Genomic DNA, 57671 nt, shown 5'->3' on the forward strand with positions numbered 1-57671 from the left:
GTCTCCCCAATATCCGGCGGCCTTCATCATTTCGGTATAGGATACGCTAAGCGCATCCGCTATTTTGCGGAGAGTGGAAGGTTTGGGGATTCCGCGCAGTCCATTTTCAATGCGGGAAATTTGTGAATTGCTAATACCTGCGGCGTCTGCCAATTGGTTGATGCTCAAGTGTTTGTGCTCGCGCTGCTGTTTTAAGTAAGTTCCGAATGCTGGCTGTTCCACAATGGGGGCTCCTTTCTGCAAGAGAATCATAGATATTGCTTTTATTATACCATTAGGTAAATAGTAAAAGCACGTAATATGCCAAAAGGCATAGGAAAATAAAGCGAATATCCTGTTTTTGGAGCTATACTGCTTTTTTTGAGGATGGATACCTATCCTAAATAATGTTATGTTATACTCAAGATACGAACAAAAGGGGAACACAATGTAAACATGAGCGTTTTCTATTTGAGGATTTTGCAAAATCTTCATTTAAAAATACATCATTGTCAAAAGGCATATAAGGAGTGTTGCTTTACATGAGAAATAACTTACCCGAATTGGACCGTCGCAAAACGCAGAATGCATTGGAGGGTGTGTTTGAGAAATACCGAATTTATAAAACGATTACCTTTATGGATCGGGAGAGCTTTATTACGGCTGGCTATACGGATCGCCCGAGCGGCCCAACAAATGTGACAAGCGATCCAACGGCCCGGACAGCCGTATATAATGTAGATGCTCCTGCCGCCCGCTTGGCCTACTGCGAAATGGTGGATGCCGTAGTGAGCCGCTTGAATGAACGCGAACAGCTGCTTATCCGTGAACGTTATTTAAAGGATGACGATGTGTTCGATTACAAGGTTTACAATTATGTGTTAGACCCGCCAGTCAGCAAGGATACGTATACGAAGCTTCGCACGCGTGCTTTTTACAAAATGGCGCTTGCACTGGCGGACCAAGGCGTTTTAAATTTGGCAGGCTTGCAGAAGGGCGCGGATCGAAAATTGGGTTGATGTAATAATTATCCACTTGTTCTCATTTCTATTTTAAAATGGTTTCCTAAAAGGCTTTGATTTCCTGTAATAACAGGGTCAAGGTCTTTTTTTGCGATACGAACATGTGTTCTCAAAAAACCTCCCAACATCATCCCTATCCTCTGCTTTTATCGTCCATTTCCCCGGCAACGCATTCGTTATTAGGGTGTAAGATTATATCATCGGGAATCAAGACAAGAGGACATACCGAAGACACACACAGTCAAACGTTAGCCGGCCATTAGGGCCGGTTTTTTCATGCGGTGATCGTCTCTGTCGGTTCCCGGGAATTCGTTGAATAGAAAGGAGGAGTCGTGTTGCCTAAGCAAGGGATGCTGCAATGCATGAGTATGGGGCTGCGCCGGATGAGAACACGGAAGTGGAAAAAAGCCTGGCTGAATAGCCACAACATGCGAACGCAGGGTACGCAAAGGTGGCATGCCGCAGAATGAGACAAGCCTTTAAGCAAAAGCTCATTGAAATTATTCCAGCTCTGCAAGGGCGTGTATACGATGTTCAGCCACCGTCGCAGACGGCAGAGGAGCCGTATGCTGTTATGGCGCTGGGTGAGGAAATCTGGAAGTCTTCCTGGGCCGGCTATCGGCAGGTTGTCCGCATCATGCTGTACGCAGGACAAGCCGGGCTGGCGCAGGCTGACGTATGGGCGAATGCCCTGATTGCCGGGCTGCACCGGGAACCCGTGACAGGTGCAGGTGAGGATACATCGACTTTTACCGCGCACTATTTGGGCGTGCGGGATGCAGAAAAGCTGGACACCGTTACGGGCAAGGCCTATAGAACGCTTCGTTTTGGCGTGTATGTGCCTGAGACGGAAGGTGGTTTGGCTGTTCCAGCAAGCGGTGCTACACAGCCGGAAGAGTGGCTGGCCGCGCTGGTCCGCTGGACGCAGAAGCAACTGGGCGAAACGTGGTCGGTATACGCCGACGCATGGCCCGCACAGCCGGGGCGGCAAGCGGTACTATGGCGGATGAGCGGCTGCGAAACTAGGATGGCGGGAGCCTCCATGTATGAGCTGCGCAAACGGTTCATCGGGCATATTACCGCCCCGGACACCACCGAGGAAAACCGCGCAGCTTCCGCACTGATCGAGGGCTTTGCCGCTCAAATCCAGCTTCCTCTGGATCAGGACAAGGGCCGTTATATGTCTACAGCTGAAGCCTCAGCCGATTTGCAGGCAGATGCCATTTTAGATGGTCAGCTTCGGCTGATGTTAGTACAGCGGCGTATGCGTCCGGCTGAGGAAGCGGCGTTGATTCGCAGAGTGGAAATTCATCCTATTTTGAAATGAGGTGGTCCGAGTGACCTTGGAAAACCATGAGAAGACCCTGGTATATGCCGAGCAGAAAGCAAGTGGCCCCCGCTATACGCTGGAGGAGCTAAAGGAGCACGCAGAACCATTGTTTTCCGTGAAAGAAGAAGTGCTGGCAGGCGCCTTTTTTGGCACACAGGACAAGCTGTTTACGGTAGCAGAAGCACACACTAAAATCGAACAATTTATGAAAGCGAAGGTGGACTAATTATGGCAGGCGGAACATGGGAAAACACGAATAAACCGGTATTGCCGGGTTTGTATATGAATTTTCAGGCAGCAGCAGCTTCAGCGATTCAAGGTGGGTCGCGTGGTACGGTCGTTGTGCCCGTTAAGGCGAATTGGGGCCCTGTATGTGAGTTTGTAGAGATCGGCAGTGAAACGGCAATCAGCCAAATCTTTTCGGGTGACAGTCTGGACGGTGCGACCGCGTATTCGACGCTGTATCTGGCTTTGCTGGGCGGTCCGAAAAAGCTCTTAGCCTACCGTTTGGCAGATGATACAGCTGCTGAAGCATCTGTGACGCTGAAAAGCGGCGGTGCGACCCCGGCGGATGTGCTGCGTCTGAAGGCTTTGTACACAGGTAGCCGCGGTAATGGTTTTGCTGTAACTGTACAGCCAACTTTGGGTGATGAGCAAGCTCGTGAGGTGCGCCTCTATGAAGGAACCAAGCTGCTCGGCACGTACAAAGGCAGTGACGGTACGGCTGCCTCTATCGCCAAGGCGATGAACGAGAACAGCGAAAACGTATGGGTGAAGGCCGAAGTTGTCGGCGACGGCGGCATTCCGGTGGATGTCAGCGGCGTACACCTCACTGGCGGCAACAGCGGCAATAGCAAGCTGGTTAATGCCGATTACATCGCGATGCAGGAGGCACTTGAAGGGCAGGAATTTAATGTCTTGGCTCTGGATTATGCAGCTGATCTGGCATTGCTGCAAAGCTTCGCTGCCTGGATCAAGCGTGTCCGGGGCGAAGGTAAAGGCGTAATCGCTGTATTCGGCGGTTCTGCGGCAGATGATGTGTCCAAAACGGCTGTTAGCTTGGCCTCTGCACGTTCCCTGGCGCTGAACCATGAAGGCATCGTGAACGTCGGTACAGGCGTACGTCTGGCAGGTACGGACTACAGTTCTGCCCAAACGGCTGCTTATGTAGCCGGACTGATTGCAGGCCAACGTTTGAATCAATCGGCGACTTATGCGGTTACGCCTTTTGAGGATGTAACCCGCCGCTGGACACGCTCTGAGCAGGAGCAGGCTGTTCGTAATGGTGTCTTCCTGCTGTTCTTCGACGGCCGTCAGGTCAAAGCGCTGCGCGGGATCAACAGCTTGGTGAATCCATCTGCCGGGCAAAACAACGCATGGAAGAAAATTCGTTCCATCCGTGTCATGGACGCTATTAACGCTGACTTGCAGCGTGCAGCTGAAGAGACTTACATTGGCAAAATCAACAATACGGTGGAAGGCCGTCTGGCACTTATCGGTGCAATCAAAGAATACCTGGCACAGCTGTCGCTGAGCAATGTCATCGAAGCAGATGGCTACGATGTCATTCTCGACCCGGCTTACTACGGCGATGCGCCAGTCATCAAACCGGAGCCGGATCAAGTGTTCCTGCAATGGAACGTGAAGCTCACCGACGTGATGGAGCAGTTGTTCGGCACATTTTACGTGCAATAAATAAGCATTTTACGTGTATAAGCATTTCGCAGGCAATCGGCTGAAATGAAGTAGCTTGTTAACAACGAGGATTTTGTGAAATCCCGAACTATATTAAGGATTATTTTGAGGAGGAAAAAGAAATGTTGGATGCTTCAAGAGTTATTTTAGGTACGTTTGGTCAGGCGCATGTGGACGGGGTGTGGCAGACGAATATCAATAAGCTGGAAGCCAGCGTGGAGATGGAAAAACGCGAGCTGAATCTCGTGGGCAACGAATGGAAGGTGCACAAGCGCGGTATCAAAAAAGGAACGGGAACGATGAGTGGCTACAAGGTCACATCCGATATGATTCGTCGCGGTTTTAACCGTTTTGAGATTATTACTAAATTGGATGATCCAGAAGCCTTCGGACATGAAAGTATTCGTCTTATTCGTTGCACTCCTGACAAAATCCAACTGGCCAACTGGACAGCAGGTGAAGAGGTACAGGAAGAAACGACCTTTACCTTTGAAGGCTATGAGCTGCTGGACCCGATTGTAGCGAACTAAATTGAAAAACGGGGGATGGAATGCTGTCAGGCGTTCCGTTCCCTAAATACAAATAAACAATAAGGGAGAATGACTTATGAGCTTGAATGAGAATATGACAGAAGAACAAATTTTGGACAGCCTGTTTGAAGCCGCTGAAAAACTACCGGAAGAAACGGTTCGTATCAAGCGCCTCGATATGAAAATTGTGCTGCATGGCCTGACCTCCAGTAAAGTGGACAGCATTCGTGAACGTTGCACGATTCGCCGAACCGTGAAGGGGGCTGTAGATGAAAAAGTAGATACTGAAACGTTCAACGCCTTGTTGATCTCAGAAGCTACCGGAAAGCTGGAAGTGAAGGGCTTGTCCCTTAACGGTTGGGGCGATCCTCGGATTACAAGCCGCTTGAAGCTGTCCGGTGGCGAACAGTCCGTCCGCCGTATGCTGCTGGCGGGTGAATTGGATGCAGTAGGAGATAAGGTGCTGGAGCTGTCCGGTTTTGGCGTTGAGATTGCCGACTTAAAAAACTAATCGGCTCCGGGGGAATGACGACGATGCTGTACCACTTGTGGGTCCGGCACCACCTCCGCCCCGGAGACTTTTGGCGGCTTCCCCGCGGTGAGCGTATGCTGCTGCTGGCGTTTGCCGAACAGGAAATGGATAGCATAGCAGCTTCAAAAGCATAAACAAGGAGGTGAACATGATAGATGGCAGAAGCATTAAATTACCGCATGAACCTTGTGATTGATCCTAAAAACGTCATTAAGGCGAACAGAGAATTGCGCGCAATGGAACGTTATTTTGAGCGGATTCAAGGACGTGTGTTGAAAATCGGCCGCACTCGCATGGCCCCGGAAATTGTGCTGAACGATATGGCTTCCAAAGGCTTGGATAATCTGTTAAACAAGATTAACCGGGTTAAATCCCAGATTATTAATGCCTCGGGCAGTGTGAATTTGAAGGTAAGCAGTAGCAGTAGTGTGTCCATCGACGGCATTAGTGGTCTTATAACAGCGTTGGAGACCAACACGAAGGCAGTTAGAGGCAACACTGGTTCAAACATACTAAATAGTACAAAACCTAAAGCAGAAGAGGAAAGTAAACTTCCTGCTTGGGCTGAGGCACTGCAAAAGTATAATGAACCTGCTAAGGTTGTCCAGGAAGTGTACAAAGGGGTTACAGGTGAAGATTTAAGTCTTCAAACGTTTAAAAAGATGCCCGCCGCTTTTATGGAAACCAGACAAACGTGGAAGGAAGGCGGAGCAAAAGGAGTACTTAAAAAATTCTTTTTTCCAGATAAGAAAGAAGATGCTGCAGAAGGAAATGCTGAAGGCGCTTCAGGCAATAAAGACCTTTCGGAGATTAAAGAATTAATTCAGAAATTAATTCAAGTTACCTCAGATAAATCTACTGGCGGGTTTGGCGGTGGCGGCGCAAGTAGCCCGGGAAGAAGGAACAAACGTTCAGGGGGTAGAAGATCTGGTAATAGAGGCGGTAGTCGTCGGTCTTCGAGTAGTCAAAGAGATTTTAATTCAAGAGCCGGAGAGATAGCAAGAATTAATATTAGAGATCGGAACTCGATACAAGGAAACAGAAGCGGACGACAAAACGCTGGAGGTTCAGCAGAATCCAATCCTCGGATTAACCCTGCCCGAAGGGTTCCAAGCCCAAGAAATCATCCGAGAAATCCTGGTAATCGCCGCTCTTCCAAGTCGGGTGGTATTCTTAGCTTTGCAGGCGACTTGCTAACGGGTGGAACAGATATAGATGCTTCTTCTGTCCTAGATATGGTGAGCGATAGCGGATTAGTTGAAAAAGTGAGTAAGGGCCTGGGCGTAAGCAAAAAGTTCATTAGTGGGCCTTTGGGGGTTCTGGCAGATGCAGCAAGCATAGCTACAGCAGCTCCGGGCAAGGAACGCGCACAAGCGATTGGTTCCACCGTAGGTGGGGCGGTTGGGAGTACGGTAGGCGGAGCAATTGGAACATTTTTGCTTCCAGGTGTCGGCACTGCTGTTGGCTCATATGTGGGCGGTTTAGCAGGTGACTTTTTAGGGGGCAAAGTGGGCGGTTGGATTTCAGACCATGGCTCTGAAATAAAGGAAAAGGCATCCAAAGTAACCGGATGGCTTTCTGAGAAGAGCGAAGCCTTTGGTGATAGCATCTCTAACTTCTTCTCTTTTGGTAAAAAAGATGAACCTAAGAAAGCCCCAGCGAAGCCGCCTGAAGTACCTAAACCTGCTATACCACCTCAACCTGCTGTAGCTGTGGCTACCAAACCGTTAACACCTATGCCACCATTTCCGGGGTTACCACCCGGCTCTCAAGTGATGTATGGACCTCAGCAACCAGGTGCAAAAGGTGTCCCTAATCCTTATGGACCGATGGCTATAGCTAACCAGGGAGTCAATCCCAACCCACTACTGAATACTGCGGCTCATGCGAATAATGGAGCCAAAGCTAAAGGCAAAGGTAATGGTAATGGTAATCCGACACCTCAAGTAGTACAGATCAGTCCTGAACAAATGGGAACACTGTCTGGCTTTTTGAAGGATTTTAAAACGGAAACCACCAACCAATTCAATCTTCCTGCGGGGGCTGTACAGGTCACTGTACATGAGAACAAGCTGGATGTGGATGGGCTTATTATGCAAATTGGCTACCGTCTCAAAGCTGAAATTCTGCGTGCAACGCAGAACACCAAGCCTGTAGGCGCTGTAGCTAAGTAATACGGTAGATGGGAGTAATGGGGAGGGAGGAAAGAGATGGAATTTAGTTTGACGGATGGTAAAGGAAAAAAGTTTCAGTTTCCGGTAAATCCTGAGGAAGTGACGATCTCACGGCAAAAAGGGTTTGATACAACGACGATTTTATCCTATGGGGAGTTTGACTTCCCGCAAGGGGAGAAGGTGAAGGAAATTTCCTTCTCTTCTTTTTTTCCGAAAGAATACAATCCAGCGTATTGCACATACAAAGATATTCCTGATCCGCAGGAGGCCATGAACACGTTGAATGGCTTTTTGTTATCTAAGAACCCGCTACGTTTTATTATTACGGAGACAGCCGTGAATGTGCCAGTAATTGTGGCATCTCATAATTCGATCTTTCGCGGCGGCGAGTATGGAGATGTGAATTTTGATCTGTCACTGCGGACCTGGAGTGATATGAAAGTTGCCAAAAAAGCTGGTGGCACAGGAAGTAAGGCGGCTACGGTTAACAAAAAGCCCCGCACAGATATGAAAGAAAAGAAAAAAATATATACGGTTAAGTCCGGGGATTCCTTGTCCAAAATTGCCAAGCTCGAATTGGGGGATAGCTCGCAATGGAGTCGTATTTATCAGCTTAACAAAAAGGTTATTGGGCAAAATCCGAATGCAATTAAACCGGGGCAAAAGCTGGTGTTGTCATGAGCTATAAAGTCATTTTACAGGATAAATATGATTTGTCGCCGCTTGTGGAGAACATTAATTTGAGGGACTCGCTGGAACAAATCGCCTATCAGGGAACCGTCAATCTAGTCGTTACGTCGGATATGCCCGCTATTTCCCCTGGGATGTCCATTCGGGTTAGCGGGATTCCTTATGGTAAAAAAGATTATGTTCCCTTGTTGTCCCCTGCCGTGATTTGGGAAGTGGAAACCTCTAACAACGGGCTCAAACGTATGACGCTGACGTTGTATGACCGTACAGTGTATTTGGACAAGTCAGAGGATGAATATTTACTCCCTGCCAAGCAGACGGCTACTCAGCGTTTTCAGAAGTATGCTAGGGACTGGAAGTTGAAAATCGCTTCATTGCCAGATACGAAAAAAACGCTGGGACGCGCCGTATACCGCACACAGTCCATCTATTCTATGATGCTGGGAGATCTGCGCGAAACGGCAAAGGCGGGGGGAAAGCTGTATCATCCGCGGATGATTTCTTCCGGGTTGGAGCTGTACGAGCTAGGAACGAACAAAGACGTGTATGTTTTGGAGAGAGTGACTGATACGACACAGTCCCGCACGCTGGAAGGTGCAGCTACGAGGGTGAAAGTGCTGGCTACGGCGGCTAGTGAAACAGGTAATGAGGTTCCTTCCAAGGTGATGGCGCTTGAGGAAAAGGACATTGCCAAATATGGGACACTTCAGGTGATCGTGCAGGATGACGAGGTCAAGTCCGGTGCAGCAGCCCGTGAGCTGGCTAAAAGTAAGCTGAGAGGCATACAGCAAACGATATCGGTAAATGCACCAGATATGAACACGATTCGAGCAGGAGACGCAGTGATGCTAGGTTCCATAAAGCTACTGGTCATTTCAGTGAGCAGGGAATTGGGCAACCCCGGCAGTATGTCGCTGGAGCTCGGAACGTATGACGATGTAAAAAGGAGGTTTTACCTTGAATAAGGACCCCTACGGGCATTTGGCTACTGCGCTGCAATCTTCATTTCATAAGCACACCAAGCAAGCGCTGAGTGGAGTGGGCGCGGTACTAGGCACGATCACCTCCACGGGACTCAAGCTGGACGATTTTAAACATGAGCTTCAGGATTATCTGGTCGCCGAGCTACCGGGGCAGCTATCTATACCACGTCATATGTATAAAGGCACCTCAACCGCAGTGGAACCGGAAAATTGGGAAGGCAAAGAGCTGAAAACTTCCTTTTATATCGGGGAAGACGAGCTGGAGGATGTGAATCTCAGTTTGAACGAAGGACTCAAGCCCGGAGATCGTGTACTTGCGGTTCGGGTGAATAGCGGCAATGATGTGGTGGTCGTGTGCAAGGTGGTGAGTGGACGTGGCTAATTTATTTCCTGAAACAGATGATGTGATCTGGACAGACACGGATATGACCGACCCGGATGTACTGGAGGATAACCGCGCAGTATTTGGGCGAAGCTGGCGGTTTGATTTTGAAGCCGGTGAGTTTGTTATGAGCCCTAGTCGTAAAATCGTGACTACAGGGGAGAAGGAAGCGTGGGTACAGTGGTGTGAAAAAGCGATTCGCACTCCTCGCTACCGGCATGTGATCTATTCACCTGACTATGGGAGTGAGCTGGAGGAGCTCATTGGCAGCAGCTATGGGCACGGTGTGCAGGAAAGTGAAATTAAACGCATGGTCACAGAGGTGCTACTAGCAGATGCACGTACGGCTAGTGTGGATCAGTTCACGTTTCGCTGGGAAGGCGAGGCGTGCCATTTTAGCTGCCAGATTACGAACGTGCGGGATGAAACGGAAATTGTGGAAAGTGTGGTGATCTAATGGCAGACTTGCCGGAATATTTGGTAGACCAGACGGAAGAGGAAATTTTAAATCGAATGCTGGAAAAAGTGCCTTCGGATATTGATAAGTCCGAGGGCTCTTTTATTTGGGATGCGCAGGCGCCGGTGGCATTCATGCTCTCGGAAGCGGCGATCTGGGCGCAGGAGCTGCTGCGTCGGGGCTTTGCCAGCACAGCAGCCAGCGACAACCCGGATTTTCGTTCGCCGGAGCTGGATTTGCGGACAGCAGAGCATGGGGTGACACGGCGAGAAGCGGTTGCGGCCTCAGGTATGGTTACGTTCACGGGCACAGCGGGAACGACTGTCCCGGCGGGGACCTTGGTGGCGACCCCGGCAGATGATGTATCCGGGGAAGCTTCTATTGAGTATGCGACCACGGCTTCGGTCACGCTGGATGAACAAGGTGCCGGGGAAGCGGCTATTCGGGCGGTCAACCCCGGGCGCAGCGGTAATGTACCTGCGGGCGTCATCCAGGTGATGGCCACTCCGATTAGCGGGGTTGCCTCTGTGATCAATACGGAGCAAACCAAAAGCGGTACAGACGTTGAGAGCGACCAGCTGTTGCTGGAGCGTTTTTATGCCAAGGTGCGGAACCAGGGCACAAGCGGCAACAAGGCGCAGTATACTCAGTGGGCGAATGAGATTGCTGGAGTGGGTGGCGTGGAAGTAGTTCCGCTCTGGAAAGGACCGGGAACAGTAGGGTTATATGTGCTGGATACGGATAAACGCGCAGCCAGCCCAGATATCGTCGCTGCGGTGCAGAAGTACATCGATCCGACGCAGGATGGACAAGGAGAAGGACTGGCGCCAGCGGGCCCTGTGGTGACGATCATGCCAGCAGCAGAAGTGGAGATTAACATCTCAGTCAAGGTACAGCGTACCAAAGAGAAGCCGTCCACACTGGATGAAATCAAAAAGCTCATCGAGAGCGGTGTGCGGACGTATTTGAAGCAGCTTGCCTTTTACAAGGAAGACCCGTTGGTACGGTATACCCGGATTTCTGCTGTTTTGCTCGATATTCCGATTATTATTGATTTCTCTGAACTGAAAATCAATGGACAGAGCAATCAGAATATTGAGATTGGCTCAGGCCAGGTAGCCGTGCTGGGGACGGTGAGCGTCAGTGAGTAACAATGGAACGAACAGTTTTGGCGATTTATTGAATAACCCAGACCAGGGAAAACATGCAAACCGTAGTGGCACTTTGGTTAATCGAGTAACGATAGCGGAAGATACAGTGGGCCAAATGAGCAGCGAGCGAGGACGTGAGCTGCTTTCCTATTTGCCTTCCTATTACGAAACCTCACGCGTGATGCGTTCCGATATGGATGCTAAAGGAAGCGAATTGGACGCCTTGTATCTTGCAATGGATGCAACGGTGGGACAGTTTTTTGTACGTACCGCCACATGGGGGTTGGAACGCTGGGAAATGGAGTTGGGGATTGAAACCGATCTGGCGAAGCCATTGGACCAACGGCGTGCGGTGGTGGAGTCGAAGCTGCGAGGGGCAGGAACTTTTTCCGGTCGGCTTGTCAAAAATGTAGCAGAGGCGTATGACGGAGGTACGGTAGATGTTATTTTTCACCCTGCCGAATGGGGATTTACGGTCAAATTTATAGATACCATCGGGATTCCGCCCAACGTGGAGGACCTGAAAGCAACCATTGAGGAGATCAAGCCCGCCCACATGGCAGTGGAGTATAAATTACGCTACCTGACCATTGCCGAAGTGGAGTCTATGACCCTCTATGAAAATGAACATACAACACAGGATAGATATTTAGGAGGTGGCGCATAACATGGCAAGTGAAAAAACACCGAATCTTGGTTTAAATCAAATTGACCGCACATCGCCCAAAACAACGTATTTTGATCTGGAGAAGTATTTGGATGAAAACTGGCGCTCTGTAGATGAATTTGCGGGTGACGTGAATGACGGTGTAAATGAGATCAAGAAGCGTTTGGATACGACAGAGCGTAAGACGGTAACTCTCGAACCCGGGGTGCAGATGGTTCATGCGGAAAAGGCTGCGCCATTTTCGCTGACGGGGCTGAGCGGGCGTACGTTGGTGAATTTGTTGGGACGGATGGGTAGCTGCGAGACAGTGAGCGAATGGTCCTCAAACGTAGCTATTGCAATAGACTCTAACAGCAAAACCAACGGCAGCAGTTCATTTAAAATTACGCTGGGTAGTGCGTCTGCAACTGCGTCTGCAAGTTTTTTGACCACACCTGGACGAAAATATATCGCAATAGCGGACGTGAAAAGTGGTAATACCAGCAAGGTGGCTATATCTATAAATGGTATTGCTGGTGCTGTGGGTAACGAGGTAACTTCTGGCTCTGTTTTTGCGCCGTCTGTTGTACGGTTCACGGCGAAGGACTATTTTCACGTTGTTACCATCACAGGCACAGGCGCGGTTGGTAATATATTCAATATGGATAGTGTGCGTGTGTACGAGATCAGCGATGCAGATTATACAGCAGCCGCAAGCCTTACGCCAGTACAGGCCACAGCTAAATATCCGTATGTCGATAGTGTAATGCCTGTACGTAATCCATATGCGATACGGTACGGAGAGAACTTGATTCCACCGTTTTACGAGTGGACGCTAGGCGAAAGAGCTAAAGTGATGAACCCGTATAAGTTGGAAACGGCGGCTACCGTGTCTGTTGATCAATCAAATACGTACGTGGCTGTTAGTCCAGGAGTGACCTACACCTTTAGTGTTAAAGTTAACGGGCGCGTAACTGTGGTTGAGGTAGATGATTTGGGTACTGAATCTAATGTGTACAGCACGACAAACAATGAAAATAGGGATGTCACAGTTACGTTTACGACCAAGACGACGACTAAGAGGGTGCGTATTTACGCCACGAACACAGGGGCTGGTACGTACACGCTCGAAAACCCTATGCTCAACATCGGCAGCACAGCCAAACCATTCAAACCGCGCGAAGACTCAATGTTAGCGTTGCAAACAGACCTATACGCCGATCCGGTTACAGGGGCTAATGCTGATACAGTCTATGAACGTGATGGGCAATACTTCAAGTCCAAAAAGTGGCAAGGGCTTACGCTAGACGGTAGTTTAGCATGGACGTACTTTGATAAGGGCACAGATTATAAGGTTGTGAGGCTACCTGTCGCAAATGGATTAACTGATACAGAACGAATCACCAAGTTTGATGGGAAACTGGTACAGCATGTTTTTCCTACTTCTGCCGCGGATCAATCTCATTTAAGTGCGTCCGCTGGTGTTGTGGGTCTGTCTATATCGGTTGCGGACAGCGGATGGGGAGATGGGTACCAGCCAGACCAAAATGACATCAAAGCCTACTTTTTCGGATACAAGGTGTATGATGCTGGCACGTTCACGCCAACACAAGCCCAAGCCGCTACAACGGCGACATGGAACGGAACTGGTGCTAAGTATTACGTTCCGCGTGTTGGGCCTGCAAACCCTGTAGCGTCGGCACCACAACAGTCATATGCAGGGTACACACCGTACCAACTCGTATACCAACTTGCAACGCCTACCGTGGAGCCTATCGTTTCAGAGGGGAAACTTTCCTTTACCGAGGGTGATAATCAGGTTGAAGTAGGCACGGGGATCGTGTTACGCGAAGCAACTAAGCCCACAAGTTCTCTGGTTGGGGATGCATACTTACAAATTAACCGTATCGACTACGGTACCGCCGTTAAATATCGGGTGAGCAAATTCTTAGCGGTGTATGTGGGAAATCGCAAGGATAGCGGATGGGAAGCTTTAAATCCGCCAGATAATCAAAGCTATGGGCTTGAGAGACTGCGTAAGTCAAGTAGCCAGATAACAACAGAGCCGTACAGTGTTACGTACCTTATGCTTGATCCTTCGCCAGTCGTACCATTCACAGGTAGCTACGCAGCCAACGAAAAAACGCTACTTGCGGACTTGGTGGATAGTGTACAACAGAATACGGCGCGTGTGTCGGTGCTGGAGAACAAGAAGGCTGACAAAGACAATCCCGCAGTTCTTACGCCTACTCTGCTTAATGGTGTAACTTTGGAGTACCCAACTTCACCTGTAGAGTATCGTAAATCATCGGATGGTCTTGTAACAATTCAAGGTTCAGTTAAGCCATCTTCCACTGGGGATATTGTAGCTTTTATGCTACCTGCTGGATATAGACCTAAACAAACTGTAGCCGTTGCACTCGCAGGGAATACAGGGACATCCGACATTATGGTAAGGGGAGTAGTGTTGTCTGGCGGACAGGTGCAAATAGGAAATTCAGTGCCTCTCATATGGGTGAGATTAGATGGCATTCAGTTCATAGCAGAAAGGTAGGAGTTGACACATGAAAGTAGTACCTAAAGTAAATACAAAGGGCCTCTATCTGGAGGACGAGTTGGTGGACGATGCCTTTTCGGGTGTCGTCCCTTTTTATACAGCATCTTCACTCACGCTATCTGATACAAGCCAGCACCTAGACACCCATCGGCTTGCTGACAGTAGCTCTAATACCACAGATGCAACCAATTCAGAAAGAATCCTTACTGGTTATACAGTAGGGATTCCAGTACCAGCTGGTCTATACCATCCTCGTTTTGATATCAAAGGCTGGCTGGCCTACGAAGCGGAATATAATCAAAAGCTGATAGAAGCGCAAAAAGCCTACGAGGAGTTGAACAACGAATCCCAAGCTTTATTTCAGAAGCTGCATGATGAATGGCAAAACAAACCTGAAAACGAACGTGGAGACGAATCTGTATATTCTGCTCAGACATTCACGGCTCCAGAACGAAGAGACCCAATGACGTTCTGGAGTGAAGGATTGAGTGAGGAAGCAATTAAGGAACTGACACAAAAAGCAGAGCAACAGCCGAGTGAGACAGATCAATTGAAGCAGCGTATTGCAGATCTCGAAGAGACGTTGACCCAGCTCATGCTTGGTAACACAGGAAAATAACGTGTACTGAGGATTATATGTAACAGCATCTTTATAAAAAGAGGTGAAGTCATAACTATGACCGCTTTAACAGAGGCTCAAATGCGTATTTGTGCTCATGCTTGCATCACTCGCTATGAGCGGGGTGAGGGCGATATAGCAACGATCATGGGAAGCTACGCTTTAAATGAAGAACAGCGTGAACAAGTAATGAAGATTATTTTATCCAAGAGTTCTGATCTGGTAACGGGCAACGTAGATAATTCATCATTAACCGCTGCTCTGAATGGACAGGAAGAAACGGTTAAATGGTATAACTCTATTTTCCGTAAGAAAACAGTATAGAGAACAAAACAAAAAAATTGTTTAAATGCCCTTGGATCAGTCCAAGGGCATTCACTTTACACCTTGGTTCAAAAGGGGGAACAAATATGCATGAAAAGATCGATCAGATTTGGCTGGGGCTTTCCACGGGGACCTTGATCGGTTATTTTTTCGGGGGGTGGACCACTATGTTGACGTTGCTGTGGTGGATGGTCGTGATCGACTTTTTCACCGGATGGGCAGCGGCCTGGATTAATGGGGAGCTAAAAAGCCGCCAGGGGTATTACGGTATTTTTCGCAAGGTTACCGTGTTTTTGCTCATTACGGTAGCTCACCTAATCGACGGTATTCTCGGGGATGCACATTACTTCCGGGATGCCGTCGTTTTCTTTTATTTAGCGAACGAGCTGTTGTCCATTATTGAAAATGTGGGCAGAATGGGAGTGCCGATGCCGGATATTTTACGGAATGCGGTAGCTATTTTTGAGTCCAAGTCAAGTGGAGAAAAAATAAAGTCAACCGACCCTTCCGACAAAGAGAATAAAGTTTCATAAAGTGCCACCAGTGACCACCACCCAAATAGGCTGACTACCTTTTTGCCCTTTTTTCGGTGTAAAAGTGGAAAAGCCCAGACCGTATGGATGGTCCAAGCATATATAACAGAGACAGAGTGCTACAACATTATAATGACAGGGAGGGAGCGCCTTATGCAAAGTCGTAGCCCTAATGCTACCGAAGGCATTGACGTGTCCCGATATCAGGGAACGATTGATTGGAAGCGTGTACGAGCCGATGGTAAATCGTTTGCCTTTATTAAAGCGAGTCAAGGACAGCGTTACGTCGATCCGACATTTATCACGAATGCAAAAGGGATCAAGGCAGCCGGGCTCTTACTGGGAGCGTACCATTTTGTAGATGCGACCGATGTAAATGCAGCAAAAGCAGAAGCCAGGCATTTCGCCGAGGTGTTGGAGCAGGTGGGTGGGGCGAAAGCGCTGGACTTGCCAGCGGTGATGGATTACGAAAATAATCCGGGAGGGCTTAGCTCGGCCACGATTCATGAGGTTGCGTTGGCATTTGTAACGGAATTTGAACGGGTAAGCGGCTGTAAGCCGATGGTATACACAGGGAATGCTTTTGCTGCCCATTTCAAAGCGCCATTGGGCAGTTATAAGCTGTGGATTGCACGTTATAGTACACGGGTGCCCGGCGACACCACAGCATGGAAGAACTGGGACTTTTGGCAATACAGCGATAGTGGACGGGTTGATGGAATTCAAGGGCCGGTTGACCTGAATGTATACGCCGGAACAGAGGCCGAGCTACGCCAAGCATTTGCAGGAGAAGAGGGGGATGAGTCAATGACAGCAGAGGAAAAAGCGGCATTTAAGGCCCTGCAGCAGCAGGTCGCCGCTCTTGAAAACAGCAAAGATGTGCTCAAGCAGACGTTGAATGAACAAAGCGCTTATATTAAAAAAGTGGATCAGCGGGTAGCTGAGCTGGAGGCGCGTCAGACTATGCCTGTACCGACCTGGGCGAAGGAAGCAATGGCTGCCGCTGTTGCATTTCATCCAGCAAGCCCGATTGTGGATGCGAAACTGCCAAGCAGTTACGATTTTTATCGCTTACTGGTCGTACTGAACCGTCTGGGTGTGTTTAAAACGACCAAATGATCTTTTATGAATTTTATGCGAAAAAGGGATTATTTTCATGCGAACTAAGCCATACGCCTGAAACGTAAATAGACAGGCGGTTCAAAGGCAACCGCCTGCACTTATTGTAAAGTGATGTTCTTCATGATTTCTACATAAGCTGAACTAGAACGTCTTAAAAGTGTGAATCATTGGGTGAAAATGCAGCATGTCTACCAGCCAAATCAAGCGGTAAAAGCTCTTGTACGTTTGTTTATTTCAGAACATACCTGGGAATTAGGATATAAAGGATGTAGGTTTGGTGCTGAATACATTTTTGAGGTAAGATCATGCTCCTGCTTGGAGGTTGAAGACCCCAAGCAGGAGTATTTATTTGATATGATTGTGTTAATTGGTTTGTAATATTAATTGACATGATGTATAAAAGCATATCGTAATGTATGAAAAACCCCCTTGTCGGCTTCCAGATTTTATAGTAAAGTATCCAATAATCAACTTTGTTTGAGCATAATATTCACTGTTTGTGAGTATATGTCACACTTTCACCACGACCTTACATACTCCTCTTTCTCTTTATCACATCACATTTATTCATTACCCTACAGCATCTCTTACACCACTAGATTATGAACACTTCTGTCCTACTACACCTATTTGATGAACTCGGAACCTAGGATTACAGCTTGAGGACAAGCTTGTCATGTCAATTCAAGAATTGGCATTCATCTGGTATCAACGAATTAACAATATATAAGGTGTGAAAGGGGTTTGCTGCATGAGCAAAAAGTATGCAAAACACAAAATCTGGACCGTTCTGCTGGTGCTTGCGCTAGGAGCTGTTTTGGCGCTTTCCGGTTGTGGGGGATCAGGTGAAGGAGCAAAGCCAGAGGCAGGGAAAACACCAAGCGGAGCAGGAGAGGGCGTGCAGGACACGCTTATTTATGGACGCGGCGGAGATTCCGTGGCGCTAGATCCTGCCATTGTGACTGAAAGCGAGTCGCTAAAAATCGGAATGCAAGTGTTCGACACACTGCTGGAATATAAGGAAAACACAACGGAGATCCAACCGGGGCTTGCAGAGAGCTGGGAAGTATCACCGGATGGACTGGTCTATACGTTCAAGCTGCGCCAGGGTGTAAAATTCCATGATGGAAGTGACTTTAACGCTGAAGCGGTTGTGTTTAACTTTGACCGCTGGGCTGATCCAAAAAGTCCATACAAATTTGAAGGTGACTCGTTTGACTATTATGATTCTATGTTCGGTCCTGAAGGAAGTAGGGTGATTAAGGAGGTTAAAGCGGTAGATGCGAACAGTGTCCAGTTTACACTAAACAAGCCGCAGGCGCCGTTTTTACAAAATATCGCTATGCCATCCTTTAGTATTGCAAGTCCCAAGGCAATTCAGGAGAAAAAGGCTGATTTCAAGAGTAATCCGGTCGGCACGGGGCCTTTTGTATTTAAGGAATGGAAACGGAACGATACCATCACGCTGGAGAAGAATCCAAACTATTGGAAAGAGGGCCAGCCGAAGTTGGCAAAGATCATTGTTCGTTCCATACCCGACAATACCGCGCGATTTAATGCTCTGCAAAATGGAGAAATTGACCTGATGGAGGATTTGAATCCGGATGATGCAAAGCAGCTAGACGGTAATAGCGAATTGGTGAAAATTGAACGTCCCTCCTTTAATGTGGCGTACATTGGATTTAATTTAAAGAAAAAAACATTCAATAATCCCAAGGTGCGCCAGGCGCTGAATCACGCAGTGAACAAACAGGCCATTATTGATGCATTGTTTGCAGGGCAGGCTAAGCCTGCGGTCAATCCGATGCCACCTACGTTATGGGGGTACAACGATAGTATTCAGGACTACGCCTATGATCTGGATAAGGCTAAATCTTTACTGGCGGAAGCAGGCTTTCCTAACGGGCTTCCCGAGCCGTTAACCTTCTATGCAATGCCCGTATCTCGTCCTTACATGCCTGACGGCAAAAAGGTGGCCGAGGCCATTCAAGCCGATTTTGAAAAAATAGGCGTCAAAGTCAACATCCAATCTCCAGAATGGGCTACGTATCTGGATGATCTTAAAGCAGGAGAGAAGGATGATCTGTACATGCTGGGATGGAATGGGGACAATGGTGACCCGGATAATTTCCTTTATACATTGCTGGACAAGGATACGATTCCAGGCAATAACCGTAGTTTTTATGTGAATGAGGAACTCCATAAAGTATTGGTGAAGGCGCAGGTTGAGGTCGATCAGGACAAGCGTGGGGAACTGTATAAACAAGCACAAGTGATTATTAAACAGGATGCACCGTGGATTCCCTTGGTTCACAGCACACCGTTGATGGCAGGTAAAGCGAACCTCAAGGGTTTTGTACCTTCTCCGGCAGGTATGGAAGCGTACGGAAATATTTATTTTGAATAGCCCAAACGCAAGCAGGCGGTGAATAGGATATGAACTCATATATTGTAAAAAGACTGGCCATATTGATTCCTGTATTACTAGGCATGACGCTTATCGTATTTTCGATTATTCATGCTATTCCGGGTGATCCGGCGGAAACCATACTAGGAGATAAAGCTACGGAACAGTCCAAGCAGGCGCTACGTGAGCAATTGGGACTGGATAAGCCGTGGTTTCAGCAATATGGAACCTATTTGAGTGAACTGGCACATGGAGACTTGGGTGATTCCATTCGCACCAGACAGCCGATTGCCCGGGAAATGCTTCCTTATCTGGCGGCTACGCTGGAGTTGACAGTAGCGAGCATGTTTTTTGCCATAGTAGTTGGAATGAACGCTGGCATCGTGAGTGCCTGGAAGCGAAATTCCTGGTTTGACTATGTCAGCATGGTCATTGCCCTGGTCGGAGTATCGATGCCCATTTTTTGGCTGGGCTTGATGGAGCAGTGGATTTTTGCAAATAAGCTGCATTGGCTCCCTTCCATCGGACGCATGAATTCCCGTGATCCTGTGGAAGCTGTGACACATTTAGCTGTTATTGATGCGCTCATAGGTGGACGTATGGATCAGGTGTGGACCGTTATCAAGCATTTGATCCTACCCAGTATCGCACTGGGAACGATTCCAATGGCGGTCATTGCGCGCATTACCCGTTCCAGTATGCTGGAGGTTATGGATGCGGACTATATCCGTACGGCTCGGGCGAAGGGGCTGGCATCTTTTCAAGTCGTGTACAAACATGCGCTTAAAAATGCTGCGATCCCTGTGCTTACTGTCATCGGTCTTCAGACGGGATCACTACTGGGAGGCGCGGTACTGACAGAAACCATTTTTGCCTGGCCCGGCATCGGGCGGTACATTTTTGAAGCGATCAGTTCGCGTGACTATCCGGTTATTCAAAGCGGAATTCTGATCATAGCGTTTCTGTTCGTCATCATTAATCTGATTGTCGATTTGTTGTACGCGGTTCTCGACCGGCGTATCCGTTATCAGTAATCAAGTCGTCAATTGTTCAAGGGGGAGCTTGTCCGATGTCACAATTTTCAATGGAACCCAACAACATACCGACGACACGCAGTACATTGGCGCATTTGCCTGTTGTGACTGGCCCTTGGAGGGACGCGTGGAGGGCATTCCGTCACAATAAAATGGCGTTCGTCGGCCTGAGCATTATTATCTTCTTTGTCATCATTGCTTTGATCGCGCCGTGGATTGCTCCTTTTGACTATAAAGAGCAAAATTTGGTGAGCCGTTTGCAGCCTCCTTCTGCGGAGCATTGGTTCGGTACGGATGATCTCGGTCGAGATTTACTGACTCGCACGCTGTATGGAGCCAGAATCTCGTTGTGGGTCGGTTTCTTGTCTGTTATTGGTTCAATGATTGTAGGAACCGCCTTAGGTTTAATCGCAGGATTTTACGGAAAATGGGCAGATATGGCCATCTCGCGGCTATTCGACATTTTACTGGCATTTCCGGGGATTTTGCTGGCCATTGCTATTGTGGCCATTCTAGGGCCTTCATTGGAAAATGCGTTGTACGCCATTGCCATTGTCAATGTGCCAACGTATGGAAGGTTAGTTCGCTCTAAGGTGCTGAGTGTCAAAACAGAGGAGTATATCACTTCTGCTAGAGCGCTTGGAGCCAATAATACACGAATCATCCTCCGTTATATTTTGCCTAACAGCCTGACACCAATCATCGTACAGGGAACGTTGGGGATCGGAACGGCTATCATTGAAGCGGCAGCGCTTGGATTTCTAGGCTTGGGTGCACAACCTCCTGAGCCAGAGTGGGGTAAAATGTTGTCCGATTCGCGGCAATATATCCAGAACGCGCCGTGGACAGTTATTTTTCCGGGGATATCTATCATGCTGACCGTATTAGGCTTTAATCTGATGGGTGATGGGCTGCGGGATGTATTGGACCCGAGGGCAAAGCGTTAGAGCAAAAGTGGTGAGGGATATAAAGTTGAGTAAAAGGTGTTCTCTGGCCTGTAGCAAATGGCTGGGGGACACCTTTTTACATGAGCATTTTGCATAATTTCGTTTTTGAAAATTAGGCATCAGTATCTTAAGCCTGAGCGAACAGCATGGGAAAACCGTTCAGTCTACGCTATTGCCACGGGCAAGGACTTACCTAAAAGCCCACCATCGCTTACTCAATCCGCCTGCAGAATCGCTGGTAGAGGAGAGCCGTACCCGACTGGAGACGCTACTAACCTTCTCCCCGCTGCTTCGCAGCGTATGTGAATGGAAGGAAGCAATGACTGCTCGCCTAACTTTAGTGCTGCCAAACTGGGATTGAGCGTTGGTGTGAGCAAGGCGAAAAGATGGACCACCCTGCTGTTGGTAGCACCTTAAAAACGATGCGCAATTGGAACATAGAAATCGTAAACTACCATCAATGTCGGTGGACAAACGCAACGGTAGAAGGTCGTCACAATCGCATTAAGGACTTTCAGCGTCGCCATGTTGTCATTTAGAGGCTGATTGAATATGTAAAATTGTTAATATTTAGGAAGTGGAATTTTGTTCTGTCCCACTTCCATTTCATTAGTTATTTTAGTGTCTTTACTTTCAAAGAGAACACGAAAGTAACTTACTAGAAACCTTTTTGCATCCTATAGTCTAATCTTCAGTCAAACGACCATTATGCCAAAGTTGTTGATAATACGGATGTGTTTTTTGTAATGCTTCATGTGTGCCTTGACCTGACAGGCGTCCTTCTTCAAAGACAAGGATTTGGTCTGCACTTGTAATCGTGGATAATCGATGGGCGATGATGATCGTCATCCGGTTTTTCGTTAACGCTTGAAGGGCAAGCTGCACTTCACGCTTTGATTCGTTATCTAAGTTCGATGTCGCCTCATCAAGTAATAAGATTCTCGGACTTCGTAAAATCGCACGAGCAATCGCAATACGCTGTTTTTGACCACCTGAAAGCTTAATACCTCCTTCACCAACCTCTGTATCGAGGCGTTTGTCCAGCTGCATGACAAAATCATAGGCATAGGCTGCTTTTAATGCGGCAAGTACCTCTTGTTCGCTTGCTCCATTCGTCCCGTACATGACGTTGTCACGAATCGTTCCATTTAATAACGGTGCATTTTGACTTACATAGCCAAACAGCCCACGCCACTCTGTTAAGTTAAATTGCTCAATGTTTTCGTTACCATACAGTATCGCACCTGATGTCACGTCATAAAATCGTTCAATAAGGGAGAACATCGTCGTTTTCCCACCACCACTTCGGCTGACAAAGGCGGTCGTTTCATTCGGTTCTAACGTAAATGTCATGTCATTTAATACATACTTTTCATTATATTTAAACGATACGTTTTGGAAGTGGATAGGTAGTGGTGTAGCAGATACTGGTTTCCCGTCTTGTACTTCACGCTTCACATTGAGTGCTTCAACAATACGCTCTGTCGCACCAAGTGTTTTTTGTAAATTGGTAAAGAACGTCGCCATTTGTGTAAATGGCATAATAATTTGCACTAAATAAATCATAATGGCAACAAGCTCGCCTGAAGTGATTGCTCCTGTTGCTACCTGTGAGCCGCCATAGCCGAAAATCGCAATCAATACGACCATCATGAGTAGCGTCATCAGTGGTGAAAGAATCGCAACAATCTTCGCTTCCTTTAAACCGTACTTGTACAGCTGCTGAATTTGCTTTTTACCGCCTGCTAGCTCCTGCTGCTCCGTTTGCGACGCTTTCACAAGACGAATATTCGATAAAATACGTCCTAATCGTCCGCCAAAGCCTGCTAGCTCATCCTGATTTTCTACTGAGATGGCATACATTTTTTCGCCTAATGGATACGTCACAAAAATTGTCAGTGGCACAGCAATCAGGAGTAGCAATGTCATTTTCCAGTCAATCCATAGTAAAACAACAACGGCACCGAGGATCGCAAATAGTCCTGACACAAAGGACACGAGCTGCTCGGTCACAAACTCCTTCACGACATTTGTATCCTGCGTAATGCGGCTCATCGTTTCGCCTGATTCATGCGCATCATAATACGATAAACGTAAATGTAGCATATGTTCCCATACTTCTGTCCTTAAATTCGCGACAACCTTTTCACCTAAACGGCGCATCAGATAAAACGCAATGGCACTTAACATCGCTTGCACAATTAAAATCGCAATGACTGGCAAGAGTGATGTTACGGCAAAACCCGCATCTGAAATTTGATTAATGAGCTTCATCGTTAACAGGGGGACAGCAAGCCCAGCTGCAACCTCCACTAAACTAATGAAAAATAAAAAGACTAATTGCCCCTTCGCCATTTGACTGCGATTCATCAATGCCCAAAGCTGTGAGACCTTTCCTTGCATTACGCTTCACTGCTTTCTTTTGTCATGACCTTTTCAAAACGGAAAAACTCATAATCTGCATCAGATTCAGGCTCTTCTCCTTCAATACTCGGTCCTGGATTGCCTCGGTGATAAAACTCCACAATTTTAAAGCCACATTTATTCACATAAAAATGGATGTTCCGCTTTTCAAAATACGGTGTATGTAGCTCCCAAACCTTCGTCTTTGGGAAAGCTGCTTCTATCGCTTCCCATGCCTTTGTACCAAGACCTTTGCCGTGTGCATTAGCCTTTGTATACAAGAAGTCCACTTCGTTTCGCTGTGTGTCGGGATTAATTTTTAATACGATGCCACCGATTCTTTCGCCATTTAGTACAATTTGACGCACAACCGAATCTTTTGCAGTAAGTGAATGCTCGAAATCCTCATCGGATGGGATTGGTCCCATTTCTGTTGGATCCTCTGCTTCTTGAAAACTATCTTGTAACCCTTTCATAAATGCCTCTTGTAATTCTTCCTTAAATATTGCTAGCTCTTCCTGCGGTACAGGGGCTATCGTAATTTGTTCATTTTGTTTTGTCATCTCTAAAACACCTTTCTCTTAAACTGAGTAAAATATTCGTCCGATTGTTAAAAATAGTAGACTCCAAAGTAAAGCACTCACCCCAGCATATAGCATGTACGATTTTAGAGGCATATGTAAAATGCCACAAAAGTACCCCGTAACATGGTGCATGCCAGGAACAAAATAGCTGACGATAATGGCCGGGGATCCGTATTTTTGAATCCAGCGTTCTGCCTTATTACGCCATTTCAGTGAGAAACCAAACCATTACCAGGCCAAATTAGTAGTGGACTACCGATTCTTTTGCCTATTTCATAACTAACAAGCATGCCTATCAGTGACCCACTAAAAACAGCTAAGAAAGAAAAACTATAATGTAACAGCCCGATTTTCGTGAAATAGCCAACAAATAGTACCATCACTTCATCGGGAATCGGAAGGCTAAATAACCCGAGGGCAAGCACAATAAAAACCGCTGCGTACCCGTAGTTTTCAATTAATTGATCAATATACCCCATGGCACTCTTCCTCATCAACCTAAGTACGTTCAACACCTTAGTAATTGCTTGTCTCATTTATGTTTTCGTGTTATGTTCGCAAGGAATAGTGTAAGGTATGGAGTAACTCCAGAGTAAAGAAAGAAGTGAAAAGAGATGAAAAATACATTCGAAAAAACATATTTGACAGGCGAATTTGCCAAGTTACTTGAAATCAATAAAGATACATTGCTTTATTATGATAAAATCGATTTATTTAAGCCTGCAGGCACCTTTGATAATGGCTATCGCTACTACACATTTGAGCAGTTCGATCAATTTGTAGCGATTCAATCGCTTCGTGCAGTTGAGGTACCGATTAAAGAACTCAAAACGTATTTTGACGCGCCTAACGTACAAGCGTTACAACAATTAGCAATGGAACAGCAAGAAAAAGCGGCAATGGAAATTCAAAAGTTACAAGATATTCAGTTTTTCCTAGAACGAACGGTTGCCCTGACAAAAGAGATGGAAGAAGTATCATTTGGAGAAGTATTGATGAAGCAATTACCAGCCGAACCTGTTGTGTATAGCGACGAGAAAATAGATTGGTCGTCGTTATCAATGGGGGAACTTTACGAGCAAACTACGCCATTTTTAAAAAAGCTTGGGATTAAAAGTACAGCCGCATACGGTACTGTGTATACAAAAGAAGATTTTTTAAATAAGAAGTTTGAAGGCGTAAGCTACCTATTTTGTCGCCTAGATGACCCGTCAGCAAGAATGAAACCAGCTGGACACTACGCGGTCATTTATCATCAAGGACCTTATGATGAAATCTCACAGACTGAGACTTATAATACGCTACTCGCTTATTTAGAACAGGAGCAGTTAGCGTTAGATGGTGATATTTATGAGGAATATTTACTGCACTCGATTGCAGCAAAAGAGGAAAAAGATTATATTACAAAAATTAGTGTGAAAGTAAAAACGCGTGAGGCGAGTTATCAGCCTCTTTAAAGCTTGTTATACTTTACGTCTATCTTGCTAGATAGGCGTTTTTAATTTTTCAAAATCTCTCTCAACAACAAGCCTGATAATTAGGTGCATAATTAAAATGATAGCATTAGGGGACAATTCAACAGGTCTTAGTTAATAAATAATCTTCAACAATCGGGCGCGTTTATGAAGTAACGCTGTAGAAAATAATCAAACTCAAAACCATTAAATATAAAGTCTAGTTTTATTTTATTATACTATTTACCCTATATTAAGTTTTTTTGGACTTGTTTTTTTTATTACTCATCGTCTGACCACTGGCTTGGCTTGATAGGCGATAATGCGCTAGGTGAGATAGTTTGATGCTTACATATATAACTGAAAGTCATGTGAGCTTTCATGAAGCGCGAAAAAAATGTATAATCACTCCAATTGAGTACGTAGGGAGTGGGATTTATGACATGGCAGGACAAGAGAGAGCATCGGCAATTTGCGGAACAGACACGAAGCGACGCTTCACGGGCCGCATATGAACGGGATTACTCCCGTTTGATTCATTCACCGACTTTCCGTCGGTTGCAGGGTAAATCACAGGTATTTGGTGCAGGCACGGGCGATTATTATCGCACACGACTGACGCATTCTTTGGAGGTAGCGCAAATTGCGCGTGAAGCATCCCGAAGCTTGCTGCGCCGCCATCCTGAAGTAGAGCTGGAACAGGCAGATAACGCAGGACTGATCATTGACCCTGAGGTGGTAGAATGTGCTTCCATCGCACATGACTTTGGGCATCCCCCGTTCGGGCACAAGGGAGAAGAAGTACTGGACGGGATTTTGGATCAACTGATTGAAACAAAGGTAGAAAAGATATCCTCTGCCGGAGGCTTCACACTGGAGTCCAAGCGTGGACAGGAGGCCTATGCGCGTGAGCGACGAATTTATGAGCATTTTGAAGGGAATGCGCACAATTTCCGGCTGATTATGTTTTTGGAGAAGCGTGAGAACGTGGATGGTTTGAATTTGTCGGACGCTGTGTTACTGGGGATCAACAAATACCCGTACCCAGGGATTCTGAACAAAAAAGGGTTGTATCTGCATGAGTGGGAATATATACGTTCCATCCGCGAGGATTGGGGTATCCCTGATGGTAAAAAAACGCTGGAAGCCCAGCTTATGGACCTGTGCGACGATATCGCTTATTCTGCGCATGATTTGGAGGATGGGATTAAGGCTGGAAAAATCGAGGTACACGAGCACTTCTTGTATGATCCGTATTTAATTCGTCTGATTACGGAGAAAATCACCACGTTGGAGGATAGCTTCTGGCAAGGCTGGCAACTGGCTCAGATTGAGCAGAAGGTAGCGGCTGTACTGAGTGAATTTTTGAAGGTGTGGAATGGCAAGATGCCGATGTGTGAACACGATTATTCCCGGACCCGCCGTGAAGTGAAGGCATACTGGGTCAGTCTGTTTGTCAGCAGCTTGGGTGTCATTGATGATGGAAATTGGAAAAAAGTGACCTTTGTACGGGATGGAAACGAAGATTTGGATATGCTGCGCACGGTGAGTGTATTGAAAAGCTTTGCTTGGGTTACGATGATCCGCGATCTGCGCGTACAGCGACTGCAAAAACGGAGTGAGTGGATGCTCAAACGACTTTGGTTGGCTTTTCTGGACCCGGAAACATCCAAATCTATTATTCCAAGCGACTGGCTCCAGCGCTATGAGCGCGACCAAGCCAAGACGAAGCCGATCTGGACATGGGAGCATATGGTTATAGACTATATTGCAGGCATGACCGATGCTTTTGCTGAAAAAATATATAATGAGTTATACGGCCTGAAGGTGGGTTCCATTTATGATCTGGATTAACCTTTAAATTCCCCCTATATAGTAGAAGAAACTGGTTTGTAGCTGATAGTAGGAGGGAGGATTGTGTCTATGCCATCTCGGTCTTTATCTATAAAAAGGTTGAATCTCGGTGTGCTCGATATGGTGCCGTTGCTGCCCGGTAACCGTCCGGAGCAGGCGGTTCAACGAGCTGGCGAACTAGCGAGACAGGCAGAAGCGTGGGGATATACACGCTACTGGACCTCGGAGCACCATGATATGGAGGGGCTGGCTTCCTCCAGCCCGGAAGTGCTGCTATCTCATATCGGGGCGGTGACGAAGACAATCAAATTGGGTGCAGGTGCTATTTTGCTCCCGCATTATAGTCCAGTCAAGGTCGCGGAATGGTTTCATCTGCTGGCCGTTCTATATCCTGGCAGAGTTGAATTGGGTCTAGGGAGAGCACCTGGTGGGGGACCTCATGCTTCGATGGCACTGAGCGGCAATTTTCTTCAACATGTGACGGAGCTGCCACAGACGATGGAAGCTCTATTGGCTTTGCTGGAAGGTACTTACGAATATGAGCAGGTGCCTGTGTTTGCTCGGCCGATGCCTGAACAGCCGCCAGCAGTGTGGATGCTGGGCACAAACCGAAAAAGTGCCGAATATGCCGCCCAGTATTCAACAGGCTATGTATTCGGTCAGTTTATGAGTGAACAGCAAACGGAAGAAATGCTCAGCATTTACCGCTCCAGCTTTCAGCCATCCAACCGGATAGACAAGCCACGTACCATGGTTGCTGTAGGCGCAGTATGTGCCTTGACGGATGAGCTGGCGCAGCAATGGACTGCTCAGATTTCATTGGGCGACCCGGCAATGCGAGCCAGTTGGCTGGTGGGAACGCCGTCGGTTATTGCCGAACGGTTACGTGGCTTGCAGATTAAATATGATAACGATGAGTTTCTGTTGGTCACACCGATTCCCGATTATGAGCAGCGGCTTCACTCCTACCGTCTAATAGCGGAGGCCGTAAATTCTAGCCTTGATTCCTAATGAAAAGATGAAAAGAGATCTGACATGAATAAACAGAAAACGAATATCGATGAAATGAAACCAAGCTACGTGTATACCTATGCGTGTCATGAAACAGAGCGTGAGTTATGTCTTTTGGAATTAAAATGTTTGTTCGGTCAGCCGCCCGTGCAGGATTCCATCCTGTTGTCCCATCGACGGCTGGAACCGGGGACCAGCCCGTTTATTCATCTTCGGCTGGATGTAGTGACAGATGCGGGAACACTGGAAGAGCTATGCGAAGCAGCCTCTATGTTACAGCTTGAGGAAGGAAAGACTTTCAAGGTGTTGTGCCTTAAAGAAGGTGACCATGAGGCCGACTATGACGAGCGGCGCGGGATCGAACGCCGGATTGGCGCGCGTATTCATGGGCAGGCGCAAATGAAGACACCGGATATCACCCTTGGTGTTATTCGGATAGGACAACGGTGGCTACTGGGCAGGTGTCAGTATAGCGACAGATCGTGGCAGGAGCGTCGTCAGAAGCCGCAAAATTATTCTACTGGACTACCCGTTCTGGTAGCTAGGGCACTTGTGAATTTGGCAGCAACTGATCTAATAGCAACAAAGGGAGAACCAGGCTCATTGAAACTGCTAGACCCGTGTTGTGGTATGGGCAATGTAATGATTGAGGCATTGAGTATGGGAAAGGATATTCGCGGTTGTGATATCAATCCGTTGGCGGTGCGTGGGGCACGAGTGAATTTGCGTCATTTTGGATATGAAGAAGATCTAGTGAAACTCGGGGATATGAATAAGCTCGAAGGCACATACGATGCGGCCATATTGGATATGCCCTATAACCTGTGCTCCGTGCTCCCGGCTGATGAACAAAAGAAGATGCTGCGCAGTCTGAGACGCTTGGCCGCGCGGGCGGTGGTCGTGAGCACGGAGCCGATGGAAACATTGTTATCCGAGTCAGGTTGGACCCTTACGGAGCAATGTCGCATACATAAGACAGGTATGAGTCGGGAAATCTGGATCTGTAAGTAGTGTGTTAATACTGAGTTTTATAGTTAACCAAATTCAACGGCAGTTCCTGATCAGCGGCATAGGCATTCAAATTAGTAAGAAAAATATCTACCGCTCGTTCGGCGTATCGGTCCGTATCGCCTGCAATATGCGGTGTGATCAAAACATGGTCCAGACTCCATAGTGGATGTGACGCAGGTAGTGGTTCTTCCTCGAATACATCCAGTCCGGCAAAGGCAATATGCTTTTGCTCCAAAGAGCGTACAAGCGCATCCGTATGAACGGTTCCACCGCGACCTACATTAATGAAGAAGGCTCCCTTACGCATAGCTGCAAATGCTTTTTCGTCAAAGAAGTGGTGGGTCTCCTTGGTGAATGGCAATATATTTACCACGATATCCGCTGCTCCCAATGCATCGTGTAGTCGTTCGTTAGTATACATATGCTCTACATGCGGAGCTTCCTTACCAGAACGCCGGACTCCGATTACCCGCATGCCAAAGGATTCTGCAATCCGCGCTGTTTCACGGCCAATTTCGCCAACGCCTGTAATCAACAGCGTTTTGCCACGTAATTCCGTCAGTTGGCCTTTCGGTGGTTGCCATGTTTTCTGACGCTGCAAGAGAGCTGCTTGCTGTAAATAACGTGTATGCGATAGCAGCATTCCAAAGATCTGCTCTGTAATTGGAATGGCATGCACACCACTCGTATTCGTGAGTAAAATGTTACGCTTCTCCAATTCGGTAAGCGGTAGCTTATCAATCCCAGCCGACCAGGTTTGTATCCACTTCAGCTTGCTGTCTGGATGTAATGCATCTTCGGCAATATGCTTGGACCAGCCCAGAATAATCTCGGCTTCCCGGATTTGTTTAGATTCTAATTCCTGAGCTTTGCCAATAATCAACTCGTAGCCCGAAGCCGCTGCACGAACTTGTTTTTTTTTGCTCTTCCGTCAGTTGATGTAAGCTTAAAATGTTTCCCATAGTTCATAGCCTCCTCGATTTTTAATTCCTTGGAGTTTCCAATATATTCTGGCGAACCATCTTTTCAAGAATAACAGATTGCTGAAAAAATTGCATAAGAAGGATAAAAACGAGCTCGCGGTGTCACTATATATAACAACAAATGGCTTTACCCTGATTAGGGACAATCCAAACAGCTGCTTTTGAGATATCCACAAATATCTATAGCAAAGGAGGTAAAGGTTGATGAAAGATGAATCGCAAAGACTTTTTACAGCTATTGCTCTCCCAAATGAGCACAAGAAGAACTTACATCATTGGGTGGAGCAGGATTTGAATGATCTTTCTTTTCGCAAATGGGTTGATTTCAGAGATTACCACGTGACACTTCAGTTTTTGGGTGATGTGGAGACCTCGGTTATCCCGAAACTTGAGCAGGTTTTAGTTCAAGCGGCAGCTGAGCATCACCCGTTCACACTTGGCATTGGAGAAGCAGGTTTTTTTGGCCGTGAAGAATTTCCACGTGTACTCTGGAAAGGAGTGACTGGACAGCGAGAGTCGCTAGAGCAGCTATATCAGTCTATACTTCGTGCTACCAAACCCCTTGGTTTTAAACCTGAGGACAGACCTTATCGGCCTCATATCACCGTAGCACGTTCGTACACAGGGGGACAGCCCGTTCCAGCTTCTGTGTGGCAGCCAAATGACCGAAGCGGCGGGCCTTGGGAAGTGGGAGAATTTGTTTTATATGCAACACGATTGGGTCAAAAACCAATGTACCAAATAATTCAAACATTCCCATTAATGAGGCGAAACCCTTGATCTATCAGCGAATTTAGTGATATAGTGTTTCAGCGTTATTCAAAAAGCGCATTTTGGGTTACATATCTGAGGAATGTGCTTAAGTTAACGGGAGGAACATTATGGAAATTATTAAAGAACATCGTTGGTTTGCACCTCTTTTGAGTGTGCTGCTTGTTTGTATATTGGGGATAGGCCTCTACGCTGAGGTTCAGCAAACACAGAATAATCATAAAAATGCATCCATGCATTCTCTGAGCTGGTCAGGGAACTCTGCAGCTCCTACATATGGCGACAGGATGGGGACCCATAAAGGGTCTAACAGGACAAGCCCCATCTTTGTTGCTGCTCATGGGCAGCCAAGCTGGAAAGAAATCATGCCGACTCCGTTACCCGCTTCCCAGATGAAGCAGGCGGAACAAGCTCGGAATAACGTTGCTACAGGCAAGAAAAAGCCTGAGGTCCAGCATAGCAAGTCCGCAATCCTAACCCCTCCTACAACCATCTACTTTACGAAGACAAAAATGCTCACGCAGGATGACAAGGCGTTGTCTACCTGGAGCTATACTGTCTCCGCTAAAGAACTGCTCCTGCTGCAAAAAATAGTGATGGCAGAAGCAGAAGGCGAACCGTACGAAGGCAAAGTGGCAGTTGCCAACGTTGTCTTAAACCGGCTGCGGTCAGCCCCATTTCCCGATACGATTCAGGCAGTGATTTATCAAAAAGCGCAATTTAGTCCGGTCGCGAACGGGCGTCTTCGTCGTGTTCAGCCCAACCAGGACAGCATTCGTGCGGTTACTGCTGCTTTGAACGGCCATAAAGCCGTGCCTGATAACACCTGTTTTTTCCTGTCGCTTACGTTGGCCCAGGACCTTACGGTTCATCATTCCCGTACCAAGGTGAAAACGATCGGTCATCATACCTTTTATAAATAAAGGCACCCTTCTACAAATAACAGCCCTTTCTAAACAATAGGGTTCAGCTTTGTGAACGGATTTTGTGGTACAGGTGAAGCCAGAATGCAAAAGAGGTATAATAGGTAAAGGAAAGTAACCCAAATAATGAAAGTGACAAAGGAGGCGTAGATGAAATGAAAATCACATATTATGGACATTCAGTTGTACTGGTAGAGGCAGAGGGGAAACGGATTATTATTGATCCTTTTTTGACGGGAAATCCTAAAGCAACCGTACAGGCCGAGGATATTCAGGTGGATGCCGTGTTGTTGACACACGGTCATGCCGATCATTTTGGTGATGCTGTTGAAATTGCCAAGCGCAATGATTGTCCAGTAATCGCGGTCGCGGAACTGGCCGAATATTGTTCATCCTTGGGGGCCAAAGCTCACGGTATGAATCTGGGTGGGGGTCACCACTTTGACGGTTTCCATGTGAAATTCACACTTGCGTTTCACAGCTCATCTTTGACGGTGGACGGACAAACCATTTACATGGGAGAGCCTGCGGGGATTTTATTGACCATGGGAGGCCAAACCTTTTTCCATGCAGGGGATACTGGTCTGTTTGGCGACATGCGTCTCATTGGGGAGACTAACTCCATCGATGCTGCGGTATTGCCGATCGGAGATGGTTATACGATGGGACCGGAGGATGCACTGCTGGCAGCAAAATGGCTGCGTGCAAGTCGCGTAATACCAGTGCATTACAATACGTTCCCGGGTATTGAGCAGGACGGAGATGGCTTCTGTGATCGTTTGCACAAAGAAGGCATTGAAGGGAAAGCGTTGAAGCCCGGCGAAAGTCTCGAATTTTAATACGGATATCTGATTTGCGTGAATACACTAGATGGTCTATTAACTTATCGTATCTCCTTTGTCAGCCTTTTCTGTTCCTTAGAGGAATAGGAAAGGTTGTTTTTTAAAAGTGAATATTTATACATAAAAATGAGATAAATTTGCATTGATACGTTGAAGCTGTAATGTAAAAGATTTATTATCACAATCATAAAAACTTTGAATTGCTAACATGATAGGTCAATGATAAAATGATAGAACTAATTAGATTCATCAGTGGAATCGACGTATTTTTCAAGTCAAGCCATTGCATAATTATTGAAAAACATACGCATTCGGTGGACCGTACCGCCTTGAATACGTCACATGTTTTGTCCCCCATTCCTCGTAGTTGTTCTTTGAGTTACCTCTTGTTGCCACTGTCTTCTATTCGGCCGCCTGTATTTCAGGCCAGCATGACTTTATAACAGAAAGGTTGCGTTCCATGAGACAGACAGGTTTACCACCCAAACAGGGACTATATGATCCCCAATTCGAAAAAGACGCCTGCGGCATGGGCTTTGTTGCCCACATCAAGGGAAAACCATCGCACGATATTGTAAGTCAGGCTTTGACCATGCTCGTGAATATGGAGCATCGGGGCGGTCAGGGAAGTGAACCTAACTCCGGTGACGGAGCAGGGATTATGATTCAGGTCCCTCATCTGTTTTTTCAAGAGGAAGCGGAGCGATTGGGCTTCAAATTGCCAAAGGCCGGACATTATGGCGTGGGTATGCTTTTTGTATCCAATGATCCAAAAGTTCGTGAGGTGCATGAGCAGAAGCTAAGAGATATCATCGTGGACGAAGGTCAAAATTGTTTGGGTTTTCGCGATGTTCCAACTTATGACGAAATGCTGGGTAAATCGGCAAAAGCAGCTAAACCGGGTGTGCGTCAGGTATTCATCGGTCGCAGTAGCGATTTGAAGGAAGAGTTGGACTTCGAACGGAAACTGTATGTCATTCGCAAACGTGCAGAGCTTGCTATTCGCTATAACCAAGAGGATGAGAACGGTGAGTCGTTCTATATTCCAAGTTTGTCCTGTCGCAAGGTTGTATACAAAGGAATGCTGACAACCGAGCAGGTAGGTAAATTTTATCTGGATTTGCAGGATGAGCGGGTGACATCAGCGATCGCGCTGGTCCATTCCCGTTTTAGTACGAATACGTTCCCGAGCTGGGATCGTGCGCATCCTTATCGTTTTATGATTCACAACGGTGAAATTAATACGATGCGCGGCAATGTGAACTGGATGCATGCGCGTCAGGCGCAGTTTGAAAGCGAAGCGTTTGGCGGAGACATTAAGAAGGTAAAACCCGTCATTAACCCAGATGGCTCGGATACAGCCATGTTTGATAATACGCTGGAGTTTCTGTATCTGAGCGGACGATCCCTTCCTCATGTAGCCATGATGATGGTGCCGGAGCCTTGGAACAAGCATGAAACCATGGACCCGAAGAAGCGGGCATTTTATGAATATCACAGCACTATGATGGAGCCGTGGGACGGACCTGCTGCAATGGCGTTTACAGACGGTATCCAAATCGGGGCGATTCTCGACCGCAACGGTCTGCGTCCTGCACGTTACTATGTGACCAAGGACGATCTGATCGCACTGTCTTCAGAGGCGGGTGTATTGGATATTGATCCTGAAAATGTGCTCTATAAGGATCGTCTCCGTCCGGGTCGTATGCTGTTGGTTGATACCCAAGAAGGCCGTATCGTTTCTGACGAAGAGTTAAAGGAACGTATTGCTTCCGAGGAACCTTATCAGCAATGGCTGGATGAGCACTTGGTTGATTTGGATGAGCTGCCGGAAGCACTAGAACAGCCGGAGCCTAAACATGAAAATGTAAATCAGCTTCAGCTCGCTTTTGGATATACGTTTGAAGAACTGCGCAAAATTCTGGAGCCGATGGCACTTACAGGTGCAGAACCGATTGGCTCAATGGGATACGACGCACCATTGGCGGTGCTGTCTGATCGTCCGCAACGTTTGTACAATTACTTTAAACAAATGTTCGCCCAAGTCACAAACCCGCCGATTGACGCCATTCGTGAAGAGATTGTAACGTCAACCGCAACTACGATTGGACCAGAGCGCAATTTACTGCATCCAGAACCGGAAAGCTGTCGCCAGATTCGTTTGGATTCGCCGGTGCTATCGAATGAGGAGTTTGCCAAAATTCGCCACGTGCACCGTCCAGGCTTCAAATCGATGACGATCCCGATCTTCTTTGAAGCGAAGGAAGGTGCTGAGGGCTTACGCAAGGCGCTGGAAGGATTGTTTGAGGCGGCTGACCGTGTCATTGACAAAGGTCATAACATCCTGATTTTGTCCGACCGTGGAGTGGATGCGGAGAATGCAGCCATTCCGGCGTTGCTAGCTGTTTCCAGCCTGCATCACCATTTGATTAAACAGGGTACCCGCACACGTGTAAGTATTTTGCTGGAGTCCGGCGAGCCAAGGGATGTTCACCATTATGCGGTGCTGCTTGGCTACGGTGTGAGTGCGGTTAATCCGTATCTGGCTTTTGAAACGCTGGATGTCATGATTCAGCAGGGTTTGCTGCGCGGCATCTCGCACGAAAAGGCAGTTAAAAATTATATTAAAGCGGCAACGAAGGGTGTCGTTAAAATATTGTCCAAAATGGGTATTTCCACGATTCAGTCGTACCGTGGGGCGCAAATTTTTGAGGCCGTAGGTTTAAAACAGGATTTTGTTGACCGTTATTTCACCTGGACACCTTCCCGCATTGGCGGTATTGGTCTGGAGGAAGTGACTATCGAAGCGCTGGTTCATCATAATCGTGCTTTCACCGACAAGGACGGCAACGACAAAGTGCTGGATTCGGGCGGCGAATATCAATGGCGTAACGATGGGGAAGAGCATTTGTTTAACCCGCAAACGGTGCATTTGCTCCAGCAGTCGGTTCGCTCGGGAGACTACAAGCTTTACAAGAAATACGCCAAGCTGGTACAGGGTGAATCTGAACAGTATTTGACGATTCGCTCCATGCTTCAATTGAAGCCTGCTGGTGAGCCTGTGCCGCTGGATGAAGTGGAATCCGCTGCATCCATTATGCGTCGCTTCAAGACAGGAGCCATGTCCTTTGGCTCGATCAGTCAGGAAGCGCATGAAGATATGGCGATTGCGATGAATCGGATCGGTGGCAAGAGCAATACGGGTGAAGGTGGGGAGAACCCTGCACGTTTCATACCGGATGCCAATGGTGATTCTCGTCGCAGTTCGATTAAGCAGGTAGCATCGGGCCGATTCGGTGTAACATCGAATTACTTGGTGAATGCCGACGAAATTCAGATCAAAATGGCGCAAGGCGCGAAGCCGGGCGAAGGTGGACAACTGCCAGGACGTAAGGTGTACCCTTGGGTCGCTGAGGTCCGTGGCTCTACGCCAGGAGTAGGTTTGATTTCACCACCGCCGCATCACGATATTTATTCTATCGAGGATTTGGCAGAGCTCATCTATGATCTCAAAAACGCCAATCCGCGTGCTGACATTAACGTGAAACTGGTGTCAGAGGTAGGCGTAGGTACGATTGCTACAGGGGTAGCTAAAGGCCGTGCTGACATTATTCTAGTCAGCGGTTACGACGGTGGTACAGGCGCTTCTCCGCAAGGCTCCATTCGTCATGCGGGTATGCCTTGGGAGCTGGGTCTGGCGGAGACGCATCAGACGCTGATGCTAAACAACCTGCGCGACCGCGTAGTATTGGAGACAGACGGCAAGATGCTGTCTGGCCGCGATTTGGTAGTAGCTGCCCTGTTGGGCGCGGAAGAATACGGCTTCTCTACAGCGCCGCTCGTGGCGTTGGGCTGTATTATGATGCGGGTATGCCAAATGGATACATGTCCGGTTGGTGTGGCTACGCAGAATCCGGAGCTGCGCAAAAATTATATGGGCGATCCTGCCCATGTGGTGAATTTTATGCGTTTTATTGCAGAAGATGTCCGTGAAATTATGGCGGAATTGGGCTTCCGTACGATTCAGGAAATGATTGGACGTACGGATTGCCTGGATACCGTGAACGCCGATTCGCACTGGAAGAAGAAGGGCGTAGACCTGAGCTTGCTGTTGCATGTTCCTGAGTTGGAAGAAGGTAGTGTACGTTACCGTGTACAACGCCAAAACCACGGTCTGGAAGAAACACTCGACATGCAGCAGCTCGTACCGATGGCTGCGAAAGCGTTGGAGAACGGAACGCCTGTTGAGGGTACCTTACCTATTACAAACGTGAATCGGGCGGTAGGGACGATTCTGGGCAGCGAGGTCACCCGTAAGTATGGAGCGGCGGGTCTGCCTGAGGATACGATTCGCTTTAACTTTATTGGATCGGCAGGTCAGAGCTTCGGAGCATTTATTCCGAAAGGCATCACGTTGAGCGTGGAAGGCGATAGCAATGACTATGTCGGTAAAGGGCTATCTGGCGGTAAGGTTATTGTGAAAAAGTCTCACAAAGCGACCTTTAAGGCAGAAGAGAACATTATTATCGGAAATACAGCCTTGTATGGAGCGACCAGCGGTGAAGCTTACATTAGCGGAATCGCAGGCGAGCGCTTTGCCGTTCGGAACTCCGGCGCACGTATTGTTGTTGAGGGCGTTGGAGATCATGGTTGCGAATATATGACAGGCGGACGTGTAGCTGTATTGGGTGGAACCGGACGGAATTTTGGAGCTGGAATGTCCGGAGGTATTGCATATGTCTATGACCCTGAGGGGACGTTCCTGAGCCGTTGTAATCTGGAAATGGTGTTGCTGGAAGGTGTGGAAGAACCTACAGAAGCAGCGGAGTTGCGCGGCTTGATTCAACGCCATGTCACTTACACGGGTAGTGAAGCGGGACAACGTATTTTGGATGATTGGCAGACTGCGATTCAGCAGTTTGTACGAGTGATTCCAAAGGATTACAAGCGTATGGTTGAACAGATCCAAAAAGAAGAGGCAACTGGTTTGAGCGGAGATGAAGCTCTATTGGCAGCATTTGAAGCCAATATGCGTGAATTAGCACGTGCCGGGGGCTAAAATGTAGACTACCAGGTTCACTAAAAAAGGACTCGCTGAATACCGCTGTTGTAATCACAGTGGTACCAGCAAGTCTTTTTTAGGTCGCAAAAATGTGATTTATTTCCTTGACAAACGTCATAAATTCTGACATTACCCCCAAAATGTTTTCCTGAAACGGTAAATATGTTATAAAAAGTACCAAATTTTTTGGAATGTAACCGTTTACGTAAGAGTTTATGTCTTGTTATTTATTTTTGGATTGGTTATGATTTTTTAGAGTACACAAACCTAATATGCCCATCGTCCCTTCAAAACACAGAATAGGGTGACAGGATGAAGTTGAGGAAGTCAGCAGAAGACAAAATGATTTTTCTATACCGTTATGTATCACTATCTTTAACGTCACTTGTTTTTCTGTTCGAATCATCTAGATTAATCGTGTGGCAGAAGCTGTTACTGATTGGGTTTCTATTTTTATCCGTTACAGCATTTACTTGGATTTACCGTAAATACAGACTTCATGATATGGTATTGAAATGTAGCATTGCACTAGAAACAGCAGGGATCATTTTGTTGTTATTTCCGACCGGAGGGATAAATAGCCCGTTCAAATGGTATGTGATTACTCCCATGCTGGTAGCTTGTGCTCATCTATCTATGAGGTACAGCTGGACGCTCCTACTTTCTTATATCGGTTTGGTGCTTACATTTTGTTATATCTTTTTTACACCAGGTCAATATTTTTTGTGGGATCTTATATTGCAGAACATTAATTTGTTTCTGGTATTGATCGTAACCACGATGGCAATGCAGGTTATCGGCGTCATGAAGGACGAACTGAAGGTGGCTAAAGAACAAGCCAATGAGACGATGGATCATATCAAGTCGATTTACCACATCATGGAGACGACCAGCCATAATGAGGCATTAAATCTGGGTCAGGTCATCTCGGATTACACTGTCAAGCTTACCAAGCAGAGCCGTGCATTTTTCTGGCTGGATAGTCAGGAGGAGGATGCACCGGCAAGCAGCCAGACAGGCTGGACGGTGGAGGAGGAAGAGCAGCTATTCGAGGAACTGGAGAATTACCGGGAGGAGTTCAGGGAAGAACGCGAACCATTTTTCAGACATCTGCCAGAATGGGGCGACTTTCTCATGATCACCGTACCGATGACGACCCGCTTTGTAGCGACGATTGGCCTCAAGCTGGGACCGGATCAAAGTCTGACAGGAAGACGCTGGCTCGTGCAACAACTGATATTCTTGGCTGAGCTGAGTGCTGTGTTTTTGGAGCGCTATGAGCTGGAGCGTATTGAGAATCAATTGATTGTGACGAATGAGCAGAACCGGATTGCAAATGAAATGCATGACAATGTTTCTCAAAGTCTTTTTGGTATTGTGTACGCAACGCATTCTCTCCGGCAAACCTGGTGTCATCAGCCAAAGGAGCAGGTGGAGGAGCAAATTGATCTAATTCAGCAATCTGCCAACCAAGCGGTTAGAGAGCTGAAAGGGGCGATTCATAGTCTAAGCTCGAAAAAAAGCGGAGGCTCAACTTGGTTAGGGACGGTGAAAAGTCATCTGCATACACTCTCCAAGCTGAATCATGTACAAATTGATTTTGACATTCATGGTGATCATTATTCACTTCCGTATTTGTACCAAAAGGCTTTGTTCCGCATCATTTCCGAAGCGGCGGGGAACGCAATCCGTCATGGATTGGCCAAGCGAATTGATGTGAAGTTAAAATTGACGCCCCAAGTGATTAGACTGTCTATTCATGACGACGGAGTAGGGTTTGAGACGGCGAGAATGGTAGCAGGAGGTGAGGCGGTCAGTGCAGGCGGGGGCCTGGGCATGATGAATATGGAATATTTAGCTCAATCGATGGGAGGCGAATTTGATATTTCAAGTCGAATCGGAGAGGGAACACAGATTCGATTGTCCATTCCGGTAAATGCTTATGAATGAGGATTTTGCAAAATTCTCGAATAAAATGTGTGAACATTCTGCAATACAAAATCTGCGGTAACAATCGGATACATAGGGATTATGCAAATCCTGAACTGTAGACAGGAGGCCGAATCATGAAAATTGTCATTGTCGATGATCATCCTTTAGTACGGAAAGGACTCGCTGCGGTTATATCCATGCAGCCCGATGTTCAGTTTGCGGGAGAGGCCCAGAATCAACAGGAAGCACTTGTGGTGATTGAGGAAACGGATCCGGATCTGGTGCTGCTGGATTTGAAACTAGCTGATGAATCAGGGCTGGATATTATCAAGATAGCGCGCGGACGTGGTTTCAGAAGTAAATTTATTTTGCTGACCTCTTCCGCAACACGTGAAGATTTTCTGAAAGCAGAGGAAGCTTCCGTGGACGGTTATGTGCTTAAGGAAGCGTTGCCTGAGGAACTAATTTACGCGATTCATCTTGTCAACAAAGGACGCAAATATTATGATCCGGCTATTCTCGAAAACAAGCTGCGTGAAGATGCGGGCAATCTGACGGACGACCTGACGCCAAAGGAAAAGGAAGTGCTGGTCGAGTTAGGACAAGGAGCTTGCAATCGTGAAATTGCATCCCGATTATTTATCAGTGAGTTTACAGTCAAAAAGCATGTCAGTCAGATCCTGGCCAAGCTGCGGCTGGCGGATCGCACGCAGGCAGCATTGTATGCCAATGCCATTGGTCTGGCGAAGTACGAGCCAACAAACATTGTATGATGCGTTGGCTCTATAAGCTACGTTGCACTTTCATATGCGAGTGGAATGAAAAGCCTCAAAATCACCAATTTTTGTGATTTTGAGGCTTTTTCCGATTTCTTTTTCCATAATCGACAATGTATGGTACAAAAGTATACCATGCCGTATCCGAAAGTATACATTTCCCTCCCCCTGTAGTGAGGGAGAAAGTGCCATTCGGTTCCATGTCGTTCACAGAGCCAATTGTTACAATAAAGTCATACTTAAATATGAAGAGAAATTGTATAGGAGGGAGGATTTTTGTGGAGAAAACCATTTTGGATTATCTAGTCCTGATTAAAAGAAGATTGTGGCTGATTGCGATTTTTGTCATTCTCTCATGTGTAACAACATACTTTGTGAGCGACAATGTCGTGAAGCCAGTCTACTCCGCTTCAAGCCAACTGCTGGTTAATCATATTTCCGCCAAGCAGGGGAGCAACAATCTGAACGACGTCAACACAAGTCTTAATTTGGTGGAAAGCTACAAGCAAATTCTCACTTCACCTAAAATTATGGACGCTGTTGTAGCGACTCATCCCGAGTTCGGTTTGACACAGCAGAAGTTGGCAGAAAAGCTGCAGATTAAATCCTCGGATAAAAGTCAGGTTATCGGTTTGACGTTTGAGGCAGGGAGCTATCCACAGGCCGCAGCGGTTGTAAACGCGGTTACCCAGAAATTCGTGCAGACGGTTCCGGGATTGATGGAATTGAATAATGTAAAAATTTTAAATGAAGCGGATCCTCAGGCCAATCCTGACCCGATTAATGGGAACCCGCTCATGAATATTGCGATTAGTTTTCTCGTATCGCTGATGATTGCATTGGGCACGATTGTGTTCCTGGAAAGCATTAACGGCACGCTGCGCTCGGAAAAAGAGGCAGACGCAGACATCGGTATTCCGGTAATTGCATCGATTCCAGTCATTCGCAAGAAGGACATCGATGGAGCAGCCGGAAATTCCAAAGAACGGGTAGGGGAGCGTAAATATGCTGCGATTGAATGACATGTTGATTACAGAAAGTAATCCATCATCGTATATCTCGGAATCATTTCGATCCCTCCGTACATACATTCGGCAGCAAGTGATTGGACAAAAGGACCGTGGGACGGTTCTATTGTTGACCTCGCCGGAAAGCGGAGCGGGTAAAACAACACTGCTCGCCAACATCGGAGTTTCTTTTGCACAAGAAGGCAAGAAGGTGGCTCTGGTGGATTGCAATCTGCATAAGCCAGCGCTGCACGAGATATTCGGAATGGAGAATACCGGAGGTCTATCGGCTTATTTGCGCGGTGGGGCTTCTTCCAAGTCTATCGTTAGGCATGGTGGCCTGGAGCTATCGGTTGTTCCCGGTGGAGACACCCTGTACAACGCAGCGGATCTGCTCGGTAGCGAACGTATGGCTGAGCTGCTGGAAGAGCTCAAACGTGAATATGACATCATCTTACTCGATTCAGCTCCGGCGCTGAATTATACGGATGCCCGCCTGATTGCAGGCTTGACAGATGGTGTGATTCTCGTTGCTAAACATGGTCGTACCAAACGGGAAGATCTGCGCAAAACAAAGCAACTCATGGAGCAGGCCAGTGCGACGCTGGTTGGAATTGTGATGAATCAGGTGAAGTAAGCAACACCAAAATTCGATGAAGCAAGGAGAATGAGTGCGATGACGAAAAGAGTGAAAAAGGCCATTATTCCAGCAGCAGGGTTAGGTACGCGCTTCCTCCCTGCCACCAAAGCGATGCCTAAGGAAATGCTTCCAATTATCAACAAGCCTACGATTCAATATATCGTGGAAGAAGCAATTGCTTCTGGTATTGAGGACATTATTATCGTTACGGGTAAAGGCAAACGTGCCATTGAGGATCACTTTGACAACGCATTTGAGCTGGAGTCCAAACTGCTCGAGGACGGTAAGCTGAAGCTTCTGGAGGAAGTACAGCGTTCTTCGGGAGTGGAAATTCACTACATTCGCCAAAAAGAACCCAAAGGTCTTGGACATGCGGTATGGTGCGCAAGACGCTTTATCGGGGACGAGCCGTTTGGTGTGCTGTTAGGCGATGATATCGTAACAGGTCAGAAGCCTTGCCTGCGCCAGCTGATGGATCAGTATGAGGAAACACAAAATTCGGTTATCGGTGTGCAGCGGGTACCGCAGGAATTTACGAACCGGTACGGCATCATTGAACCGGATCAGCAGGACGGACGCTTGTACCGAGTGAATAATTTTATAGAAAAACCAGCTCCAGGCACAGCGCCATCCGATTTGGCTATTATGGGTCGCTACGTATTCTCACCGAAAATTTTCAAATATCTTGATCTTCAGGAAAAAGGAGCTGGCGGCGAAATTCAGTTGACGGATGCGATCCAAAAGCTGAATCAGAGTGAGCGTGTGTACGCCTATGATTTTGAAGGCACACGCTATGACGTAGGTGAGCGTCTTGGATATATTTTAACCACACTTGAATTTGCACTTGCCAGCGATGATTTGAAGTATCCGGTTATGGAGGCTATGAATGAATGGTTGAAAAAGACCGAGAAAGCAACCACGGCAGGTTGAGAGGAGGTACGTCAGCATGAGCATGGAAAATTTACCGGAGGACGGCGAGGCTGTCATGTCAGGTAAAGCGTTTTACATGCCATACGGAAATACACAAATTCAGGATAAAACGTCCTACCTGGTCACAAAACGCCTCCTTGATATGCTGCTGTCGTTCGTGGGCTTGATCGTCTTGCTTCCGCTTTTTGTAGTGGTAGGCGTATTGATTAAGCTCGAAGACCCAAAGGGAAGCGTGTTTTTCAAGCAAACTCGGGTGGGCAAGAATGAGAAGTTATTCGATATGTATAAATTCCGTTCAATGGTGTCCAATGCTGAGGAATTGAAAAAGGACTTGATGGAGCTGAATGAAGTGAGCGGCGCCATGTTCAAAATTAAAAACGATCCTCGGATCACGAAAATTGGTAGTTTTCTGCGCAAGACGAGTATTGATGAGATTCCGCAGCTGTGGAACGTGTTGGTCGGCGACATGACTTTAGTCGGTCCGCGTCCGCCGTTGCCCAGCGAGGTCGAGCAATATTCCGATTATGATAAGCAACGCCTGATTGTAACACCGGGATGTACGGGTTACTGGCAGGTGAGCGCACGTAACAGTGTAGGCTTCGAAGAAATGGTGCAAATGGATTTGAAGTATATTCATGTACGCAATACGTGGCTCGATTTGAAAATCATCATGAAAACAGGCGTTAAAATGCTGTTCTCCAAGGATGCTTATTGATGGATGCATTCAAGCGATGTCCCGCAGTATCCGTCGTTATTTGCACCTATAACCGGGCGGATCTGCTGGAAAAAACGTTAATGTCCCTGCTGGAGCTGGAAGACCTTGCACTGGCTGAGATCATTGTGGTCGATAATCGGTCCACCGATCATACAGCGGCGACGATCAAAAGGTTCACTGTCGCACATGGTCAGAATATCCATCTCCGATATCATTATGAGCGAGAGCAAGGACTGTCTGCAGCTCGTAATGCAGGTATTACGTTATCAAGAGCGGAAGTCATTGCTTTTCTCGATGATGATGCAATTCCGTGTGTTACATGGTTGCAAACGATTATGTCGGCATTCGGGAACAATCCTGAGCTGACGGCTATGGGTGGGAAAATTGACCCTATGTTTGAGACGGAACGACCGGGTTGGCTGACAGGCCCGCTTGAACTGCCTTACACGATTATTGATCTGGGCAAAGCCATTCGTGAATATCCGTCGGGACTGAATCCATTTGGAGCGAATATGGCGATGCGTAAAACGGCTTTTGCCGCTGTTATGTTCCCGCTTCATCTAGGCAGAAAGGGAGATATCCTTCTATCTGGTGAAGAATCGTGGGTATTCGAGCAAATCCGTAAAAATGGTGGAACGATTATGTATCATCCACACATGTCTGTGGAACATTTTGTGCCGGCTTCACGGTTAACAAAAGAATGGATCATGAACCGCTACTATTGTCAGGGCATGTCTAACGCTGCTCAGGCCGTAGGTCTGCGCGGCAACGCGATGCTGATGGCGAAGACGGCAGCCAAAGTGTTATACATCACTTTGGATTCCCTGCTGGCGCGTAGTGAGGGCAGGAAGCTGTTGAACCGGTGCAGGCTTGAAAGTATCCGTGGGACGCTGGATACACTGCGCAACCGGAAAAGCGAGTCAGCTGCGGGGTGAAAGATGGAACATGAGTAACTATCCTTGGACTACTAGAATAAACACCATACAGCATGTTTTTATTTTTCTACTGGGCGCTCTTGCTGTAGGAATTGCGGCTACCTATCAGCCGGTGGTCAGTATTGCGGCGGTATGTTTACTGCTCTTGCTGGCTGTTTCTATCCATCATCCGGAGCGCATCAGCTATGCTGTTTTGCTAAGTACAGCAGTCTCAGTCGATTCTTTGTATCAGGGCGGCGTGTTCGGTATTGAGATTTTGTCATTGTACAAATTGGGCATTTTGGCTCTGCTGGTGCCGTGCATGCTCGTGTATGGCATACGTCTCAAGTTCAGCTATCCGGTCTGGGCATTGGTGATCATGCTGGGGATCACATTTGGATTTTCAGCATGGATGCCTTTGTTAACGACCTCGATTGCCGTCAAGGCGTTCGTCGGTTTATCACTCCCTTTCTTTTTTTTACTGATCCAGTGGAAAAAGGATGTGGCAGAAAAGCATATCCGACTGATCAGTCTGTTGCCAATTATTAGTGTGGTCATTGGGCTGGGTTTGCAGGTTCTAGGGCTGCATTCGTTTACGGATGTGGAATTTACGGGCGCAGTCAGAGTACAAGGAGCGAATATACCGCCGCATCTGGCAATGCTCTCCTTTCTCGGAATTGCCGTCTCTCTAATTGAGGTCAAGCGCAAACCCAAGCAAGCCGCTTTTTATTACACAGTGTTGGCACTGAACTTTTTGATTCTGATCGCCACCGGTACACGTGGACCGATTCTGGCATTGTTATTAATGTTTGCTGTGTATCTGTTTGATATTGCCCGTCAGTACCTCAAGGGGAAAGTCAATTATTTGCTACCGCTGGCCGGATCGTTTTTGGTTGCTCTGGGGGCGGTGGCCCTGCAATGGAACAATTTAAAAAAACGCTCCTTCGAACGGGAGACCGATACAGGCATTGACCTGTCGGGACGCTCGGAGGCATGGGAATATTTTTTGAACAGAGTACATGATTACCCTTGGTCAGGTAGAGGTCTTGGCGCGGTAACGGTTGCGAACGACGGGACGTTATTCAATGGTTTCGTTGTACCGCATAATGAGTATATTCGCTTTTATTTTGACACGGGATATATCGGTTGCGGGCTATTAATGCTTTCATTGCTGATCGTGTTCGCTCTCATTTACCGGTCGCTTGCCAAGTCTATCAAACCTTATTTTGCAAGCTTAATTGCAGGCTTTCTGATCTACTCGTTTTCAGATAATACGTTGTCGACGGTTCAGATGATTATTCCATTTTGCTGGTATTTAAACGCGTTATACCAGACATCTACTCAAACCGATTTTCGCAAAGAGAAGTGATACGATGAGCAGAGTGAACATGTTCGATGTCAACTTTGATAATTACGATTTTAATGATCTACTCGAATTTATAGATACTTCTATTGAACATCAGCGTCATTCCTACATTTTGACCTGTAATGTCGATCATGTGATCAAGCTTCGCAAGGATGATGAATTCCGCAAGGTGTATTCAGATGCCGGAGCTGTAGTGGCCGATGGGATGCCTATCATATGGGCGTCCAAGTTACTGAAAAAGCCCCTCAAACAAAAAGTGTCCGGGTCAGATTTGTTCACTCGGTTGGGGGAGGCTTTTGAGGATCGAGGCTATCGTTTATTTTTTCTGGGTGCAGCTGACGGTATTCCTGAGAAGGCTATGCTCAATCTCCAGGAATCTTATCCGAACATGAACGTGGTGGGCTGTTACTCTCCTTCTTATGGATTTGAGAAAAACGAAGAGGAGAACAGACACATTGTCCAATTGCTGCAAGAGGCTCGCCCGGACATCGTTTTTGTTGGTGTAGGCGCACCTAAACAGGAAAAATGGATTTACAGATATTATGAGACTTACCGCGCTCCGATTTCGATTGGGGTGGGAGCGACCTTTGATTTCCTGTCGGGAAATGTGAAAAGAGCACCGGAGCTGATGCAGAAGACGGGATTTGAATGGTTCTGGAGATTGTCTCAGGAGCCTAAACGATTGTGGAAAAGATATTTGATTGAGGATTCCCAATTTCTCGTTCTGCTGTTTAAGGAGATGTTCAAGCGGAAGCGGATGAAGGGAGGTCAGGGGTGAGAAACATGAGTCGGTTGGCAGATCAGCAGATTTCCGTTTGGCTAGGAAATCGGCGTGGAATCGGCATGATCGGCATGGGGTTGCTGGCTTGTATGCTGCCACTCGCCATCGGATTTGCCAGCGCCAAGATGAATCCCACCATGAGCCAGCAGGGAGCCATATTGCTGGCGCTCGTTTTTCCGGCCTTCCTGCTGGCGATCTTGCAATCCCGGCTACTGATTCCTTACACGCTGGTAGTGTGGGCAGTAGGCCCGGAAATCCGCCGTATTGCGGATTGGTTGGAGGGAACCTACCACTCGGTTTCCTTGTTGAGTGTGGCACCGCTGCTGGTAAGCAGCATGTTGATTATTCCTGTGCTGCGGGGTATTCATCTGGCGGAAAAGCCATTAACCCGAATTGCTGTATTTTTCGGCATGGAATTGGCCTACGGAAGTGTCGTCGGGTTATTCAAAAATGGTATTGTTTTTGCTTATGATTTAGCCAATTATGTGGTTCCTTTGATCCTGTTGCCTTATCTTGCGATTAAGCCCATGAAGGCGAAGGAGCTGGACCGACTGCTGTATTCATATGCCAACATTGCTGTTCTTGTGGCAATTTACGGCATTATCCAGTACTTGACGGTGCCTCCGTGGGATGCATTTTGGATGAATCATGTAGAAATGAATTCCATTGGTGTTCCAGAACCACTTCAAATCAGAGTATTTTCTTCCATGAACTCGCCCGGTCCGTGCGCTATTTTCCTGGCAATGGCACTTGTACCCATGCTAATGGAAAAACGTTGGCGTGGCACTTTGGGATGGATCGGAATCCTGCTGACGGTCGTTTGTCTCTTAATCACGCTGGTACGTTCAGCCTGGCTAATTGCATTCGTCATGTTGCTGGCTTATATTCTCAGTTCATCTTCCAAGGGGAAGTGGAAGACCTTGGTTCAACTAGCTGTCGTCGGTCTTCTTCTCTACATTATTGTTCCAAAACTTCCAGGGGCAGAGGGTTTGGTGGCTCGTATGCAGACGTTGACGGATATTCAACAGGATCATTCGTACAACGAGCGTTTGGATTTACTGCATACGATGCTTCCGGCGATTACTAGCAATCCAGTCGGGCAGGGGATCGGGAGTGTAGGAATCGGAACCAAGCTTGATAACGGCGGCGATCTCGGTGAACTTGGGATTATGGATAATGGGTATATTGCCATTTTCCTCACCTTCGGTATTTTCGGAGCATTCTTTTTCTTCGGTGGTCTGTTCGTTATCATCAAGCGCCTTCTCGTCCGTATTGCCGAACGAGATTCCAGTCAGCCTTATATCAGACTGGCGTTGGCTACGTGGGCTGGAGCTGTAGCCAGTCTCATATCGGATAATGGTTTCCCGGGTATGCGCGGCTATCTGATCTGGATGATGATCGGAATAGGACTATGGGCAAAAGATGTCATCGCGGAAAGAAGGTAAAGGCTGTGCAAAACTTACAAGCATTATCCGCACCTGTCCGGACACTATGGTCCACAGTGATTCGGTTTGCCAAAAGCAAGGATAACAGCTCTGCAGCAGTAAAAACGATGATATTCAGTATGCTGATTCTCGTCGTGAACATGCTGACTGGTGTGCTAACGGCACGATTCCTGGGTCCTACTGGACGCGGGGAACAGACAGCGATGGTGAACTGGTCTCAATTTCTCGCCTTCTGCATGAGCTTCGGTGTCCCTTCTGCATTGATTTACAATGCGAAAAGGAAACCGGAGGAAACGGGCAAGCTGTATGGTTTGGCCTTGTTGCTGGCTACCATGTTCGGGGGCTTGGCGACACTCGTCGGAGTATTTCTAATTCCTTATTGGCTGCGCTCTTTTTCTTCATCGGTCATCCTTTTCGCGCAGTGTTCCATGATGATGTGTCCGCTCATAGCGATTTCACAGATCAATAATGCATTGCTTCAAGTTCGCTCGGAATATAAGCAGTACAATTTATTCCGGTATCTGGTACCGCTAAGTACGTTGCTGGGTCTGGCGATTCTGATCCTAACCGGAAATATGAATCCGTACACCTCGGCATTGGCTTATTTACTACCAGGCTTGCCGATTTATATCGGTGTCACGATACGAATGATTCGGCTGTACAAACCCAAGGTAAAGAACAGCTGGACGCAATTTAAAAATCTCTTTACCTACGGTATGGGTTCATACGGAAATGATCTCATGGGGCAGGTTTCCACTTATATTGATCAGATTTTGATTGCGGGTCTGCTCAGACCCGCTGATCTCGGTTTATATGCAGTAGCGGTCAGCTTGGCCAGGATGGTGAATGTATTTTCTACCTCGATCATTGTCGTGCTGTTTCCCAAAGCCTCTGGTCTGAATAAGGAAGAGGCGGTGGACATAACATTTCGGGCATTTCGAGTGACATCAACAGCAACCTTTCTGGCTGCGATGATGCTGATGCTGATTGCTCCGTTCGTATTTACATTGTTATATGGTCAAGAGTTTAAACAAGCGCTTACGGTATTCCGGTTCCTTGTGCTTGAGGTTGCTATCAGTGGAGGGACCATGGTGCTGGCACAACAATTTATGGCGTTGGGTAAGCCCAAACTGGTTACCATTCTACAGGGTGTCGGATTGGCGCTCGTCATTCCATTGCTGTCCATACTCGTGCCGAGATATGGATTGACGGGTGCAGGGATAGCAATGCTGTCTTCGGGGATTCTACGGTTCATTTTCATTTTATGTAATGTTAAATTCGTTCTAAAAATGAAGATTCCAAGACTGCTTATTTCCAAACAAGATTTTCAATGGCTCCGATCAACGATGTCACACTACATCCGGAAAAAGCCAGTTAACGGTTAGATAAAGAAGGAGGCACCCGCTAATGAACCACATGTCTAGCGTTCCCGCGGACAACCGGATATCCGTAGTTATTATCGCTCAGGATGATGGCACTCGAATCACAGCCGCCATTAAATCCTGCAAGCCCTTTGCGGACGATATCGTCGTCATTGACGGAGGGAGCAAGGACAATACGATTCAGGTAGCTGAATCCTTGGGCTGTCGGGTGTTTTCTAACCCGTGGCCCGGTTATGCCAAGCAGCGCATGTTTGGTGTTGAAAAAGCGGAATTTGATTGGATATTCCTGATTGATACGGACGAAGTAGTGGATGCAGAGTTGCTTGGAGATTTGTTGAAAGTAAAAGAAACGCTCCACGATCCGGCCAAAGCATATTCCGTATTTCGGATTGGTGATTTTCTCGGCAAATGGATGAATAAAGGCGAATATCTGGTTCGTTTGTACAATCGTCGTATTTATGGCATTACGAATAGTCTTGTTCATGAAATGCCGGATGTAGCCTCTTCCCAGATTGTCAATCTGGAGGGTGTGTTATGGCACTACGGCTTCCGCAGCATCAGTGATCATATGACCCGTTTTAATAAATATACAGATCTGGAAGCAGAGACGGCGTTTAACAAAGGAAGATCCTTTCGGATGACCAGACTGTTGTGGCGGCCTCCTGCCCGCTTTGTGCAGAAGTATTTTGTCCAAGGCTTATACCGCAAGGGATTGGCGGGTTTTGCCGTAGCCGTTTTCTGGGTGATGTATGAGTTTCTCGTCTGCTTCAAGCATTATGAGCTAACCAAGCGGCGAAAAAAGATAGAAATCGTGGATGACGGACATACCGAGCAGAAAGGAGAAACCAGCTATGTCGTACAATAACGGATTTCGTATTGCGGCAACGGGGTTGAGCTGGCCGTCTTTGCAGCCAGGAGGCCTCAACACATATTTCCAATCGATCTGTGAGCAGCTTACGTTAGAGCGCAATACGTTGGATGCTCTAATCTGTAGTGACGAGCAGCCGCAAGCACCCGACCGTATTCGGATTCATACGATTGGCAGCAAGCAGCAATCCATCTGGAAGCGCCGGGAGCTAATGCAAAAATATGCAGCAGAGTTGTTCGACAAGCAACCGATGGATATATTGTATTCCCATTTTGCTCCCTATAGTGTCGGGCCAGCGCTGGAGGCGAAAAAAAGAGGAATCCCGGTAGTTACCACCTTTCACGGACCGTGGACGGAGGAAATGAAGATTGAAGGACAGGGTATCAAGCATTTTCTAAAAACGACGTTGGCTAAATCCATTGAAATGAAGGCCTACGGTCTGTCGGATAAATTTATAGTGCTAAGCGAGACTTTTCGGGATATTTTGCATGAGCACTATAAGGTTCCACTCAGCAAAATTCACATTATTCCCGGAGCGGCGAATGTAGAAAGGTTCCACCCAGCAGAGGATCGGGGAGCAGTACGAGAGCGTCTGAATTTGCCGCAAAACGCGACGATTGTGCTAACCGTTCGTCGTCTTGTTAATCGAATGGGACTGCTACAGCTACTCGAAGCATGGCGACGAGTAACCGAGCGTCATCCTGATCATCTGCTGCTGATTGGAGGGAAGGGCCCCTTGATGGAGGAATTGGCTTCCAAGGTAGCGGAATACAATCTTCATAACCATGTAAGGCTGCTCGGTTATGTGTCGGATGAGGAGCTTCCACTGTACCACCAAGCATCGAATTTGTTCGTCGTACCTACACAGGCGCTGGAAGGTTTCGGTCTGATCACGGTGGAGGCAATGGCTTCGGGACTGCCAGTGCTGGCCACTCCTGTGGGCGGTAGCAAGGAAATTTTAAGGGGATTCCGTCCCGAGCTATTGTTCCAGGGAACGGACAGTGAAGCCATTGCTGAAGGGTTGCTGCGTGTGCTGGATCATCGTGAACTTCTACCGAATGCAAGGGAATGCCGGGACCATGTCCTGAGCAGATATACATGGGGACATGTAGCGGAGCAGGTGGAAGAGGTGTTCCGACAGGTCCTTGACAGAAAGGCGGCGGCGAAATGATGAGAGTAGCTTATATTGACCATACGGCAAGATGGAGCGGCGGCGAAGTCGCTTTGTATAACATACTGACGAATATCGGGGAACATATCGACCCGCTCGTTATTTTGGCAGAGGAGGGCGATTTGGCAGATCGGCTTCGGCAGCGTGATATTGATGTGCGCATCGTTCCATTGGACGATTCGATTCGCAATCGGGGACGGAACGCCGTGAATCTAGGTGCGCCTGCAGCAGCTTTTCGTTTGCTGGCATACGGTAGAAAACTTGCGCCCTTGCTGCGTGAGGAAAAGGTCGTGTGCGTTCACACGAACTCGCTCAAGTCTGCACTGTATGGTACAGTAGCTGCCAAATCGGCGAAGCTGCCCTTGATCTGGCATATCCGTGATCACATCGGTCCGCCGTATCTGAAGCCGATTGTAGCCAAAGGGATTCGGCTGATGTCCCGCTTTTTGCCCAACGGAGTGATTGCCAATTCCAAGTCCACGCTGAGTGCATTGGAGTTACCCCCGGACAAAAAGACGCTCGTCGTTTATTCCGCTTTTGCCAAAGCAATTACAGCACGTGACACGGCTGCGCATTCACGTGGTGATGACTCGTTTAACGTCGTATTGGTCGGCAGATTGGCGGAATGGAAGGGACAACATATTTTACTGGAAGCGGCACGTTCCTTTTTACCAGATCAGCGCGTGAAATTCTGGCTGGCTGGAGATGCATTGTTCGGAGAAGAGGAATACAAGCAACGATTAGAGTCCACGATGCGCGAATACGGGTTGGCTAATGTCAATCTGCTGGGGCACGTCGATGACATTCAAGGCCTGATGCAGCGTTGTGATTTACTGATTCATACCTCTATTACACCAGAACCATTCGGTCAGGTCATTATTGAAGGCATGGCTGCTGGTCTCCCAGTGATTGCTTCCAATGAGGGTGGACCCAAGGAAACGGTGGTACCCCATGAAACCGGGCTACTTATTGAACCGGGTGACCCGGCTAAGCTGGAAGAAGCCATCCGCTGGATGTTGGAGCATCCACAGGAACGTCAGCAGATGGGTGAGAGAGGGATGGAACGGGTCAAGAAGCATTTTGTCATCGAGAACACAGTTAAGGATATAGTTCATTACTATAAGGGTTTGTTGGCAGGAGTCTGACCGACATTCGCGTTAAAGGATGATTTAGATGAAAATAGCGATAGCACACGATTACTTAATCCAAATGGGCGGAGCGGAAAGGGTAGTAGAGGTATTCCACGATATGTATCCGGAGGCTCCTATCTTCACAACGGTGTTCAGCGACGACCGCCTGTCGCGTAACTTGAAAGATGCGGATATTAGAGCCACTTGGCTACAAAAAGTCCCAGGAGTGAAGGCCAACTTCAAAGGAGTGCTGCCGCTATATCCCATCGCTATCCGTGATTTTGATTTTAGGGATTTCGATATTGTTTTAAGCTCCAGCAGTGCATTTATGAAAAGCATCCAGGTACCCAAACATACGTTTCACATTTGTTATTGTCACACACCGATGCGGTTTGCCTGGGATTACGATACATATATGGCCCGGCAGTCCAAATCCAACCTGCTCAAAAACATGCTAAAGCTGTACATGAACCGGTTGAAAACATGGGATGCCAAAACTTCGCGCAACGTAGACCAGTTTGTCGCCAACTCTTCGGTTGTTAAAAGAAGAATTTTGCACTATTACCAAAGGGATTCGGATGTCATTTTCCCACCTATTAATACATCCCGTTTTAAACGCGCTACAAACATCGGTGACTATTACCTGATCGTATCCCGATTGGTGTCCTACAAGCGCATCGATCTCGCGATCGAAGCATTCAAACGTAACGGTCTCAAGCTGCGCATTGTGGGTGAAGGACCAGATCGTAAACGACTCGAAGGTATGGCTGCCCCGAACATTGAGTTCCTCGGCAGGCTTGAGGACGAAGAGGTTAACAAGCTGATGGCAGAATGCCGAGCGCTCGTTTTTCCGGGCGAAGAGGACTTCGGTATTACGCCTTTGGAGGCGAATGCGGCCGGACGGCCTGTCATCGCTTTTCAGGGTGGGGGAGCGCTGGATACGATTGTTCCTCATGTGAACGGCGTATTTTTCCGCAAGCATCAAGTAGAGGATGTGCTAGAGGCCGTCGCAAAGGTCGAGCAGCATGCATGGAATGTGGACGATATCATTACCCATGCCCGCAAATTTGATGAAGATAACTTCAAGGATCAACTGAAAAAGTATGTAGAACAAGCCTATGTGAACTTTCTAAAAGGAGGATGAACGGAATGAAGCTGGCTGTAATTGGTACTGGATACGTTGGGCTCGTCTCGGGTGTATGTTTTGCGCAAAAAGGTAATGAGGTGATTTGTGTCGATCTGGAGCAGTACAAAATCGACATGTTGAACCGGGCAGAATCTCCGATTTATGAACCGGGTATTGAGGAATTGATCGCGCTGAATCTGGAAGCAGGTCGATTGGAGTTTACTTCGGATTTGGCTGATGCGGTACGCCGCTCGGATATCGTCATTTTGGCGGTAGGTACGCCTTCTCTGGCTAACGGCGAGGCGAACTTGTCCTACATTGAACAGGCGGCTGCTGATGTTGGGAAAGCCATGAACGGGTATAAGATTATTATGACCAAGAGTACTGTACCTGTCGGAACGAACGAAAAGATTAAGGACGTATTGGCTCGTCACACGAGTTTGTCTTTCGATATCGTATCTGCGCCGGAGTTTCTGAGAGAAGGCTCAGCCATCAATGATACGCTTCATCCGGATCGCATCATTATTGGTTTGGACAATACTGGATTGCGTGAAACAATGGTCACTCTGCATCAGGTGTTCACGGATAAAATCTATGTGACGGATATCCGTAGTGCTGAAATGATCAAATACGCGTCAAATGCGTTCCTGGCAACTAAAATTTCGTTCATTAACGAAATCGCTAATATTTGCGAAAAGGTTGGCGCCGATGTAACCTGTGTGGCTGATGGCATGGGTATGGACAAACGGATCGGCTCCTCTTTCCTACAAGCAGGGATCGGGTATGGTGGCTCTTGCTTTCCAAAAGACACAAATGCGCTTATCCAAATTGCGGGTAATGTAGACTATGAATTTAAGTTGTTGAAATCGGTGGTCGAGGTGAATACCGACCAGCGCTTTATGATTGTATCCAAGCTGCGTGAATCGCTGGGTCAACTGAACGGTGTGTCGATTGGCATTTGGGGCCTCGCCTTCAAGCCAAATACAGACGACATCCGCGAAGCTCCAGCACTGGAAATCGTAGAAACACTCATTCAGGCAGGCGCAATTGTCAAACTGTATGATCCCATTGCGATGGATAAATTCAAGGAGCACGTGGATCACCCGAATATTGTGTGGTGCTCATCCCCACAGCAAGCCGCCGAAGGTAGCGACGCTGTGTGCCTGTTGACCGATTGGGAAGAGTTCAAAAAGGTCGATCTCGTACAACTGGCCTCCCTTCTGCGCAAACCGGTTCTAATTGACGGTCGTAACGTATTCGCCGAGGAACAGATTCAAGGCTCCGGGCTGGAATACTATTCCGTGGGGCGTCCGCGGATGAGTGGGTGGAACAGAGATAAAGTGGAAGTTTAAAAAGTGACTGTGGTGGTGGGGGAGGCGCTGCGCGTGCAGATTGTTCTTCCGATTGCTGTTACCCCCGGATTTTCTTGATTGTGTAAAACATTCAAAGGTTAAAATCCGGGGGTAAAGGCAAACGCTGACGCTTCTTCAGAACAATTCTGCCCGCTCCGTTGCTTTCCGCCGTGGAGTCACAGTTTTAAACTCCCACCTTATGGGATGGGAGTAGGAAGGGCGTATCGGAAGGAGCGGCGCGGTTGATGCCGCTCCTTCCGATCAAAGCGCCTCGCGGCTGGGCCGAGCGCGTGAGCGCTAACAGGCTGACCGGACTTAATCATGTCCGGTCGCGCCTTTTGCAATAAACGGTATGATCGGCATGATGCATTTTTGAGTAGCGCAGGGGTGGATTTGAATCTGGAGAAGCGATAGCGTTCGCCTTTGGACCGGGATTCAAACCTATATACGATTTTATATAATCGAATGAATCCCGGTCCAACAGCGATCGTAAGATCAAATCCAGCCCGTAGCGGACTACTCAACCCTGCCCCATCCGATCACCCATACATTATAGAGAGGAAGTGGAGAGTTATGAAGCTCGTACTTTTGTCTGGTGGTTCCGGTAAAAGATTATGGCCTTTGTCCAACGATTCCCGTTCCAAACAATTTTTGAAGGTACTGGAGAGCCCGGAGGGGACTTCGGAATCCATGGTACAGCGGGTATGGAGACAATTGGGAGACAACGGATTATCAGAATCCTCGTTTATTGCGACAGGGAGAGCACAGGTCGAAATGATCCAGAGTCAGGTTGGGCCGAATACGCGTATCATTGTTGAGCCAGAACGCAGAGACACCTTTCCTGCGATTGCGCTGACAGCGACTTATTTATATTCCATTGCAGGTGTTTCACCTGATGAAATTGTAGCTATATTGCCTGTAGATCCTTATGTTGAGGATGCTTTCTTCGCCTCCGTAGCCCAACTGGAACATACGCTTCAGGAGAGTGAAGGCAAGCTTGCATTAATCGGGGTTGTCCCTTCCTATCCTTCAGAGAAATATGGTTACATTATTCCGAAAAACGATGCCACCCAAGGTAGCACTGGCTACCGCGAAGTGAGCCATTTTCAAGAGAAACCCGACCGGGAGCAGGCGGAGCGTCTGATTGAACGCAATGCTCTATGGAACTGCGGGGTTTTTGCGTTCAAATTAAGTTATTTGCTGGATATCTTGGCATCCAAGGGATTGCCGCTGAATTATGAAGAAATGCAAAAGCAATACGCATCTCTGGAAAAAATCAGTTTTGACTATGAAGTAGTCGAGAAGGAAAAGGACATTGTAGTTCTTCCGTATGATGGTTTTTGGAAGGATTTAGGTACTTGGAATACGCTCACAGAAGAAATGTCTAATCAACAAGTGGGCAGAGGTGTAGTAACGGAGGATTGCGTCAATACGAGTCTTATTAACGAGTTGGACATTCCTGTGGCGATCATTGGAACGAATGATCTGATTGTAGCCGCTAGCCCGGATGGCATTCTTGTGACCAATAAGGCAGAAAGTCCTCGTATTAAAGAAGTGCTCAAGGCTCATGATCAGCGTCCAATGTATGAAGAACGTCGTTGGGGGCAGTATCGGGTTGTGGATTATGTCAAATATGACGAGGGTAACGAGGTATTGACCAAACGAATCCGCGTACGAAAAGGCAAAAATATCAGCTACCAGCTTCATTTCAAACGGAGTGAAATCTGGACCATTATTAGCGGTGAAGCGGAAATTATTTTGAATGAGAAGCTACACAAAGTAAAGGCTGGTGATGTAGTCCGCATTCCTGAAGGGACGAAGCATAGCATTTTGGCTGTGACCGATGTGGATTTTATTGAGGTGCAGACTGGCTCTGAATTGGTTGAAGAGGATATTGTCCGCTTTTGTATGGATTGGAATGAAATTTCCCGTCACCAATTTATCTCATAATTATTTTCGTGAAAACGAAAAAAAGACAAATTCATGAAAATTCATGGCCCAAACTGTCGAATTTGGGCGAAAACCTGTAAATTCATGAACATGACCTATTAAATTTTGGTAAAATAAAGTCGATACTTAGGGTAAGAAGGAATCCAAACTCCTTCCAACGATAAACGCAGCCCT

Annotated in this window: 55 protein-coding genes, 2 pseudogenes and 1 riboswitch (2 of these 58 cut by a window edge); of the genes and pseudogenes, 50 read left to right on the plus strand and 7 right to left on the minus strand. The window is 47.3% G+C overall.

The window, feature by feature from the left end; all coding sequences use genetic code 11:
- Positions 1-222: the start of a helix-turn-helix domain-containing protein gene (locus tag ACWA2B_RS00245; RefSeq protein ID WP_029516156.1), read on the minus strand. It extends 252 nt beyond the left edge of the window; 222 of the gene's 474 nt are visible here — the first part of the coding sequence; its start codon is at positions 220-222; the stop codon falls past the left edge of the window.
- Positions 223-521: 299 nt separating this feature from the next.
- On the opposite strand from ACWA2B_RS00245, the gene ACWA2B_RS00250 reads away from it, so the two are divergent.
- The 25 genes and pseudogenes from ACWA2B_RS00250 to ACWA2B_RS00370 form a co-directional block, all read left to right on the plus strand.
- Complete coding sequence (locus ACWA2B_RS00250; RefSeq protein WP_029516157.1) at positions 522-998, plus strand: ArpU family phage packaging/lysis transcriptional regulator; 477 nt, start codon at positions 522-524, stop codon at positions 996-998.
- 338 nt (positions 999-1336) lie between these two features.
- Positions 1337-1471, plus strand: a complete 135-nt coding sequence (locus tag ACWA2B_RS00255) for a hypothetical protein (RefSeq protein WP_268988490.1) — start codon at positions 1337-1339, stop codon at positions 1469-1471.
- Positions 1468-2328 (plus strand): hypothetical protein, encoded by an 861-nt coding sequence (locus tag ACWA2B_RS00260; protein ID WP_342425777.1) that lies wholly within the window; start codon positions 1468-1470, stop codon positions 2326-2328. The genes ACWA2B_RS00255 and ACWA2B_RS00260 overlap by 4 nt, the downstream gene beginning before the upstream one ends.
- A gap of 10 nt (positions 2329-2338) precedes the next feature.
- On the plus strand, positions 2339-2557 hold the full coding sequence (locus ACWA2B_RS00265; RefSeq protein ID WP_029516159.1) for a hypothetical protein: 219 nt from the start codon (positions 2339-2341) through the stop codon (positions 2555-2557).
- 2 nt (positions 2558-2559) lie between these two features.
- Positions 2560-4026, plus strand: a complete 1467-nt coding sequence (locus tag ACWA2B_RS00270; RefSeq protein WP_449291545.1) for a phage tail sheath family protein — start codon at positions 2560-2562, stop codon at positions 4024-4026.
- A 122-nt stretch (positions 4027-4148) separates the two neighbouring features.
- Positions 4149-4556 carry a phage tail tube protein gene (locus tag ACWA2B_RS00275; RefSeq protein ID WP_069011551.1) on the plus strand — a complete coding sequence of 136 codons (408 nt, stop codon included), beginning with the start codon at positions 4149-4151 and terminating at the stop codon, positions 4554-4556.
- A gap of 76 nt (positions 4557-4632) precedes the next feature.
- A complete protein-coding gene (locus tag ACWA2B_RS00280) occupies positions 4633-5067 on the plus strand; it encodes a phage tail assembly chaperone (RefSeq protein WP_007429164.1) in 435 nt (144 codons plus the stop codon).
- 23 nt (positions 5068-5090) lie between these two features.
- On the plus strand, positions 5091-5222 hold the full coding sequence (locus ACWA2B_RS00285; protein WP_019686368.1) for a hypothetical protein: 132 nt from the start codon (positions 5091-5093) through the stop codon (positions 5220-5222).
- A gap of 21 nt (positions 5223-5243) precedes the next feature.
- Positions 5244-7262 (plus strand): hypothetical protein, encoded by a 2019-nt coding sequence (locus ACWA2B_RS00290; RefSeq protein ID WP_449291546.1) that lies wholly within the window; start codon positions 5244-5246, stop codon positions 7260-7262.
- 36 nt (positions 7263-7298) lie between these two features.
- Positions 7299-7943 (plus strand): LysM peptidoglycan-binding domain-containing protein, encoded by a 645-nt coding sequence (locus ACWA2B_RS00295; protein WP_029516163.1) that lies wholly within the window; start codon positions 7299-7301, stop codon positions 7941-7943.
- A complete protein-coding gene (locus ACWA2B_RS00300; protein ID WP_029516164.1) occupies positions 7940-8917 on the plus strand; it encodes an XkdQ/YqbQ family protein in 978 nt (325 codons plus the stop codon). The genes ACWA2B_RS00295 and ACWA2B_RS00300 overlap by 4 nt, the downstream gene beginning before the upstream one ends.
- Positions 8910-9317, plus strand: a complete 408-nt coding sequence (locus ACWA2B_RS00305) for a hypothetical protein (protein ID WP_318626992.1) — start codon at positions 8910-8912, stop codon at positions 9315-9317. The genes ACWA2B_RS00300 and ACWA2B_RS00305 overlap by 8 nt, the downstream gene beginning before the upstream one ends.
- On the plus strand, positions 9310-9774 hold the full coding sequence (locus ACWA2B_RS00310; protein WP_029516165.1) for a DUF2634 domain-containing protein: 465 nt from the start codon (positions 9310-9312) through the stop codon (positions 9772-9774). Before ACWA2B_RS00305 ends, ACWA2B_RS00310 begins: the two co-directional genes overlap by 8 nt.
- Positions 9774-10925 carry a baseplate J/gp47 family protein gene (locus ACWA2B_RS00315; protein ID WP_029516166.1) on the plus strand — a complete coding sequence of 384 codons (1152 nt, stop codon included), beginning with the start codon at positions 9774-9776 and terminating at the stop codon, positions 10923-10925. Before ACWA2B_RS00310 ends, ACWA2B_RS00315 begins: the two co-directional genes overlap by 1 nt.
- The gene (locus tag ACWA2B_RS00320) at positions 10918-11592 is read left to right on the plus strand and encodes a YmfQ family protein (RefSeq protein ID WP_029516167.1); all 675 of its coding nucleotides are present in this window, start codon (positions 10918-10920) and stop codon (positions 11590-11592) included. Before ACWA2B_RS00315 ends, ACWA2B_RS00320 begins: the two co-directional genes overlap by 8 nt.
- A 1-nt stretch (position 11593) precedes the next feature.
- Positions 11594-14125, plus strand: a complete 2532-nt coding sequence (locus ACWA2B_RS00325; protein ID WP_318626990.1) for a hypothetical protein — start codon at positions 11594-11596, stop codon at positions 14123-14125.
- A 10-nt stretch (positions 14126-14135) separates the two neighbouring features.
- Positions 14136-14747, plus strand: a complete 612-nt coding sequence (locus tag ACWA2B_RS00330) for a hypothetical protein (RefSeq protein ID WP_318626989.1) — start codon at positions 14136-14138, stop codon at positions 14745-14747.
- Positions 14748-14804: 57 nt separating this feature from the next.
- Positions 14805-15071 carry a hypothetical protein gene (locus ACWA2B_RS00335; RefSeq protein ID WP_449291547.1) on the plus strand — a complete coding sequence of 89 codons (267 nt, stop codon included), beginning with the start codon at positions 14805-14807 and terminating at the stop codon, positions 15069-15071.
- Positions 15072-15157: 86 nt separating this feature from the next.
- Positions 15158-15604 carry a phage holin family protein gene (locus ACWA2B_RS00340; protein ID WP_039269501.1) on the plus strand — a complete coding sequence of 149 codons (447 nt, stop codon included), beginning with the start codon at positions 15158-15160 and terminating at the stop codon, positions 15602-15604.
- 153 nt (positions 15605-15757) lie between these two features.
- Positions 15758-16723 carry a glycoside hydrolase family 25 protein gene (locus ACWA2B_RS00345; protein WP_449291548.1) on the plus strand — a complete coding sequence of 322 codons (966 nt, stop codon included), beginning with the start codon at positions 15758-15760 and terminating at the stop codon, positions 16721-16723.
- Between the two features lie 162 nt (positions 16724-16885).
- Complete coding sequence (locus tag ACWA2B_RS00350) at positions 16886-17104, plus strand: hypothetical protein (protein WP_449291549.1); 219 nt, start codon at positions 16886-16888, stop codon at positions 17102-17104.
- Between the two features lie 373 nt (positions 17105-17477).
- Entirely contained in the window at positions 17478-19133 is a 1656-nt protein-coding gene (locus ACWA2B_RS00355; protein ID WP_165144621.1) for an ABC transporter substrate-binding protein, read from the plus strand.
- A 29-nt stretch (positions 19134-19162) separates the two neighbouring features.
- Positions 19163-20167: an ABC transporter permease gene (locus tag ACWA2B_RS00360; RefSeq protein ID WP_318626986.1), complete on the plus strand. Its 1005-nt coding sequence runs from the start codon at positions 19163-19165 to the stop codon at positions 20165-20167.
- 35 nt (positions 20168-20202) lie between these two features.
- Positions 20203-21114, plus strand: a complete 912-nt coding sequence (nikC, locus tag ACWA2B_RS00365; RefSeq protein WP_103048940.1) for a nickel transporter permease — start codon at positions 20203-20205, stop codon at positions 21112-21114.
- A gap of 151 nt (positions 21115-21265) precedes the next feature.
- Positions 21266-21641 (plus strand): annotated as a pseudogene (locus ACWA2B_RS00370) (transposase); the annotation flags it as partial.
- A 157-nt stretch (positions 21642-21798) separates the two neighbouring features.
- Here ACWA2B_RS00370 and ACWA2B_RS00375 read toward each other — a convergent pair.
- From ACWA2B_RS00375 to ACWA2B_RS00390, 4 genes are read right to left on the minus strand one after another with little or no spacing between them, the layout of a single operon-like run.
- Positions 21799-23517: an ABC transporter ATP-binding protein gene (locus tag ACWA2B_RS00375; RefSeq protein WP_449291550.1), complete on the minus strand. Its 1719-nt coding sequence runs from the start codon at positions 23515-23517 to the stop codon at positions 21799-21801.
- A complete protein-coding gene (locus tag ACWA2B_RS00380) occupies positions 23517-24080 on the minus strand; it encodes a GNAT family N-acetyltransferase (RefSeq protein ID WP_029516178.1) in 564 nt (187 codons plus the stop codon). The genes ACWA2B_RS00375 and ACWA2B_RS00380 overlap by 1 nt, the downstream gene beginning before the upstream one ends.
- Positions 24081-24098: 18 nt before the next feature.
- Positions 24099-24314 (minus strand): DedA family protein, encoded by a 216-nt coding sequence (locus ACWA2B_RS00385; protein ID WP_449291718.1) that lies wholly within the window; start codon positions 24312-24314, stop codon positions 24099-24101.
- A complete protein-coding gene (locus ACWA2B_RS00390; RefSeq protein ID WP_209949667.1) occupies positions 24311-24580 on the minus strand; it encodes a DedA family protein in 270 nt (89 codons plus the stop codon). The genes ACWA2B_RS00385 and ACWA2B_RS00390 overlap by 4 nt, the downstream gene beginning before the upstream one ends.
- Positions 24581-24715: 135 nt before the next feature.
- Between ACWA2B_RS00390 and ACWA2B_RS00395 the strand changes: the two genes are divergently transcribed.
- The 4 genes from ACWA2B_RS00395 (at position 24716) to ACWA2B_RS00410 (ending at position 29431) form a co-directional block, all read left to right on the plus strand.
- The gene (locus ACWA2B_RS00395; protein ID WP_209949666.1) at positions 24716-25558 is read left to right on the plus strand and encodes a MerR family transcriptional regulator; all 843 of its coding nucleotides are present in this window, start codon (positions 24716-24718) and stop codon (positions 25556-25558) included.
- Positions 25559-25993: 435 nt separating this feature from the next.
- Positions 25994-27409, plus strand: a complete 1416-nt coding sequence (locus tag ACWA2B_RS00400) for a deoxyguanosinetriphosphate triphosphohydrolase family protein (RefSeq protein WP_069012216.1) — start codon at positions 25994-25996, stop codon at positions 27407-27409.
- Between the two features lie 69 nt (positions 27410-27478).
- Complete coding sequence (locus ACWA2B_RS00405) at positions 27479-28420, plus strand: MsnO8 family LLM class oxidoreductase (RefSeq protein WP_029516181.1); 942 nt, start codon at positions 27479-27481, stop codon at positions 28418-28420.
- Between the two features lie 24 nt (positions 28421-28444).
- Positions 28445-29431, plus strand: a complete 987-nt coding sequence (locus tag ACWA2B_RS00410) for a methyltransferase domain-containing protein (RefSeq protein WP_029516182.1) — start codon at positions 28445-28447, stop codon at positions 29429-29431.
- 4 nt (positions 29432-29435) lie between these two features.
- Here the strand turns inward: ACWA2B_RS00410 and ACWA2B_RS00415 are convergent.
- Positions 29436-30393 (minus strand): annotated as a pseudogene (locus ACWA2B_RS00415) (D-2-hydroxyacid dehydrogenase).
- A 225-nt stretch (positions 30394-30618) separates the two neighbouring features.
- Between ACWA2B_RS00415 and thpR the strand changes: the two are divergent.
- The 20 genes from thpR to ACWA2B_RS00515 all read left to right on the plus strand — a co-directional run bounded on the left by thpR (position 30619) and on the right by ACWA2B_RS00515 (position 55547).
- The gene (gene thpR, locus ACWA2B_RS00420) at positions 30619-31194 is read left to right on the plus strand and encodes an RNA 2',3'-cyclic phosphodiesterase (RefSeq protein ID WP_029516184.1); all 576 of its coding nucleotides are present in this window, start codon (positions 30619-30621) and stop codon (positions 31192-31194) included.
- 101 nt (positions 31195-31295) lie between these two features.
- Complete coding sequence (locus ACWA2B_RS00425) at positions 31296-32108, plus strand: cell wall hydrolase (protein WP_029516185.1); 813 nt, start codon at positions 31296-31298, stop codon at positions 32106-32108.
- A 155-nt stretch (positions 32109-32263) separates the two neighbouring features.
- The gene (locus ACWA2B_RS00430; protein ID WP_029516186.1) at positions 32264-32947 is read left to right on the plus strand and encodes a metal-dependent hydrolase; all 684 of its coding nucleotides are present in this window, start codon (positions 32264-32266) and stop codon (positions 32945-32947) included.
- 463 nt (positions 32948-33410) lie between these two features.
- Positions 33411-38009, plus strand: coding sequence for a glutamate synthase large subunit (gltB, locus tag ACWA2B_RS00435; protein WP_029516187.1), 4599 nt, complete (start codon positions 33411-33413; stop codon positions 38007-38009).
- Between the two features lie 315 nt (positions 38010-38324).
- Positions 38325-39962 (plus strand): sensor histidine kinase, encoded by a 1638-nt coding sequence (locus ACWA2B_RS00440; RefSeq protein ID WP_029516188.1) that lies wholly within the window; start codon positions 38325-38327, stop codon positions 39960-39962.
- A 116-nt stretch (positions 39963-40078) separates the two neighbouring features.
- Positions 40079-40717, plus strand: a complete 639-nt coding sequence (locus ACWA2B_RS00445) for a response regulator (protein WP_449291551.1) — start codon at positions 40079-40081, stop codon at positions 40715-40717.
- A gap of 281 nt (positions 40718-40998) precedes the next feature.
- A complete protein-coding gene (locus ACWA2B_RS00450) occupies positions 40999-41742 on the plus strand; it encodes a YveK family protein (protein WP_029516190.1) in 744 nt (247 codons plus the stop codon).
- Positions 41726-42364, plus strand: a complete 639-nt coding sequence (locus tag ACWA2B_RS00455; protein ID WP_029516191.1) for a CpsD/CapB family tyrosine-protein kinase — start codon at positions 41726-41728, stop codon at positions 42362-42364. The genes ACWA2B_RS00450 and ACWA2B_RS00455 overlap by 17 nt, the downstream gene beginning before the upstream one ends.
- 39 nt (positions 42365-42403) lie before the next feature.
- On the plus strand, positions 42404-43297 hold the full coding sequence (gene galU, locus ACWA2B_RS00460) for a UTP--glucose-1-phosphate uridylyltransferase GalU (protein ID WP_013309151.1): 894 nt from the start codon (positions 42404-42406) through the stop codon (positions 43295-43297).
- A 16-nt stretch (positions 43298-43313) separates the two neighbouring features.
- On the plus strand, positions 43314-44012 hold the full coding sequence (locus ACWA2B_RS00465) for a sugar transferase (RefSeq protein ID WP_013309152.1): 699 nt from the start codon (positions 43314-43316) through the stop codon (positions 44010-44012).
- Positions 44012-44947 (plus strand): glycosyltransferase, encoded by a 936-nt coding sequence (locus tag ACWA2B_RS00470; RefSeq protein ID WP_029516193.1) that lies wholly within the window; start codon positions 44012-44014, stop codon positions 44945-44947. The genes ACWA2B_RS00465 and ACWA2B_RS00470 overlap by 1 nt, the downstream gene beginning before the upstream one ends.
- A gap of 10 nt (positions 44948-44957) precedes the next feature.
- Entirely contained in the window at positions 44958-46295 is a 1338-nt protein-coding gene (locus ACWA2B_RS00475) for an O-antigen ligase family protein (protein WP_039269528.1), read from the plus strand.
- A 4-nt stretch (positions 46296-46299) separates the two neighbouring features.
- Entirely contained in the window at positions 46300-47070 is a 771-nt protein-coding gene (locus ACWA2B_RS00480) for a WecB/TagA/CpsF family glycosyltransferase (protein WP_013309155.1), read from the plus strand.
- Positions 47071-47075: 5 nt separating this feature from the next.
- Positions 47076-48518: an O-antigen ligase family protein gene (locus ACWA2B_RS00485; RefSeq protein WP_209949664.1), complete on the plus strand. Its 1443-nt coding sequence runs from the start codon at positions 47076-47078 to the stop codon at positions 48516-48518.
- A gap of 5 nt (positions 48519-48523) precedes the next feature.
- Positions 48524-49903, plus strand: coding sequence for a lipopolysaccharide biosynthesis protein (locus tag ACWA2B_RS00490; protein WP_029516196.1), 1380 nt, complete (start codon positions 48524-48526; stop codon positions 49901-49903).
- A 22-nt stretch (positions 49904-49925) separates the two neighbouring features.
- Positions 49926-50765, plus strand: coding sequence for a glycosyltransferase family 2 protein (locus ACWA2B_RS00495; RefSeq protein ID WP_039269533.1), 840 nt, complete (start codon positions 49926-49928; stop codon positions 50763-50765).
- A complete protein-coding gene (locus ACWA2B_RS00500; protein WP_029516197.1) occupies positions 50752-51939 on the plus strand; it encodes a glycosyltransferase family 4 protein in 1188 nt (395 codons plus the stop codon). The genes ACWA2B_RS00495 and ACWA2B_RS00500 overlap by 14 nt, the downstream gene beginning before the upstream one ends.
- Complete coding sequence (locus ACWA2B_RS00505) at positions 51936-53084, plus strand: glycosyltransferase family 4 protein (protein WP_029516198.1); 1149 nt, start codon at positions 51936-51938, stop codon at positions 53082-53084. Before ACWA2B_RS00500 ends, ACWA2B_RS00505 begins: the two co-directional genes overlap by 4 nt.
- A gap of 28 nt (positions 53085-53112) precedes the next feature.
- Positions 53113-54213, plus strand: coding sequence for a glycosyltransferase (locus ACWA2B_RS00510; RefSeq protein WP_029516199.1), 1101 nt, complete (start codon positions 53113-53115; stop codon positions 54211-54213).
- A 5-nt stretch (positions 54214-54218) separates the two neighbouring features.
- Positions 54219-55547, plus strand: a complete 1329-nt coding sequence (locus ACWA2B_RS00515; RefSeq protein ID WP_029516200.1) for a UDP-glucose dehydrogenase family protein — start codon at positions 54219-54221, stop codon at positions 55545-55547.
- Between the two features lie 197 nt (positions 55548-55744).
- Here ACWA2B_RS00515 and ACWA2B_RS00520 read toward each other — a convergent pair whose 3' ends face one another.
- Positions 55745-56071 carry a hypothetical protein gene (locus ACWA2B_RS00520; protein ID WP_449291552.1) on the minus strand — a complete coding sequence of 109 codons (327 nt, stop codon included), beginning with the start codon at positions 56069-56071 and terminating at the stop codon, positions 55745-55747.
- Positions 56072-56120: 49 nt separating this feature from the next.
- Here ACWA2B_RS00520 and ACWA2B_RS00525 point away from each other — a divergent pair, with 49 nt between their 5' ends.
- The gene (locus tag ACWA2B_RS00525) at positions 56121-57497 is read left to right on the plus strand and encodes a sugar phosphate nucleotidyltransferase (protein ID WP_029516201.1); all 1377 of its coding nucleotides are present in this window, start codon (positions 56121-56123) and stop codon (positions 57495-57497) included.
- A 155-nt stretch (positions 57498-57652) separates the two neighbouring features.
- Positions 57653-57671, plus strand: a riboswitch (cyclic di-GMP riboswitch); it runs 62 nt beyond the window's last position.

It is taken from the genome of Paenibacillus sp. CMM36 (genome assembly GCF_053570945.1).

What these genes read in the sequence shown, in the direction of transcription:
- ACWA2B_RS00500 (WP_029516197.1), top strand. Translation starts at nt 50,752, where the DNA reads ATGTCGTACAATAACGGATTTCGTATTGCGGCAACGGGGTTGAGCTGG.
- nikC (WP_103048940.1), top strand. Translation starts at nt 20,203, where the DNA reads ATGTCACAATTTTCAATGGAACCCAACAACATACCGACGACACGCAGT.
- ACWA2B_RS00445 (WP_449291551.1), top strand. Translation starts at nt 40,079, where the DNA reads ATGAAAATTGTCATTGTCGATGATCATCCTTTAGTACGGAAAGGACTC.
- ACWA2B_RS00405 (WP_029516181.1), top strand. Translation starts at nt 27,479, where the DNA reads ATGCCATCTCGGTCTTTATCTATAAAAAGGTTGAATCTCGGTGTGCTC.
- ACWA2B_RS00485 (WP_209949664.1), top strand. Translation starts at nt 47,076, where the DNA reads ATGAGTCGGTTGGCAGATCAGCAGATTTCCGTTTGGCTAGGAAATCGG.
- ACWA2B_RS00285 (WP_019686368.1), top strand. Translation starts at nt 5,091, where the DNA reads ATGCTGTACCACTTGTGGGTCCGGCACCACCTCCGCCCCGGAGACTTT.
- ACWA2B_RS00330 (WP_318626989.1), top strand. Translation starts at nt 14,136, where the DNA reads ATGAAAGTAGTACCTAAAGTAAATACAAAGGGCCTCTATCTGGAGGAC.
- ACWA2B_RS00300 (WP_029516164.1), top strand. Translation starts at nt 7,940, where the DNA reads ATGAGCTATAAAGTCATTTTACAGGATAAATATGATTTGTCGCCGCTT.
- ACWA2B_RS00515 (WP_029516200.1), top strand. Translation starts at nt 54,219, where the DNA reads ATGAAGCTGGCTGTAATTGGTACTGGATACGTTGGGCTCGTCTCGGGT.
- ACWA2B_RS00345 (WP_449291548.1), top strand. Translation starts at nt 15,758, where the DNA reads ATGCAAAGTCGTAGCCCTAATGCTACCGAAGGCATTGACGTGTCCCGA.
- ACWA2B_RS00340 (WP_039269501.1), top strand. Translation starts at nt 15,158, where the DNA reads ATGCATGAAAAGATCGATCAGATTTGGCTGGGGCTTTCCACGGGGACC.
- ACWA2B_RS00440 (WP_029516188.1), top strand. Translation starts at nt 38,325, where the DNA reads ATGAAGTTGAGGAAGTCAGCAGAAGACAAAATGATTTTTCTATACCGT.
- ACWA2B_RS00525 (WP_029516201.1), top strand. Translation starts at nt 56,121, where the DNA reads ATGAAGCTCGTACTTTTGTCTGGTGGTTCCGGTAAAAGATTATGGCCT.
- ACWA2B_RS00425 (WP_029516185.1), top strand. Translation starts at nt 31,296, where the DNA reads ATGGAAATTATTAAAGAACATCGTTGGTTTGCACCTCTTTTGAGTGTG.
- ACWA2B_RS00250 (WP_029516157.1), top strand. Translation starts at nt 522, where the DNA reads ATGAGAAATAACTTACCCGAATTGGACCGTCGCAAAACGCAGAATGCA.
- ACWA2B_RS00480 (WP_013309155.1), top strand. Translation starts at nt 46,300, where the DNA reads ATGAGCAGAGTGAACATGTTCGATGTCAACTTTGATAATTACGATTTT.
- ACWA2B_RS00430 (WP_029516186.1), top strand. Translation starts at nt 32,264, where the DNA reads ATGAAAATCACATATTATGGACATTCAGTTGTACTGGTAGAGGCAGAG.
- ACWA2B_RS00295 (WP_029516163.1), top strand. Translation starts at nt 7,299, where the DNA reads ATGGAATTTAGTTTGACGGATGGTAAAGGAAAAAAGTTTCAGTTTCCG.
- ACWA2B_RS00290 (WP_449291546.1), top strand. Translation starts at nt 5,244, where the DNA reads ATGGCAGAAGCATTAAATTACCGCATGAACCTTGTGATTGATCCTAAA.
- ACWA2B_RS00355 (WP_165144621.1), top strand. Translation starts at nt 17,478, where the DNA reads ATGAGCAAAAAGTATGCAAAACACAAAATCTGGACCGTTCTGCTGGTG.
- ACWA2B_RS00390 (WP_209949667.1), bottom strand. Translation starts at nt 24,580, where the DNA reads ATGGGGTATATTGATCAATTAATTGAAAACTACGGGTACGCAGCGGTT.
- ACWA2B_RS00260 (WP_342425777.1), top strand. Translation starts at nt 1,468, where the DNA reads ATGAGACAAGCCTTTAAGCAAAAGCTCATTGAAATTATTCCAGCTCTG.
- ACWA2B_RS00270 (WP_449291545.1), top strand. Translation starts at nt 2,560, where the DNA reads ATGGCAGGCGGAACATGGGAAAACACGAATAAACCGGTATTGCCGGGT.
- ACWA2B_RS00275 (WP_069011551.1), top strand. Translation starts at nt 4,149, where the DNA reads ATGTTGGATGCTTCAAGAGTTATTTTAGGTACGTTTGGTCAGGCGCAT.
- ACWA2B_RS00455 (WP_029516191.1), top strand. Translation starts at nt 41,726, where the DNA reads ATGCTGCGATTGAATGACATGTTGATTACAGAAAGTAATCCATCATCG.
- ACWA2B_RS00495 (WP_039269533.1), top strand. Translation starts at nt 49,926, where the DNA reads ATGAACCACATGTCTAGCGTTCCCGCGGACAACCGGATATCCGTAGTT.
- ACWA2B_RS00475 (WP_039269528.1), top strand. Translation starts at nt 44,958, where the DNA reads ATGAGTAACTATCCTTGGACTACTAGAATAAACACCATACAGCATGTT.
- gltB (WP_029516187.1), top strand. Translation starts at nt 33,411, where the DNA reads ATGAGACAGACAGGTTTACCACCCAAACAGGGACTATATGATCCCCAA.
- ACWA2B_RS00400 (WP_069012216.1), top strand. Translation starts at nt 25,994, where the DNA reads ATGACATGGCAGGACAAGAGAGAGCATCGGCAATTTGCGGAACAGACA.
- ACWA2B_RS00335 (WP_449291547.1), top strand. Translation starts at nt 14,805, where the DNA reads ATGACCGCTTTAACAGAGGCTCAAATGCGTATTTGTGCTCATGCTTGC.
- ACWA2B_RS00410 (WP_029516182.1), top strand. Translation starts at nt 28,445, where the DNA reads ATGAATAAACAGAAAACGAATATCGATGAAATGAAACCAAGCTACGTG.
- ACWA2B_RS00315 (WP_029516166.1), top strand. Translation starts at nt 9,774, where the DNA reads ATGGCAGACTTGCCGGAATATTTGGTAGACCAGACGGAAGAGGAAATT.
- ACWA2B_RS00325 (WP_318626990.1), top strand. Translation starts at nt 11,594, where the DNA reads ATGGCAAGTGAAAAAACACCGAATCTTGGTTTAAATCAAATTGACCGC.
- ACWA2B_RS00395 (WP_209949666.1), top strand. Translation starts at nt 24,716, where the DNA reads ATGAAAAATACATTCGAAAAAACATATTTGACAGGCGAATTTGCCAAG.
- ACWA2B_RS00375 (WP_449291550.1), bottom strand. Translation starts at nt 23,517, where the DNA reads ATGCAAGGAAAGGTCTCACAGCTTTGGGCATTGATGAATCGCAGTCAA.
- ACWA2B_RS00465 (WP_013309152.1), top strand. Translation starts at nt 43,314, where the DNA reads ATGAGCATGGAAAATTTACCGGAGGACGGCGAGGCTGTCATGTCAGGT.
- ACWA2B_RS00360 (WP_318626986.1), top strand. Translation starts at nt 19,163, where the DNA reads ATGAACTCATATATTGTAAAAAGACTGGCCATATTGATTCCTGTATTA.
- ACWA2B_RS00280 (WP_007429164.1), top strand. Translation starts at nt 4,633, where the DNA reads ATGAGCTTGAATGAGAATATGACAGAAGAACAAATTTTGGACAGCCTG.
- ACWA2B_RS00380 (WP_029516178.1), bottom strand. Translation starts at nt 24,080, where the DNA reads ATGACAAAACAAAATGAACAAATTACGATAGCCCCTGTACCGCAGGAA.
- ACWA2B_RS00505 (WP_029516198.1), top strand. Translation starts at nt 51,936, where the DNA reads ATGATGAGAGTAGCTTATATTGACCATACGGCAAGATGGAGCGGCGGC.
- ACWA2B_RS00470 (WP_029516193.1), top strand. Translation starts at nt 44,012, where the DNA reads ATGGATGCATTCAAGCGATGTCCCGCAGTATCCGTCGTTATTTGCACC.
- galU (WP_013309151.1), top strand. Translation starts at nt 42,404, where the DNA reads ATGACGAAAAGAGTGAAAAAGGCCATTATTCCAGCAGCAGGGTTAGGT.
- ACWA2B_RS00510 (WP_029516199.1), top strand. Translation starts at nt 53,113, where the DNA reads ATGAAAATAGCGATAGCACACGATTACTTAATCCAAATGGGCGGAGCG.
- thpR (WP_029516184.1), top strand. Translation starts at nt 30,619, where the DNA reads ATGAAAGATGAATCGCAAAGACTTTTTACAGCTATTGCTCTCCCAAAT.